20 protein-coding genes and 1 pseudogene are annotated in these 43,909 nt (G+C 72.8%); 16 read left to right on the top strand and 5 right to left on the bottom strand.

Going from position 1 to position 43,909, the window contains the following annotated elements:
- The first annotated feature begins 56 nt into the window (after nt 1-56).
- From L6E12_RS32305 to L6E12_RS35605, 7 genes are all read left to right on the top strand, one after another.
- Nucleotides 57-11,711 (top strand): hypothetical protein, encoded by an 11,655-nt coding sequence (locus L6E12_RS32305; protein ID WP_236231716.1) that lies wholly within the window; start codon nt 57-59, stop codon nt 11,709-11,711.
- 34 nt (nt 11,712-11,745) lie between these two features.
- Nucleotides 11,746-12,393, top strand: coding sequence for a type VII secretion system-associated protein (locus L6E12_RS32310; protein ID WP_236231717.1), 648 nt, complete (start codon nt 11,746-11,748; stop codon nt 12,391-12,393).
- A 697-nt stretch (nt 12,394-13,090) separates the two neighbouring features.
- On the top strand, nt 13,091-13,981 hold the full coding sequence (locus L6E12_RS32315; RefSeq protein WP_236231718.1) for a sterol desaturase family protein: 891 nt from the start codon (nt 13,091-13,093) through the stop codon (nt 13,979-13,981).
- 70 nt (nt 13,982-14,051) lie between these two features.
- Nucleotides 14,052-23,303 carry a non-ribosomal peptide synthetase/type I polyketide synthase gene (locus L6E12_RS32320; protein ID WP_236231719.1) on the top strand — a complete coding sequence of 3,084 codons (9,252 nt, stop codon included), beginning with the start codon at nt 14,052-14,054 and terminating at the stop codon, nt 23,301-23,303.
- On the top strand, nt 23,293-24,993 hold the full coding sequence (locus L6E12_RS32325; protein WP_236231720.1) for an NAD(P)/FAD-dependent oxidoreductase: 1,701 nt from the start codon (nt 23,293-23,295) through the stop codon (nt 24,991-24,993). Before L6E12_RS32320 ends, L6E12_RS32325 begins: the two co-directional genes overlap by 11 nt.
- Nucleotides 24,990-26,696 carry an NAD(P)/FAD-dependent oxidoreductase gene (locus L6E12_RS32330; RefSeq protein ID WP_236231721.1) on the top strand — a complete coding sequence of 569 codons (1,707 nt, stop codon included), beginning with the start codon at nt 24,990-24,992 and terminating at the stop codon, nt 26,694-26,696. The genes L6E12_RS32325 and L6E12_RS32330 overlap by 4 nt, the downstream gene beginning before the upstream one ends.
- Entirely contained in the window at nt 26,693-27,766 is a 1,074-nt protein-coding gene (locus L6E12_RS35605; RefSeq protein WP_236231722.1) for a zinc-binding dehydrogenase, read from the top strand. Before L6E12_RS32330 ends, L6E12_RS35605 begins: the two co-directional genes overlap by 4 nt.
- 52 nt (nt 27,767-27,818) lie before the next feature.
- Here the strand turns inward: L6E12_RS35605 and L6E12_RS32340 are convergent, their stop codons facing one another.
- Entirely contained in the window at nt 27,819-28,295 is a 477-nt protein-coding gene (locus tag L6E12_RS32340; protein WP_236231723.1) for a peroxiredoxin, read from the bottom strand.
- A 299-nt stretch (nt 28,296-28,594) separates the two neighbouring features.
- Between L6E12_RS32340 and L6E12_RS32345 the strand changes: the two genes are divergently transcribed.
- Both L6E12_RS32345 and katG read left to right on the top strand, forming a co-directional pair.
- Nucleotides 28,595-29,023 carry a Fur family transcriptional regulator gene (locus tag L6E12_RS32345; RefSeq protein WP_236231724.1) on the top strand — a complete coding sequence of 143 codons (429 nt, stop codon included), beginning with the start codon at nt 28,595-28,597 and terminating at the stop codon, nt 29,021-29,023.
- 38 nt (nt 29,024-29,061) lie between these two features.
- A complete protein-coding gene (gene katG, locus L6E12_RS32350) occupies nt 29,062-31,338 on the top strand; it encodes a catalase/peroxidase HPI (protein ID WP_236231725.1) in 2,277 nt (758 codons plus the stop codon).
- A 104-nt stretch (nt 31,339-31,442) separates the two neighbouring features.
- Here the strand turns inward: katG and L6E12_RS32355 are convergent, their stop codons facing one another.
- Nucleotides 31,443-32,660 (bottom strand): lipase family protein, encoded by a 1,218-nt coding sequence (locus tag L6E12_RS32355; RefSeq protein WP_236231726.1) that lies wholly within the window; start codon nt 32,658-32,660, stop codon nt 31,443-31,445.
- A gap of 105 nt (nt 32,661-32,765) precedes the next feature.
- Here L6E12_RS32355 and L6E12_RS32360 point away from each other — a divergent pair, with 105 nt between their 5' ends.
- The 4 genes from L6E12_RS32360 (at nt 32,766) to L6E12_RS32375 (ending at nt 37,288) form a co-directional block, all read left to right on the top strand.
- On the top strand, nt 32,766-33,413 hold the full coding sequence (locus L6E12_RS32360; protein WP_236231727.1) for a TetR/AcrR family transcriptional regulator: 648 nt from the start codon (nt 32,766-32,768) through the stop codon (nt 33,411-33,413).
- Nucleotides 33,414-34,004: 591 nt separating this feature from the next.
- The gene (locus tag L6E12_RS32365; RefSeq protein ID WP_308075421.1) at nt 34,005-35,573 is read left to right on the top strand and encodes a Re/Si-specific NAD(P)(+) transhydrogenase subunit alpha; all 1,569 of its coding nucleotides are present in this window, start codon (nt 34,005-34,007) and stop codon (nt 35,571-35,573) included.
- A 3-nt stretch (nt 35,574-35,576) separates the two neighbouring features.
- Nucleotides 35,577-36,989: a Re/Si-specific NAD(P)(+) transhydrogenase subunit beta gene (pntB, locus tag L6E12_RS32370; RefSeq protein ID WP_236231728.1), complete on the top strand. Its 1,413-nt coding sequence runs from the start codon at nt 35,577-35,579 to the stop codon at nt 36,987-36,989.
- A gap of 104 nt (nt 36,990-37,093) precedes the next feature.
- Complete coding sequence (locus L6E12_RS32375; RefSeq protein WP_236231729.1) at nt 37,094-37,288, top strand: hypothetical protein; 195 nt, start codon at nt 37,094-37,096, stop codon at nt 37,286-37,288.
- Nucleotides 37,289-37,370: 82 nt separating this feature from the next.
- Here L6E12_RS32375 and L6E12_RS32380 read toward each other — a convergent pair whose 3' ends face one another.
- Nucleotides 37,371-38,846: an alpha/beta hydrolase gene (locus L6E12_RS32380; protein ID WP_236231730.1), complete on the bottom strand. Its 1,476-nt coding sequence runs from the start codon at nt 38,844-38,846 to the stop codon at nt 37,371-37,373.
- 124 nt (nt 38,847-38,970) lie between these two features.
- Nucleotides 38,971-40,029, bottom strand: a complete 1,059-nt coding sequence (locus L6E12_RS32385; protein ID WP_236231731.1) for an aldo/keto reductase — start codon at nt 40,027-40,029, stop codon at nt 38,971-38,973.
- 117 nt (nt 40,030-40,146) lie between these two features.
- Between L6E12_RS32385 and L6E12_RS32390 the strand changes: the two genes are divergently transcribed.
- A complete protein-coding gene (locus L6E12_RS32390) occupies nt 40,147-40,980 on the top strand; it encodes a helix-turn-helix transcriptional regulator (RefSeq protein ID WP_236231732.1) in 834 nt (277 codons plus the stop codon).
- 10 nt (nt 40,981-40,990) lie between these two features.
- On the opposite strand, the pseudogene L6E12_RS32395 reads toward L6E12_RS32390, so the two are convergent.
- Nucleotides 40,991-41,104, bottom strand: a pseudogene (locus L6E12_RS32395) (alpha/beta hydrolase); the annotation flags it as partial.
- Nucleotides 41,105-41,468: 364 nt separating this feature from the next.
- Here L6E12_RS32395 and L6E12_RS32400 point away from each other — a divergent pair.
- Together L6E12_RS32400 and L6E12_RS32405 are read left to right on the top strand one after the other, a co-directional pair.
- A complete protein-coding gene (locus tag L6E12_RS32400) occupies nt 41,469-42,386 on the top strand; it encodes a diiron oxygenase (RefSeq protein WP_236231733.1) in 918 nt (305 codons plus the stop codon).
- 3 nt (nt 42,387-42,389) lie between these two features.
- Complete coding sequence (locus tag L6E12_RS32405; protein ID WP_236231734.1) at nt 42,390-43,898, top strand: FAD-dependent oxidoreductase; 1,509 nt, start codon at nt 42,390-42,392, stop codon at nt 43,896-43,898.
- Nucleotides 43,899-43,909 lie beyond the last annotated feature (11 nt).

Consider the following 43,909-nt stretch of genomic DNA (forward strand, 5'->3'; position numbering starts at 1 on the left):
CCGCGTACTCCCGGGACAACCGCTCCGCCGGGAAGATCAAGCAGATCGACAGGGTCGTGGGTGCCGACGTCCGCCCCGGCCTCGACGCCCTGGTCCGGGGTCTGGCGGGCAACGCCGACGTCAAGCGGATCCAGGAGGAGCAGGTCGAGGGCGCTGTGCTGACCCTGATGGGCGCGGGCAAGACGACCGCCATCAGGGTCAACGGCAAGCACATGGAGCTGCACGTTCTCTCCGAGCCCCTCTGGGACGGCCTCACGCTCAAGGAGAAGAAGGCGGAGGCGGCCAAGACCGACGGCGCGGACGGCGCCACAGCCAAGACCGACGACGGCGCGGCCAAGACCGAGGACGCCAAGGAGTACGGCAAGGCCAAGCCGACTGCCAAGATCGAGTCCACCAACGAGCAGAAGTCCGAGAACGCCAGGGACGGCGTCGCGCGGGTCCAGGCGAGCGTCACCGCGATCCCGCCCATGTTCGCCGGGGCGGGCCTCGACCTGCCCGCCGCGCCCAGCGCGGCGCACGAGCACAAGTCCACCTACAAGGCGACCCAGAGCTCCACCGTGGAGCTCAAGGCCCTCGAGGACGTCGAGGTCCCGGTCAAGATCACCTACACGCTCTTCGACGCCTCCGGTGCGAGGGTGGGCGCTGTCCAGTCGGTCACCGGCAAGGTCGGGCTGAGCGTGCCCACCACCCTCCAGCAGGAGAGCACCGCGGGCCCCTTCGTCGCGCCCACCAACGCCATGCCCAGGCGGTTCGCGGTCGAGACCGCGCACGCCAAGACCGAGGGCGGCAAGAGCTTCTTCGACCAGGCCAAGGGGCTGTTCCCCAAGCAGCTCATGGCGGTGGGCGCCGACGGGCGCACGGCCCTGCGGGAAATGTTCTCCGAGGCCACCCTCACGGACAAGGTCATCCCCAACGCGGTGTCCGACCCGACGGCGGTCGGCAAGGACGAGGGTTGGGTGCGGGCCGACCAGATCCTGCACAAGGGCAAGCACAGCAAGAGCTGGTCCCAGGCCGTCGACCAGGTCGAGGTCCGCGCGGTGACCCGGTACGTGCAGGTCATCGAACAGCCCAAGGACGTCAAGCACACCGACACCGACGCCCTGGACATCGGTTCCGGCGACAAGCACACCACCTCCCGCACCATCGGGGGCATCGCCTTCTTCGGTTGGGGCGTCGACACCCCGGCGTTCTTCGTCGGCGGCGGGCCGACGGGCGGGTTCAGCTTCTCGAAGGAGAACTCCCAGAACATCACCCACAACAACGTCGCCAAGGAGACCCTGTCCACGACCGGCGACGCCGTGCGCTACCGGGCGGTCTACGACCTGCAGATCCGCCGGGTGGGCCACGACCCCGTGCCGCTGGCGGGCCACGTCGAGGCCGTCCAGTGGACCCGGCGCGACCGCGCCGAGCGCGCCGGGATGGTCTCCGACGACACGACGACCGGCACCACGCCGAACACCGCGACGCCGAACACCGCGAAGCCGAACGCGGACACCGCGAACGCGGACACCGCGAACGCGAGCACCACGCCCGACACGACGCCCGCCCCCGCCGCGCCCACCCCGCCGCGGGTCCACTACGGACCCGCCCACATGGAGTCCAAGCTGTCCCTGGGCGGCGCCAAGATCAACGAGCTCTACGACAACGGCCACATCCGGGAGAAGGTGGCCGAACTGCTGCAGAAGACCCCCGGCCACCGCTGGTACCACCTGAGTTCGCGCAAGTTCCTCCGCACGTTCGACTCGCCCGACCTGGCCAAGTGGAACACCACCCAGAACCGGGTCAACGAGCTGCTCGCCCGGGGCGACGACCTGGCCACCAAGCTGACCTCGGCGCAGCTGTCCGAGCTGGTCGACACCATGATCTCGCCGAACGGCCTGACCATGGAGATCGTCAAGAAGGGCGTCTTCCGCGAGTACCACGCGGTCATCACCCTCCGGGCGAAGCTGACCGACTTCACCGACGTGCCCGGCAAGGCGGTCAACGAGGCCGAGAGCGGCAGCACCGCCAAGTCCAAGTCCGAGGTGGAGTTCGGCAAGGGCAAGAAGAAAACCTTCGCCTTCGGCGGCCAAGCCCGGGTGCAGGGCCCGGTCGGCAACGCCTTCGGCGTCTACATCGCCGAGGTGAAGGGCACCCAGACCAGGTCCGCGACGGACAAGTTGAGCGTCGGGGACAAGGGCTCGGTCGTGCGCACCGACGGCGACGCCCTCAAGGCGGACGGCACCGTCGACACGCGGAAGTTCCACAAGTTCCGCGGCACCCTGGAGATCAGCCAGGAGGTCCGGTCCTACAACCGGCTCAACGAGCGCACCCGCGCCATCACCTTCGGCAGCCGCGGGCGCACCGTGCCCGAGGTCGAGACGCTGGGCGCGTCCACCGCCTCGACCCCGGTGGCGCCGCACGTCGTGCCGCTGGAGGTCTTCGTCCCGGACAAGCTGGTCAGCACGACCCAACCCGCCCCCCTGACGATCACCCCGACCAACCAGCAGGTCACCAACAGGCCGCCCGCCATCGACAACCTCCTCGTACCCGACTCGCACGTCTTCGACAACGCCGAGATCGTCGCCGTGCTCGGCAGCGAGAACGCCGTCAAGTCGGTGGAGGACTCGATGGCGCGCGCCTCGGGCAACGACCCGGCCTTCACCTTCGCCGATGGGGCCAGGATCAGGATGATCCAGTCGAAGCTGAGCCCGGACGCGATGAAGCACAACCCCACGCTGTTCAGCGAGGTCACCAAGATCGAAGGCATCGGCCACGGTCGCAGGCTCGCCGACGGCCACGGCCGGGCGGGAGTGGTGTTCACCCCCACCGCGGCCCGCAAGCTCGGACCCGTCGAGTTCCAGAAGATCCAGGAGCGGACGGGCAACCGCACCACCACGGGCTCGGGCCGGGGCACCGACAACGGCTTCGGGGCCACCAGCACGGGCGTGGCGGTCGTGTCGGGCACCGGTACCACCGCCGCACCCGGCAACACCGTCAGCCCGCGGGGCATCTTCATCGCCGACTTCACCCCCCTGTCCGCGCGCTGGGGCAGCAAGGAGGGCGGTGAGGTCACCAGCGTCGAGCGCACCGTCTACGAGCACGGCGTCCCGGTCAAGAAGTCGCTCGTCGCCGTCGACCTCGACGTCGCGGTGGTGGCCGAGGTCCACCACCGGGACAACCTCCTGCACCGGTTCTCCAAGCCCGACCCGGCGGCCATCGGCAAGTCCGGCGAGAGCTTCCACCTGGACAACGCGGTGCTGATGTGGGCCACCGACGCGCAGATCGCCAGGATGAACGGCGAGCCCGCCCCCGCGCCCGCCGCGCTCTCCCAGCACGGTGACCGGACCCTGCCCTCGCCCGCCACCCTGGTCGACTCGGCCAAGCCGTCGATCGGCATCGGCCGGGTCACCACGCCGATCGACCTGCGTTCCATCCTGCCGCAGGTGCGCAGCCAGTTGGGCACCGAACTCGCCGCCCGGCTCCTGCCCGACTCGGCGTTGGCGGAGAACCACCACAACGTCCGCGCGCTCAGCGAGTTCCTCGCCCACGCCGACCGGTCGGTCAACTCCACCCTCAACGGCGGCCGCTCCGTCCCGGTCCGCCTGGAGGACCGCCTCTCCGGGAAGACCTACTACGCCACGCTCAAGTCGAACTTCCAGGGCACCCTGACGTTCGCCGGGATCGACCACGTCAACCAGACGACCGCGGCGGCCAAGACGACCATCAAGAACACCAGCGACCGCTCCCAGGGCGTCACCATCGCGTCGGTCAACGGTTCGGTGCGCCCCGGCATGGGCATCACCAAGCAGGGCGACCCGGCGAACGCCGGGAAGACGACCGGTTTCGGCGAGCCGAGCGGCGCGCTCACCGCGGGCCCCGACGCCGGGGCCGATCTGGGCAAGTTCGACCGCAAGACCTCCGTGGAGCAGCAGGTCGACCACAAGCAGTCGGCCACCGCCGCGGGCCCGATGGCCGCCCACCGGGGCCCGCTGTCGTTCGACCTGGTGATCGAGCGCGAGGTCGAGGTCGACGCAAGCGGCCAGGAGCGGGCCAACGAGACCCTGGTCAGCGTCAAGGGCACCACCGAAGACGTGACCGTGGTCAAGCTCGCCGAGGACTCCCTCCCCGCCCGCACCGCGGGCAAGGCGACCTACGGCGAGGCGGACCCGGTGACCCCGGTGACCGACAAGGCGCAGCACACCGCGGACGGGTTGGCCGCCTGGCACCGGGGCGGGCACAAGACGGGCCTGCCGCCCGAGGGCACCTTCTTCGTCGAGCACTTCCTCGGCGACGTCGCCGACCTGCGCCGGGGCGCGGAGAAGGCAATCGAGGGCGGCGGGGCCAAGGTCGATGCCGCCACGGTCGCCTCCCTCCGGTCGGGCCTGAACGTCGTCGCGGCCAAGGTCGGCGTCGGCGCCATGGACAAGGGCAAGTTCGTCGTCCCGCTGCCGTCGCACCTCAAGGGCGAACTCGAGGTGCACGTGCGCTTCCCCGACCCGCCCCGGCTGGCCTCGGCCAGCGCGGCCGTGGAGGTCAAGGGTTCGGAGAAGGCGGGCCGGAAGGTCAAGGTCGAGTTCAAGTCCGGCAACGAGTACAGGACCGGGGCGACGGCACTCGCGGTGGGCGCGGGGGCGGGCCACCCGGCGGGCGCGAACTCGCCGAGCGAGGGACGGCGGAACTTCCAGTCGCTGTTCGGCGCCACCCGCAAGCGGCTGCCCATCTCGGCCAAGGACCTCGTCGGCACGACCGAGGTCACCAAGCCCGCGGGCAGCATCACCACCCCCCAGTCGCCCGAGGCGGTCAAGCCCGACGAGAAGGTCACCCGCGCCGACCTGCGCACCGCCGAGTTCCGCTTCGTCTTCCGCCCGACCGGCGGCCTGTTCAGCACGCTCAAGACGGGTGCCGCCGACGTCACGGTGCACGACGCCTACGTCATCCGCAGCACCCCCGACGCGACCACCGCGCTGCCCAAGGAACTGGTCGACGCGGTCACCGAGCTCAAGGAGACCGGCGAAGCCTGGAACAAGGCCGTGGTGCAGCTGGAGGGGATGCGCAACGCCCTCGACGAGGTGCTGACACCGGAGGCCATGGAAGACGGCATCGCGGAGGTCGAGAAGGGCAAGACCGCCGCCGACGAAGCCGCGGGCAAGTGGTGGTCGGCCTACGACGCCTACCAGACCGCCCTCGCCGCGGCCCGCGGCGAAAACCCCGCCCCCGCCGGCACCACCACCCCCGACGACGGCAGCTCCCGGGCGGACAACGACTCCGACAACGGCGGGAACTCCGCCGACGACGCCCAGCGCACCGCTGACGAGGAGCGGCAGCGCCAAGCGGACCAGGCCGAAGCCGACCGCAAGCGGGCTGAGGAGGAGGCGGCCAGGCGAGCCGAGGAGAAGGCTGCGGCGAAGCGGGCTGAGGAGGAAGCTGCGGCGAAGCGGGCTGAGGAGGAAGCTGCGGCGAAGCGGGCTGAGGAGGAAGCTGCGGCGAAGCGGGCTGAGGAGGAAGCTGCGGCGAAGCGGGCTGAGGAAGCCGCCGCCAAGCGGGCTGAGGAAGAGGCTGCGGCGAAGCGGGCTGAGGAAGCCGCCGCCAAGCGGGCTGAGGAAGAGGCTGCGGCGAAGCGGGCTGAGGAAGCCGCCGCCAAGCGGGCTGAGGAAGAGGCTGCGGCGAAGCGGGCTGAGGAAGCCGCCGCCAAGCGGGCTGAGGAGGAAGCCGCGGCGAAGCGGGCAGAGGAGGCTGCGGCGAAGCGGGCTGAGGAGGAGGCGGCCAGGCGAGCCGAGGAGAAGGCCGCGGCCAAGCGGGCTGAGGAAGAGGCTGCCAAGCGGGCCGAGGAGGAAGCCGCGGCGAAGCGGGCCGAGGAGGCTGCGGCGAAGCGGGCTGAGGAAGAGGCTGCCAAGCGGGCCGAGGAGGAAGCCGCGGCCAAGCAGGCTGAGGAAGCCGCGGCGAAGCGGGTCGGAGAAGAGGCCGGTGCCGGGCAGCGCGTGAGTGACGAGGCTGCCGAGGGTGAGGTTCCCGCCGGGCAGCGTCCCGTGGAGGAGTCGGCTGCCGAGCGGGCTTCGGATGCGGGCTCCACCGGGGAGACGCCCGGTGGGCCCGCGCGGGAGGATGGTGCCGCGGCTCGGGAGTTGGCGGAGGAGCGGGCCCGGTTCGAGGCCGAGCAGGAGCGCGTGCAGCAGCGGATCGAGAGCGAGTCGCCCGGGCGCAGGCGCGAGGTGCAGGAGCAGTTGGAGCGTCAAGCCGAGCGTGCCCGGCAGCGGCAGGGCGGTGCCGAAGGCTCCACCTCGCCCGGCGATCGGCGGCAGACCGCGGGGCAGTCGTCCGACAGCACCCCCGGCACGCCGAGCCGCACCCGGTCGGTCCCGGAGCCGCGCACGCCCGTCGAGCGGGGCGACTCCACGTCACCCCGGCGCGGAACCCCCCAGGGCGACGCCACCCCCGAAACCCCGACCCACCGACCGGTGCGCACCCCCTCGAACGCCGAGGCGGCCGCCCGCGACCTGAACGGCGCCATCGCCGAGGAGAACGCGACCCCCGCCGCAGGCCACCTGCCGAACACCACCCCGGAATCGGCGGTCACCGACACCGCGAACGAGTCGGCCCAGGTCACCCGGCAGGGCGAAACCCCCGGTACGCCCCGTACCCCGGAGGCACCCGCTCCCGACACGGTGGGCGAGCCCGCGGGCACCACTGCCGAAGCGAGCACAGCACCCGAGTCCACGCGGACCGACGCCGAGGCCACCCCCACCCCGGCCGAATCCGCCCAGCTCGGAAACCAGCCCGCTCCTGAGCAGTCCCGTGCCTCGAACGGCCGGGAGTCCACTCCGGCCGGCCTGAGCCTGGTCACTCCCGAGTCGGCCAATCCGAGTGTGGTCAGCTCCGAGCAGGTCAACCCCAGTTCGGCCGCACCCACCCGGCAGGTCGGGAACCAGCCCGCTCCCGAGCAGTCCCGCGCCTCCAACGGTCAGGAGTCCACCCCGGCCACCCCCGAGCCCATCACCCCCGACTCGGCCACTTCCACACCAGCCACCCCCGAGCAGGCCAACCCGAGCCTGGCCACCCCTGAGCCTGCCAACGCCGACTCGGCCACCCCGAGCCTGATCAGCCCTGACCCCAGCTCGGCCACCCGCGACCTGGCAGGCCCCGACTCGGCCACCCCCAACGTGGTCGGCCCCGAGCAGGTCAACCCCAGCTCGGCCGCTCCCGAGCAGGCGACGTCCGCGCCCACCAGGCCCGGCCCGGTCACCCCCAGCTCGGCAGGCCCCAGGCCGTCCGCCCTCAACCTGGCCACCCCCGGCCCCCTCGGCACCGGGCCTGTCACCCCCGGGTCTGTTCCCACCACGGCGGGCGCGACCCCCGCCAACTCGCCTCTCGACCTCGCGCCCGCCCACTCGGCGACGAACGGTGCCCGCCCGCCCGCGAGCGACTCGACCACCCGCCGCAACAGTGCGCCGGTTGTCGCCGCGGAACCCGCCGTCGGTTCGGCCAACCGCAGCAGCAGCGTCCCGGCGCCCGGTTCCGCCGCGGGTGGTCCGGCCGTCCGCTCGGTGACCCTGGGCGACGACGACGGCGGCGGGTCGTCCACCGGTGGGCCGCAGCGGTTGTCCGACCTGGGGGACTTCTCGCGCAGCTGGTTCGACGCGCGGTTGGAGTTCCAGCGCCGGGCCGAGGAGTACGAGGGCCGGTTGGCCGACTACCTGATGCGGCGCGCTGACGTGCAGGCCGAGTTCGGGCGGTTCGCCCAGGCGGTCTGGGGTGCGGTGCCGCAGCGGCGCAAGCGCTGGGTCGGGGAGAACGAGCCCTCCCTCATCGGGGCGGTCGGGGTCGGCACCCAGAACCAGCAGGTGGTGCAGTCCGGCAACCTGCGCGAGCGGATCACGCTCATCTGGTCCCTCGCCCGGGGTGAGGAACTGCTCGGTGCGCTGCCCGACCTGCACACCCGCCACCCGCGCATCGAGGGGGAGCGGCCGCAGCGGCACCCCACCGACGCCGTTCGGGAGATCACCCGGCTCTCCGAGGACACGTCCCTGTCCCGGGCGGAGCGGCAGCGGCAGATCGACGAGCTCACCCGGAGCATCCTGACTCGGGCCAGGCCGGGAGACGTCTACCCGCCGCTGAGCCAGCGCGAGCTGTCCACCGGAGTGCGCGACGGCGAATTGCGGTGGATTCCCGCCAACAACCGCATGGAGATGGCCCTCTACGTCGAACCGGAGTCGTCCACCGCGGAGGCAGGCCCGTCCACCGCGGAAGACGGATCGTCCACTTCGGGAGACAGGCCGCCCATCGAGCCGGAGCAGCTCGGTTCCGGGGGCGGGTTGCACCAGCAGGCCGAGGGCACCGGCGGGTTGGTCAGCACCGGCACCTCCGGGTCGACGCACCTGGTGCTCACCCTGGCGTCGATGCTGAACCAGCACCGCGGCGCGGGTCTCAACCTCGACCTGCTGCGGTTGGGCCTGTTCGGCTTCCTGCGCAGCACCGACCAGCACACCTACCACGAGGTGATGCGCGCGGCGGAGTTCGTCGACCCGGCGCTGCTCTACGACGACAACTTCGGCCGCTACCACCGCTTCGGCCCGCTCAGCGAGCAGGAGCTGCGCGACAACGTCGCCGTCGACGGGCTGTTCCCCGACGAGCACGCGCTCGCCCTGGTGGACTGGGACGCCGCCCGCGCCGTGCTGCCGGACCTGCCTGAGCAGTCCCGGCACTCCGACCCGTTCGACCTCGAAGACCTGGCCCGCGAGTTCGACGCGGTCTCGACCGGGTCGCGGCCCTCGTCCTCGGGGTCGGGGTCCTCGCACGGCAACCCGTTCCACCTCGACCCCGGGACGCCGCCGCGGGCCCGCTCCGCCGAGCAGGCCAACCAGGTGTCCGAGGCGCCCGCCCGCGGGCCCGGCTCGCGCACCAACCCGGCCCCGGAGCAGCCCGCCCCGCGCCCCACCCAGGCGCCCCCGCAGGCGCAGCCGACCCCGGGGCAGGCCGTCGCCTCCTCCTCGCGCCCCCAGCCCACCGACCAGGCCGCCCCGTCGCACGGGATGGACCCGGCGGCCTACGACGTGCTCTACGAGGAGGCCATGGGGATCAGGCCCACGGCCATCTCCCCGCCCGAGCAGACAACCGTGCTGTTCGAGAAGGAGCAGACCCAGCTCAACGACCAGGGCCGGTGGCAGGTCCAGGAACTGGCCTACGGCCTGTTCGAGGACATGCGCCGCCGCGGGCCGGACGAGTTCCCGCCGCGGATCACCATCGTCGGCTACGGCAACTCCCGCACCCACGCGACGCGCACCGGGGAGGCCCGCGCCCGCGCCGTCCGGGACCTGCTGATGGACACCATGAACGCCGAGCGCGAGCGGTACGCCCGGCACGGCCACGACCGGGCCGCGCTGCCGAACCCGGAGTCCTTCAAGCCGACCGTCCACTCGGGTGGGCGCAGCCAGAACCCGCGCCCGGACGGGCCGGACCTGGCCACCCGCAGGCGCACCGTCATCATCGACGTTATGGCGCTGTCGGACCTCCTGGTGCTCGGCGGCGGTCGCCCCGGCGTCGAGATGGCCACCCCGGACGCCGCGCCCACCCCGGACGCGCCCACCCAGGACGCACCCTCGACCACCCCCGCCCCGGGGACCCTGGACAACCCCGTCCCGCTGACCGAGCTGTTCGCCCCCGGGCACGTCGACCTGGACGACGTGGTGTTCACCCCGTTGACCGACGCCTCCGGCGAGGTGGTCGGCGTGGCGTTCCCCCGGGCGGGTGAGGCGGGCATCCTGGCGGATGCCTTCGAGCACGGCGCCGGTGACCCGGGTGCCTACTCCGTGGCCCTGCACCACTCCGCCGACGGGTTCGCCGTCCAGCGCAAGTCCGACGGCAAGGAGGTGCGGATCGACGAGGCCGGGGTGCTGCGGCTGCTCGCGAGTTCCGCGCTGCCCGGCGGGCAGGCGTGGCGCCAGCACTCGGAGCTGGTGTTCCTGAGCTGCCGCGTGGCCGACCCGGCCCTCGGCAACCGGCTCGGCGGGCTGGCGGACCTGCTGCGCGAGGACGGCTACCGCGGTGCCGTGCGCGGCCCGGACTCCCCGGTGACGCTGTTCGACGACGGCACCCGGTCGTTCCCCGACGGCGGCGGCCTCCGCACGGCGGGGGAGCGGCTCGACGTGCCGGGTCCGCTCGCCGACAGCCCCGCGCCCACCGCCGAGCGGCCCGGTGTCGTGATGGAGGACGAGGGTGCCGGGCCGTCCCGGTCCACCGACGACGACGCCGACTCGGTGTCCGCGGCGGTGATCGACCTGTGGGTGGCCGCCGACGAGGCGCACGGCGAGGGCGTGTTCGACCCGCCCGCTCCGCCCGCGCCGCAGCCGCACCTGGCCGGGCAGGACCACGCCGACCTGTCCGCGGCCGAGGGCGCCGAGCTGATCAAGCGGCTCGACCTCACCAAGCCCACCCCGACCCACGCCGACCTGACCCCGTCCGCCCTGGCGGAGGGCCCGGACAGCGCGGTCGCGCGGTCCGCCGCGGGTGAGCGCCGCTACACCTGGGCGGGTGACCGCGGGCTGCCGCCGCTGCCCGAGCTGCTGGAGCTGCCGCGCCTGGTGCACTCGGTGGTGCTGGGCGGCGCGCTGCGCACCGCCGGGGCGGTGGCCCACTTCCGCGACAACCTGCTGCACACCGCCCGCACCGCGGGGGAGCGGTGGAAGGCGGTGCTGTGGACCGACGTGTCGCGCGGCGACATCGCCCGCGCCGCGATGCGGTGGCAGGTGCTCGGCCAGGCCCGCCACGGTGTCAGCGGTGAGGACGACGAGCTGGACCTGGACTACCTGACCAACGTCGCCGACCTGTACGACCTCGCGGCGGGCGCGGGCATCGCCCTGCTCGACGTGAACGAGGTCTTCCACGACGAGGCGCCCATGGACCAGTACGACCGGTTCGCCTCCGAGCTGGACCGCGACACCCGGGAGAGCCGGGACGCGGCGGCGGCCATCGCCGCCAACGAGATCCTGTCCCGCTTCGGCGGCGTCCACGCCGACCCCCGGCTGCGGGCGGACGACCTGGGCCCGGCCGAGGCCGTGGTGCACAGCCCCGCGGGCTGGGCGGGCGGCAGCGGCCTGCTCGCCGTGCCGAAGGGCCACCCGATCGCCGACCTGCACCGCGACGCCCTCGCGGGGGTCTCCCCGGTGTCCGCCGGTGTTCCCTCCGCACCCGGGGTGGGCCCGGTCGAGGCGCCCGCCGCACCCGAGGCGCCCACCGCGCCCGTCGCGGGCGGCCTCCCCGGCGACGACGTGCTGCCCGACCTCGCCCGCCTGGCGGGGCTGGCCGACGCCGCCGAGCTGCCCGGCCTGGCCGGTTTCACCCCCGGCGACCCCGGCCCGGCGGACGAGCCCACGGCGGAGTCGCTCGCCGGGCTCCCGGTGGACGAGGCGGCCAAGCGGGTCATCGAGGAGCTGGTGCGGGACCTGCGCGACCGCGGCGGGGACCTGAACCTGCTGGCCGTGGCGGACGCCATCGCGGGCCACCCGCGCGCTGGTGAGCTGTGGACGGTCGTCCTGGCCTTCCTGGCGACCCGCCCCGAACTCGCCGAGCTGGTGCGCTCGGTGACCCTGGAGGGCGTCGACGAGACCGGGGCCCCCCGTCGGGTCGTCCTGCCGCCCCGCGCCGCCGAGCTGATCGAGCTCGCGGGCGACCCGGTGGTGTCCCGTCCCGGCGAGCACTCCGTGGCGGCGTCCCTGCAGTGGCCCGACTGGCTGTGACCCCGGTGGACCGCGCCCAGGAGGAGGGACCACGATGGACACCATGACCGACGACCCGGAGCGGACCGAGGACTCGCTGGAGAACTGGTTCCTGCTGATGGACCCCACCTGGCGGCCCGCCGCGGGGGAGGCGCCACCACCGGAGGCGGTGGTCGGTCTGTGGCCGGTGGACGAGGACGGCGGGCTCGGCCGCTTCCGCCCCAACCGGGACTACCGCCCCGCCGGTGGGGACTCCCCGACGGACCCCATGGACGCCGTCCTGCGGCTGGTGCTCCAAGCCCGCGCCGAGACCTCCCACCTGCAACTGGTCCTGCGCGACACCGCGCTCGACCTCGCGGTGAACGCCGACGGCCGCCCGCTGATCACCAAGTCCCCTGACGACGTCCCCTGCGTCGTGGTGGTCACCGGCGAACCGCACCGCGACCGCCTCACCCCGCCCGGCTGGCACCGGGTCGACCTGGACGAACTGGTCGTGCACCTCGCCGACGGCGTCGACGTCCTGATCAACCCGGGCGGCCCCGCCTCGACCCGCCTCACCGGCGACTTCATCCGCGAAACGCTCTTGGTGGACGACGAGCGGATCACGGACCCGGGTACGGGGGAGCAGGCCGCCCGGACCCTGCGCGTCATCCCGTGGAACGGCGTCGACCCCGTGCGGACCGATCCGCCCGCCCCCGAATAGCCCGACCTGTCTGGATTAATCCGCACATTGTGACGACGAGATGTCCGCCTCCTGAAATACTGTTCGTGACGCGGAAATCGGCCGTACCCATTCCCAAAGAAATGGGAACCGCCATTCCTGAGCAGTCCTCACGGGGGGTGTGGTGTCGATCGCACCGCTTCCTCCTTGTGGCGCAGCGGGTGCGGGTCCACTCCGCCCGTCGTGGCGCTGCGTGATCGCCCGCTCCCCTCGCTGACGGCGGCGTGCTCCTTCGGTGTCCTGAAACCGCGAACGGGACGCGTGCTGTCCGGAAGCTGCGAGCCGGGACTGCTACCAGCCCTATTCCGGGTCCGGGCGCGCGAGAGCCGCCGGACGGTGCCGTACCCGGCATACTCCGAGCGGATCACCGCATGGGCCAGGAGGCGCAGAACAACTGTTGCCCGGACCTGCTTGTACTCGGAAAATCCCCGTCAACCGAACGGTGCATTGCCCGGCGTTTGAAATAATCGGTAACCTTTGCCGCGACCTGATCTTCGGTTGGCGCTCGGACGGGGCGCACACCGCCGCGCGACCGTCCTCGTGGTGGTCGGAACGATCCGACTCCACTTTCCACTCTCGACGGTCAATGTGGACCGTCGCACCATTCCCCTGCCTGTCGAGTGTTCGCCGTGGCAGTCGCACGTCCGCGTGTCCGGACGGTGATCGTGAGGAGTGCTCAGTGGTCGACTCGTTGCCTCGGCGGGAGACCTCGCCGCACCCCCTCCTGCGCCGGATCGCCTACCCCGCACTGCTCCTGGCCACCCTCGCCACCGCCGTGGTCGCCGTCGCCGGGGGCTGGGACCCCGGTGTGGTCAGCCCGGTGGTCACCCTCACCATCATCGCGGTGTTCGCCCTGCTCGAACACCTGATCCCGTTCGAGCCGCAGTGGCGGCCGGAACCGCGCGAGTGGGGCGTGTACGCGCTGTACTTCCTGCTCACCGCCCTGGGCACCGCGCTGGCCCAGTCGTTGGTGGCCGCCGCCGTCGAGGCGATCGCGCCGCTGGAACCGGGGTGGCCGCTGCCGCTGGAGCTGCCCGCGGCGCTGCTGCTCGGCTCGCTCGGCGGGTACGCCTTCCACCGGTTCAGCCACCGCAACCCGTTCCTGTGGCGGTTCCACGGCGTCCACCACGTCCCGGACAAGGTGAACGTGGGCAACAACGGCGTCAACCACGTCCTCGACATCACCATGACCCAGGTGGTGGTGCAGATGTCCCTGGCGCTGGTGGGTTTCTCCGCCCAGTCGGTGTTCGCCGTCGGCCTGTTCGTCGTCCTCCAGGGCTACTTCACCCACGCCAACATCGACGTCGGCATCGGGTGGTTGAACCACGTGCTGGCCAGCCCGGAGCAGCACCGCCTGCACCACAGCACCGACCTGGCGGAGGCGGGCCACTACGGCTCGGACCTGGCCGTGTGGGACCACCTGTTCGGCAGCTACACCTGGCGGCCGGGGCGCACCCCGGCCGCCATCGGCCTGTCCGACCCGACCTCGTTCCCGCGCACCGGGGAGGTCGTCGCCTCGTTCCTGCACCCGCTGCGACCCCGTGACCGGGCGCCGAGGCCGGGCGGCTGAGCCGCCCGGCCCACCCGCGACCCCGGCCCGCGGTCACCCGGTTCCCCGACACGCAAAGGAAAGCCCTGCGATGCACCCACGCACGCCCGTTCCCGAGGACAACCGCTTCGCCATCGTCGGTATCGGCTGCCGCCTGCCCGGTGGTGCGTCGGACTACCGGACGTTCTGGCGCAACGTGCTCGACGGCAAGGACTGCGTCACCGACACACCACGCGACCGCTACGACCGGGTCACCCTGGGCAGCAGGGACAAGGCGAAACCGGGTCGCTTAGTCGGCGGTCGGGGCGGTTACATCGACGGCTTCGACGAGTTCGACCCGGAGTTCTTCGGCATCAGCCCGCGCGAGGCCGAGCACATGGACCCGCAGCAGCGCAAGCTGCTGGAGGTCGCGTGGGAGGCGCTGGAGGACGGTGGCCAGAAGCCCGCCGAGCTGGCGGGGACCGACGTCGGCGTGTTCGTCGGCGCCTTCACCCTGGACTACAAGATCCTCCAGTTCGCCGACCTGGGCTTCACCACGCTGGCCGCGCACACCGCGACCGGGACGATGATGACGATGGTGTCGAACCGGATCTCGTTCTGCTTCGACCTGCGCGGCCCCAGCGTGTCCATCGACACCGCGTGCAGCTCCTCGCTGGTCGCGGTGCACCTGGCCTGCCAGAGCCTGCGCAGCGGGGAGACCGGCCTGGCGCTGGCGGGCGGCACCCTGCTGCACTCCGCGCCGCAGTACACCATCGCCGAGACCAAGGGCGGTTTCCTGTCCCCGGAGGGGAAGTCGCGCACCTTCGACGCCGACGCCGACGGCTACGTGCGCGCCGAGGGCGTGGGCGTGGTGGCGATCAAGCGCTTGGCCGACGCGCTGCGCGACGGCGACCCGATCCACTCGGTGATCATCGGTACCGGCGTCAACCAGGACGGCCGCACCCCGGGCATCACCGTGCCCAGCGGCGACGCGCAGACGGCGCTGATCGAGCGGGTGTGCGCCGAGGCGGGCGTGTCACCGGGCGAGTTGCAGTACGTGGAGGCGCACGGCACCTCCACCCCGGTCGGCGACCCGATCGAGGCCAACGCCCTGGGCCGGGTGCTGGCCAAGGGCCGCGCGCCCGGCGCCAAGTGCTACATCGGCTCGGTGAAGGCCAACATCGGCCACACCGAGGCCGCCGCGGGCATGGCCGGGCTGATCAAGACGTCGATGGCGCTGCGGCACCGGGTGATCCCGCCGCACATCAACCTGAACCGGGTCAACCCGGAGATCGACCTGGCGGCGCTGCCGTTCGACATCCCGACCGAGCCGGTGCCGTGGCCGGAGCACGACGGCCCGGCCCGCGCGGGCGTGAACTCCTTCGGGTTCGGCGGCACCAACGCGCACGTGCTGCTGGAGGAGCCGCCCGCCCGCGAGGCCCCGGCCGAGCGGGTCGAGGTGCCGGTGCCCGCCGTGCTGCCGCTGTCGGCGAGGGCGCCGGAGGCACTGGCCGAGCTGGCCGCCGGGCTGCGCGCCGAACTGGCCGCGGGTGTGGACCTGGCCGACCTGGGCCACACCCTGGCCCACCGCCGCCAGCACCACGAGCACCGCGCCGCCGTGGTCTACACCGACCGGGAGTCCCTGGACGCGGCGCTGGCCGCCGCCGAGGCGGACACCGCGCACCCCGACGTCCTCACCGGGCGGGCGGGGACGGACGAGCGGCCGGTGTGGGTGTTCACCGGCATGGGCCCGCAGTGGTGGGCCATGGGCAGGCAGCTCTTCGCCGCCGACCCGGTGTACCGGGCGGTCGTCGAGCGCGTCGACGCCGAGATCCGCGCGCAGGCCGGGTGGTCGCTGATCGAGCTGATGGGCGCCGACGAGGCCGACTCGCAGATGGCCGAGACCTGGCTGGCCCAGCCCGCCAACTTCGCCGTGCAGATCGCCCTGGCCGCCGTCTGGCGCTCGCGCGGGGTTGAACCGGCGGCGATCGTCGGGCACAGCACCGGTGAGGCCGCGGCCTTCTACGAGGCGGGCGTCTACTCCTTCGAAGACGCCGTCACGGTGATCCTCAACCGCAGCCGGTTGCAGCAGAAGCTGGTCGGCGCGGGCACCATGCTGGCCGTCGGCCTGACCGAGGCGGAGGCCACCGCGCGCGTGCGCCCCTACGGCGACCGGGTGTCGATCGCGGCGGTGAACAGCCCCGGCGCGGTCACCCTGGCCGGTGAGCGGGACGCGCTCGCCGAGCTGCACCAGGCGCTCAACGGCGACGGCGTGTTCGCCAAGTTCCTGTCCGTGCTGGTGCCCTACCACAGCGCCGCCATGGACGCGATCAAGGAAGACCTGCTGGCCGCGCTCGCCGGGATCACCGCCGCCCCGGCCACCGTGCCGCTGTACCTGACCGGCCGCCCCGGCCGGGGCGCGGGCCCGGAGCTGGACGCGGGCTACTGGTGGGACAACGTGCGCGACCGGGTCCGCTTCCGCGAGGCCGTGGACGCGCTCGCCGCCGACGGGCACCGGCTGTTCCTGGAGATCGGCCCGCACCCGGTGCTGGCGCACTCCATCGGCGAGTGCCTGGCCGCCCGGGGCCTGACCGGCACCAGCGTGCCGTCGATCCGCCGCGCCGAGGACGAGCCGGTCCGCCTGGCCCGCTCGGTCGCCGCCCTGCACGCCGCGGGCGCCACCGTGGACTGGTCGGTGCTCCAGCCCGCCGGGTCGCCGGTGCCGCTGCCGCGCTACCCGTGGCGCCGCGACCGGTACTGGGTCGAGCCCGAGCCGGTCGCCAGGGTGCGCCTGGGCCACCGCGACCACCCGCTGCTGGGCCGCCGCGGCGCGGGCGCCGAGGCCGCCTGGGAGAACCGGCTCGACACCGAGGCGCTGCCCTACCTCGACGACCACCGCATCCAGGGCAACCCGCTGTTCCCCGCCGCGGGGTACGTGGAGATGGCGTTGCAGGCGGTCAAGGCGCTGACCGGGGGCACCGACGCCACCGTGGCCGACCTGCGGCTGCGCAAGGCCCTGTTCCTCTCCGACAGCGACCCGCGCCCGGTGCACCTGTCGCTGTCGGGTGAGGACGCGTCGTTCACCGTCACCACCGCGAGCGACACCGGTGAACGGGTCGTGCACGCCAGCGGTGTGCTGCGCGCCGAGCAGCGCGCCCTGCCCGCTGCCCCGCTCGACGCCGACGCCGTGCGCGCTCGCGCCCGCCTGCACCTCGACGGCCCCGGCGCCTACGCCGAACTGGCCCGGCTCGGCTACCACTACGGCCCGGCGTTCCAGGGGATCACCGAGGTGTGGGTCGGTCGGGACGAGGCGCTGGCCCGCGTCGAGGCCCCGGCCGGGGTGGACGCCTCCGGGCACCACCTGCACCCGGTGCTGCTCGACTCCTGCTTCCAGACCCTGCTCACCCCGCTGATCACCGAGCAGGCCCGCGACGGCATCCGGCTGCCGGTGTCGATCGGGGAGATCCGGGTCGACGAGGTCGGCGCCCGGCCGCTGTGGGCGCACGCGGTGCTCACCGGCCGGGAGGCCGACGAGCTGGTCGGCGAGATCACCCTCTACACCGAGGCGGGCGAACCGCTGGGCCGCGTCGGCGGGTTCCGCGCGGTCGACGTGGAGAAGGCGGCCACCGCGGTCGGCAGGCAGACCATCGACGGCTGGCTGTCGCGGGTGTCCTGGCGGCCGGTCCCCGACCCGGCCCCGATCGAGGGCCCGCTGGGCCGCTGGCTGCTGTTCGCCGACCGCGGCGGGGTGGCCGAGGAGCTGGCCGCCCGGGTGCGCGCCGAGGGCGGGCACTGCCACCTGGTGCGCACCGGTCCCGCCTACCGCGCGGGCCGCTGGGAGTCCACCGTGGTCCCCGGCGACCCGACCCACCTGTCCCGGCTGGCCGCCGACCTGGCCGACGGCGCCGAGACCGGCTTCGAGGCCGTGGTGCACCTGTGGAACCTGGACCTGCCCGGCGCCGATGCCCTGGACCGGGCCGCGCTGGACCCGGCGGCGGGCGCCTACTCGCTGATCACCACCGCGCAGGCGCTGCTGGCCGGGGAGCTGACCGGCAGGCTGCACGTGGTCACCCGCGGCACCCAGGCCGTGCGCGCGGCGGACCCGGTGGAGCCGATCGGCGCCCGCGCGTGGGGCATCAGCCGGGTCCTGTGGCACCAGGAGCTGACCGCGCACCGCGGTGTCCTGGTCGACCTCGAACCCGGCGCCCCGGACCGGGCCGCCGAGGCGGACGCGCTGCTGCGCGAGCTGGCCGCCCCCGCCGACGCCGACATCGACGAGGTCGCGCTGCGCGGGGGAGTGCGGCACACCAGCAGGCTGGTGCCCGCCGCCGACGCGCTCACCGCGCCGCTGCCGCCGCGCCTGCGCCAGGACGGCGCCTACCTGGTCACCGGCGCGTTCGGCGCCCTGGGCAGGCTGCTGTGCCGCACCCTGGTCTCCCGGGGGGCGCGCAGGCTGGTGCTCCTCGGCCGCACCCCGCTGCCGGAGCGGGCGTGGTGGGACGCGCTCGACCCGGCTGGCAAGGTCGGCGGCGCGGTGCGCTTCGTCCGCGACCTGGAGGAGGCGGGCGCGCAGGTCATCCTCGCCCCGGTCGACGTCACCGACGAGGCCGCGCTCACCCGCTGGCTGGCCGGGTACCGCCGCGACCACGGCCTACCGCTGCGCGGGGTGTTCCACCTGGCGGGCCACGTCCGCGACACCCTCGTCCCGGACATGGACCGCGCCACCTTCGACGCCGTGCACGACCCGAAGGTCGTCGGCGCGTGGCTGCTGCACCGCCACCTGCGCGACGAGCCCCTGGACCACTTCGTCCTGTTCGCCTCGGTCGCCTCGTTGCTCACCACGGCGGGCCAGACGAACTACGCGGCGGGCAACGCCTTCCTCGACGCGCTGGCCCACCACCGCCGCTCCCGCGGCCTGCCCGCGCTGAGCCTGGACTGGGGGCCGTGGGCCACCGGGATGATCGAGGAGCTGGGCCTGGTCGAGCACTACCGGGTCAGCCGCGGCATGAGCTCGCTGTCGCCGGAGGCGGGCATGGCCGTGCTGGAGCGGGTGCTCGGCCAGGAGCAGGCGCAGTTGCTGGTGGCCACGGTGGTGGACTGGCCGACGTTCCTGTCCTGGTACGCCGACCCGCCGCCGCTGGTCGCCGAGCTGGCCGCCGCGGCGGCCGACGTCCCCGAGACCGGCGGCAGCTTCCTCGACGTGTTCCGGGTCGCCGACGACGCCACCCGGCGCGAGCTGGTCGCCGAGCGGTTCACCGCGCTGGTCGCGGGCGTGCTGCGGGTCGCCCCGGAGAAGGTCGACCAGGGCGCGGGCCTGACCTCGGCGGGCCTGGACTCGCTGCTGGCGATGGAGCTGCGGGCCAAGGTCAACACCGAGCTGAGGGTGTCGCTGCCGGTGGTCGCGCTGCTCAGCGGCGCCCCGGTCGCCGAGCTGGTCGAGCAGGTGCACGCCGGGCTCATCGCCCGCGCCGCAGGCGGGGACGACGGCGCCGAGGTGGAGGTCTTCACCGACGCGCACCGCTACCCGCTCACCCAGAACCAGAAGGCGCTGTGGTTCCTCAAGCAGCTCAACCCGGACGGCTTCGCCTACAACATCGGCGGCGCGGTCGAGGTGCGGGTGGAGCTGGACCCGGAGCTGATGTTCGACGCGGTGCGCGCCCTGGTGGCCCGCCACCCGCTGCTGCGCGCCAACTTCCTGCTGGAGAAGGGCCAGGCGGTGCAGCGCATCGCCGACACCGCCGAGGCCGACGTGGCGCTGTTCGACGTCGAGGACCGGCCGTGGGAGGAGATCTACCGGACGATCATCGACGAGTACCGCAGGCCGTATGACCTGGGCACCGACCCGCTGGTGCGGTTCCGGCTGTTCCGCCGGGGCCCGGACCGCTGGGTGATCATGAAGGCGGTGCACCACATCATCTCCGACGCGATCTCCACCTTCACCTTCATCGAGGAACTGCTGTCGCTCTACGAGGGCATGAAGCGCGGAGAGGCTGTCGAGCTGCCCGAGCCCGCCGCCCAGTACCTGGACTTCCTCAACTGGCAGAACCGGTTCCTGGCGAGCCCCGACGCCGAGCGGATGCTGGCCTATTGGCGCGACCACCTGCCCCAGGACGTACCGGTGCTGGCACTGCCGACCGACAAGCCGCGCCCGGCGGTGCAGACCGACAACGGCGCCTCGGAGTTCTTCACCGTCGACGGGGAGCTGACCGCCCGGGTGCACGAGGTGGCCCGCGCGCACGACACCACCGTGTTCGTGGTCCTCATGGCCGCCTACTACCTGCTGCTGCACCGCTACACCGGCCAGGACGACATCATCGTCGGCAGCCCGGTGACCGGGCGCACCGAACCGGAGTTCGCAGGCGTCTACGGCTACTTCGTCAACCCGCTGCCGCTGCGCGCCGACCTGTCCGGCGAGCCGACGATCGGCGAGCTGATCGAGCAGGTGCGCTCCACCGTCCTCAACGGACTGGACAACCAGGAGTACCCGTTCGTCCTGCTGGTCGAGCACCTCAAGCTCAAGCACGACCCGAGCCGGTCCGCGGTGTTCCAGGCGATGTTCATCCTGCTGGCGCACAAGGTGTCCACCGAGAAGTACGGCTACCAGCTCGACTACATCGAGCTGCCGGAGGAGGAGGGCCAGTTCGACCTGACCCTGTCGGTGTACGAGGACGAGGCGGAGAACCGCTTCCACTGCGTCTTCAAGTACAACACCGACCTGTTCTTCGCCGAGACCGTCCAGCGCTTCGCCCGGCACTACGTGACGCTGCTCGACGGCCTGACCAGGGCGGCCGACGACGCCCCGGCCACCGCCCTGCCGGTGCTGGACGCGGCCGAGCGCCGGACCGTGCTCACCGAGTGGAGCGGCGCGGGCCGGGTCGTCCCGGCCGAGATCCCGCTGCCCGAGCTGATCTCCGCCGCGGCGGCGACCACCCCGGAGGCCACCGCGGTGGTCGTGCCGGGCGGGGAGCGGCTGGGCTACGGCGAGCTGGAGAGCCGGGCGAGCGCGCTGGCGGGCGGGCTGCGCGCCAGGGGCATCGGGGCGGGGTCGGTCGTGGCCCTGTGCCTGCCCAAGTCGGCGGACCTGGTGGTCACCGTGCTGGCCGTGCTCAAGTCCGGTGCGGCGTACCTGCCGCTGGACCCGGACTACCCGACCGAGCGCCTGGCGCACATGCTGGAAACGGCGGGCGCGGAGCTGGTGCTGGCCGACGACCGGTACGCCGACCGGCTGCCCGGCGCGGTGACCGCCCTCGGCGACCTGGAACCCGACCCGGCCGCGGTGCTCGAACCGGTGCCGCTGGACGCAGTGCCGTTGGACTCGACCGCGTACGTCATCTTCACCTCGGGCTCGACCGGCCTGCCCAAGGCCGTCCGGGTCACCCACCGCAACCTCGCCTCGGCGTTCGAGGCGTGGCGCGCGGAGTACCGGCTCGACACCGACGCCCGGGTCCACCTCCAGATGGCCGGGTTCGCCTTCGACGTGTTCACCGGCGACCTGGTCCGGGCGCTGGGCTCCGGCGGCACCCTGGTGCTGGTCGACCGCGACCTGCTCTTCGACACCGCCCGCCTGTACGACACCATGGTCACCGAGCGGGTCGAGTGCGCCGAGTTCGTCCCCGCGGTCGTCCGCGCGCTGATGGCGCACTGCGACCGGACCGGGGCCCGGCTGGACTTCCTGCGGCTGCTCGCGGTCGGCTCGGACGCCTGGAAGGTCGCCGAGTACCGGCGCCTGGTCGACCTGTGCGGCCCGGACACCCGGGTGGTCAACTCCTACGGCCTGAGCGAGGCCACGATCGACAGCACCTGGTTCGAGGGCCCGGTCGACGGCCTGGAACCGGGGCGGATGGTGCCGATCGGCCGCCCGTTCCCGAACTCCGAGCTGTACCTGCTCGACGAGCGCGGTGAACCGGTGCCCCCGGGGGTGGCGGGCGAGCTGTTCGTGGGCGGCACCGGCGTGGCCGCGGGCTACGTCGGCGACCCCGAGCAGACCGGGCTGCGCTTCACCACCCGCGAGCTGGACGGCCGCGAGGTGCGGCTCTACCGCACCGGCGACCTGGCGCGCTGGGGCGCGGGCGGGCACGTGGAGCTGCTGGGCCGCGCCGACGGCCAGGTGAAGGTGCACGGCCACCGGGTCGAGGTCGGCGAGGTGGAGACCCACCTGTCGCGCTGGCCGGGGCTGGCGCACGTGGTGGTGCTGGTGCGGCCCGACCAGCGCGGCGAGGACGTGCTGTGCGCGTACTGCGTGCCCGCCGCCGGGGCCGCCCCGGACTGGCGCGCGCTGCGCGCCCACTTGGGCGAGCGGCTGCCCACCTTCATGATCCCGACGCACTTCGCCGCGCTGCCGGAGCTGCCGCTCACCCCGAACGGCAAGGTCGACGTGGACGCGCTGCCGGTGCCGGAGGCGAGCGCGGGCACCGTCGCGTTCGAACCGCCGGTCACCCTGTACGAGGTGCGCACGGCCGCGCTGTGGCAGTCGCTGCTCGGCGTGGAGGGGGTCGGGCTGCGGCACGACTTCTTCGAGCTGGGCGGCAGCTCGGTGAAGCTGGTGGAGCTGATCCACCACCTGCGCACCGAGTTCGCGGTGGAGGTCCCGGTGAGCATGCTGTTCCGGCTCACCACCCTGCACGGCATGGCCACCGCGGTCGAGCACGTGGTGACCGGCCGGGTGGCGGGTTCCCAGCCGTTCCTGGAGTTCAACCCCGACCGGACCGACACCGTGTTCTGCTTCCCGCCCGCGGGCGGGCACGGCCTGGTCTACCGCCAGCTCGCCGCGCAGCTGCCCGAGCACCGGCTCACGGCGTTCAACTTCATCCCCGGCCCGGACAAGGCCGCCCGGTACGCCGACCTGGTGCAGTCCTGCCAGGCGGAGGGCCCGTACACGCTGTTCGGCTACTCCCTCGGCGGCAACCTGGCCTTCGAGGTGGCCAAGGAGCTGGAGCGCCGCGGCGCGGTCACCGCGCACGTGGTCATCATGGACTCCTACCGGGTGCCGGAGCGCTTCGAGCTGGCCGAGGAGCACATCGCCGAGTTCGAGCGCGAACTCGCCGACCACCTGCGGCGGCACACCGGGTCGGCGACGGTCACCGAGGAGACCGTGGCCCAGGCCCGCGACTACCTGGGCTATTCCAGCCAGACCCCGAACACCGGCACGGTGGGCGCCCCGGTCACGGTCCTGTCCGACGAGTCCAAGGCCGAGAAGTACGCCCAGGGCGCCAAGGGGAGCTGGCACGGCACCTCGACCGCGGGCACGGTCGTGCTGCGCGGCTCCGGGGCGCACGAGGAGATGCTCGACGGCGAGCACCTGGAGCACAACGCCGCCCTGCTGCTGGAGGTCCTGGGCCAGGGGGGCAAGCGCGATGTCGCGTAGCGGGCGGGAGGTCTGGGAGCGGCGCGAGCGCCGCCCCGGGCGGCCTCCCCGGGTGATCATCGTCGGCGCCGGGGTCTCCGGCATGGCGGTCGGTTCCTACGGGCAGATGAGCGGCCTGGAGACGCGGATCTTCGAGAAGCACGTCATCGCGGGCGGCTGCTGCACCGGCTGGGGTCGCGACGGCTGGCTGTTCGACTACTGCATCGACTGGCTCAACGGCACCGCGCCGGGCAACGCCGCGAACCAGGTGTGGCGGGAACTCGGGGCGCTCGACGGCAAGTCGGTCACCCGGTTCGAGGTGTTCAACAAGGTGGTGGACACCGACGGCCGGTCGGTGTCCTTCCCCACCGACCCGGACCGGCTGGAGGCCGAGCTGCTGGCCTGCTCGCCCGCCGACGAGAAGCTGATCCGCGGGTTCTGCCGGGACCTGCGCCGGTTCACCAAGCTCGCCCTGCACCCGTTCCTCACCCCGCCGCCGCTGACGCCGCTGCGGGAGAAGCTGGCCATGCTCGCCACGGTGCTCCCCGCGTTCCGCCTGTTCTGGCGCAGCGGGGGGACCCAGATGGCCGACTTCACCGCCCGGTTCAGCGACCCGTTCCTGGCCAAGGCGCTGCGGAACATGTTCTTCCAGGACCCGGAGAATTTCGCGCTGATCCCGTACCACTACACGATGGCCGAGGCGCACAACGGCAACGTGGGGATGCCCCAGGGCGGCTCGCTCGGCCTGGCCAAGTCCATCGAGGACCGCTACACCGCCCTCGGCGGCCGGATCGACTTCCGGTCGCGGGTCGCCCGCATCCTCGTCGAGGACGGCCGCGCGGTGGGCGTGGAGCTGCGCGGCGGCGAGCGGCACTACGCCGACCACGTCGTGGCCGCGTGCGACGCGCTGTCCACGGTGTCCACCCTGCTCGGCGGCAGCCACAGCAGCCCCACGCTGGACACGATGCTCACCGAGGTCATGCCCGCCCCCGGCGAGCTGTACCCGGCGCTGGTGTCGGTGTTCGTCGGCATCCGCGGCGACCTGCCCGCCGAGGAGTCGCACAGCACCACCCACTTCCTGTCCGACGAGGACGCGGCCCGGCTGCCGGGGTCGCTGCAGAAAAGCCTGGTGGTGCACCTGCGGTCGCGGATGATCGCGGGCATCGCCCCGCCGGGGCACTCGCTGCTGATGTGCAACTACTTCAGCGACTTCGACACCTGGAAGGACCTGCGCGGCAGCGACCGCAAGGCCTACCGGGCGCGCAAGCAGGAGGTGGCGGCCTTCGTCCTGGAGTACCTCGAACGCCTGCACCCCGGCATCGGCGACCGCGTCGAGCAGGTGCAGGTGTCCACCCCGGCCACCACCGAGCGCTACACCGGCAACGCCAGGGGGGCGATCCTGGCCTGGAAGTCGCCGCGCGCCGACGACCTGATCGACCGGATGATCGGCAAGGACCGGCTGAGCCTGCCCGGCCTGCGCGGGTTCCACCTGGCCGGGCACTGGGTCGGCGGGGGCAGCCTGATCAAGGCCGCCGCCTCCGGCCGCTTCGCCGCGCAGTACCTCTGCCGCGAACTCGGCGTGCCGTTCCGGGCCGTGGAGAGCACCGACACCCGACCGTGGGGCCCCGAGCGCCTCGGTGAACTGCCCCAACTCGACCGGTGGACCGAACAGCAGGTGCCGTCCGGGGAAGAAGCGAGGACGTCCTCATGAGCCGCAAGACCATGATCGTCATCGGCGCGGGCCTCGGTGGTCTGTCCACCGGCTGCTACGCGCAGATGAACGGCTACGAGAGCCGGATCTTCGAGATGCACGAGATCCCCGGCGGCTGCTGCACGGCCTGGGACCGCGGCGACTTCTGGTTCGACTGCTGCATAAGCTGGCTGCTCGGCAGCGGCCCCGGCAACGAGATGCACCAGATCTGGCTGGAACTCGGGGCGCTGCAGGGCAAGGAGATCCGCCACTTCGACGTGTTCAACATCGTCCGCGGCCGCGACGGCCGGGAGGTGCACTTCTACTCCGACCCCGACCGGCTCGAAGCGCACCTGCTGGAGATCTCGCCCGCCGACGCCAAGCTGATCCGCGACTTCTGCGGCGGGCTGCGCAAGTTCCGCAAGGCGCTGGCGGTGTACCCGTTCCTCAAGCCGGTCGGCATCATGGGCACGCTGGAGCGGATCCGGATGCTGGCAGGGTTCCTGCCGTACTTCAACGTGGTCCGCAAGTCCATCAGCACCCTGATGACCGACTACTCCGCGCGCTTCAAGGAACCGCTGCTGCGCGAGGCGTTCAACTACGTCCTCTACGAGAAGCACGCCAACTTCCCGGTGCTGCCGATCTACTTCCAGCTCGCCTCGCACGCCAACCTCTCCGCCGGGGTGCCCGAGGGCGGGTCGCTGGGCCTGGCCAGGTCCATCGAGGAGCGCTACCGGCGCCTCGGCGGCGAGGTCACCTACAACGCCAAGGTCGAGCGGATCATCGTGGAGGACGACACCGCGGTGGGCGTGCTCCTCGACGACGGCACCGAGCACTACGCCGACATCGTGGTCTCCGCCGCCGACGGCCCCACCACGATGACGAAGTTCGTCGACGACAAGTACCTCACCGACGAGTACCGCAAGCTCTACACGGAGACCATCCTCGAACCCGGCATGGTCTTCCCCGGCTACGTCTGCCTGTTCCTGGCCCTGGACCGGCCGGTGCCCGAGGGCGACCCGTGCACCACCTACCTCCTGACCGAGGAGGAGGCCGAGGACCTGGTCGGCATCAAGCACCCCAGCATCAACGTCCAGTTCCGCAGCACCCACTACCCGGAGCTGTCGCCGGAGGGCACCACCATCGTCTACATGACCTACTTCGCCGACATCGCACCGTGGCGCGAGGTCGACGAGGGCCCCGAGCAGGTGACCCGGGTCCGGGCGGGGGAGAAGCTGCACACCCTCCCCGTCCGCCACGGCAAGCAGTACTACGCCGCCAAGCGCAGGGCGCGGCTGGCGCTGATGGACATCCTGGAGAAGCGCTACCCCGGCATCACCGCCTCGGTGGTCGCCCGCGACGTGTCCACACCGCTCACCCAGGTCCGCTACACCGGGAACTACAACGGCACCGTGCTGGGGTGGCAGCCGTTCGTCGACAGCGGCGAGACCCTGGAGGAACTGGTCAAGAAGTACGGCCCCGGCCTGCCCGGGCTGCGCAACTTCTACCAGTCCGGGGTGTGGGCCACCACCGGCGGCCTGATCCGCGCCGCCACGGCGGGCAGGCAGGTCATGCAGTTCATCTGCAAGGACGACAACAAGGAGTTCGACGCACACGTGGACGACCACGGGCCACCCCCGACCCACCGCGTGATAGCCGTGCGCCCGCAGCACGAGCGCACGCCCCGGAACCTGGTCTCGCTGGCGGGCGGGGGTGCGTCGTGAAGGTGTCCCAGTGGGTCGTGCGCGAGCACATGCGCGGTGTCCCGGACCCGGCGCGCATCTACGAGAAGGTCGAGGAGGAGTTGGTCGTCGACCTCGCCGAGGACGAGATGCTCCTGGAGACGCTGTACGTCTCGGTGGACCCCTACCAGCAGGGCCTCGCCCTCGACACCCGCATCGGCGACCACATGGGCGCCGACTCGGTGATGCGCGTCCTGGAGGCGGGCCCCCGCGCCCTGTTCCGGCCGGGCGACCTGGTCCAGGGCTTCGGCGGCTGGCGCACCCACGTGGTCGACACGGGCGGCCCCACCCGCTGGGACTCCACCTGGCACGCCGAGAACATGCCCCTGGTGTTCCCCGCCTACCGCCTGCTCGACCCCGCCCACTACGGCGACGCCCTCCCGCTGCACACGGCGCTGAGCGTGCTGGGCGGCCCCGGCATGACCGCCTGGGGCGCGATGCGCAAGGTGCTCCAGGTCAGGCCCGGGGACAGCGTCCTGATCAGCGGGGCCTCCGGGGCGATCGGCTCGGTGGCGGGCCAACTGGCCCGGCTGGCGGGCGCGGGGCGGGTGGTGGCCACCACCCGCTCGGCGGCCAAGACCGAGCACCTGCTGGGCCTGGGCTTCGACGAGGTCGTGGTCTACAACCGGGACGAGCCGCGCGAGGAGGTCCGCGACCGCCTCCGCCGCGCCCTGCCCAAGGGCGTGGACCGCTACCTCGACACCGTCGGCGGCGCCCTCACCGACGAGGTGTTCGGGATGCTGGCCATCGGCGCGCGGATCGCGATCTGCGCCCAGTTCGAGAGCCAGGTCGGCGGCGACCACGTCGGCCCGAGGCTGCTGCCGCTGCTGATGCGCCCGCAGGCCACCGTCCGCGGCGTGTTCTCCCTGGAGTGGATGGAGGACCCGGCCTGCTGGGTGGACCTGGAAGCCGACCTGGGCAACCTGGTCCGCACGGGCGCCGTCGTCCACGAGCACACCATGCACGAGGGCTTCGACTCGATCCCCGCGGCCTACGGGTCGCTGTTCGCCGACGGCGCGGACAAGAGGGGCAAGGTGCTGGTCCGGCTCTGACCGACCCGCCGCACCGGGGGCGGGCCCACGCGGGCCCGCCCCCGGTGTCGTGCTACTTCCCGGCGCGGGCCCGCAGGGCGGCGAGTGCCTGGTCCGCGTGGACCTCCATCCGCAGTTCGGACTTCACCACGGCCAGCACGGTCCGGTCGGTGTCGATGACGATGGTCCGCCGCCGCGTCTGCACGGCGCCGAACCGGTCCGGCAGCCCCAGCTTCCGCCGGACCCCGTAGGCGGCGGCCACGGCGCCGTCGGGATCGGACAGGAGCGGAAAGCCGAAGGAGTGCGCGTCGGAGAATTCCCGCTGCCTGTCCACCCCGTCGGAACTGATCCCCACCCGCTGGCCGCCGACTTCGGCGAACTCGGCGGCCAGGTCCCGGAAGTGGCAGCTCTGGGCGGTGCACCCGGTTGTCATGGCGGCGGGGTAGAAGAAGAGCGCCACGGGTCCGAGTTCCAGGAACTCCCCGAGCGAGCGCGGATTCCCGTCCTGGTCGACGAGCTTGAAGTCCGGAGCGATATCACCCTTGTCCATGCGACTGAAGATAATCCTTGTGGACGGTCGCGAAAAGGTGCAACAGGGGGCAATCGGAGAACGTTTTCCGCTTGTTTTCCCGCGCCTTCCGCGGCCCCGTGCGCGGTTGCGCACCGGTCGGTCGGAGTCGGCGGAATTCCCGCGGGAGGCCGGGGGAGACCGTCCACTCGGACGTGGCCGGGGTGCGCCGCCACGCGCGCCCGGCACTGTGATGTGATCATGGTGTCCGCCCCGGACCCTGCTGCCCCGGGGGACCAGGCAACTTGAACTACTCCAGAAAAGTCTCTAGGGTGTGCCGTGTGACGTCCGACTTCGAGGCTCAGCTTCGGGCGGTCTCGTTGCGCGTGACCCGACCCAGGCTGGCGGTGCTCACCGCGCTGCGCGACCACCCGCACGTCGACACCGACACGGTGATCGCGCTGGTGCGGGTCGAGCACCCGACCGTGTCCCACCAGGCGGTCTACGACGTCCTGCGCGCGCTGACCGACGCCGGTCTGATCCGCCGCATCCAGCCCGCGGGCACCACCGCCCGCTACGAGTCCCGGGTGGGCGACAACCACCACCACGTCGTGTGCCGCTCCTGCGGCGCGATCGCCGACATCGAGTGCGCCGTCGGCCACGCCCCCTGCCTCACCGCCTCGGACGACCACGGTTTTGCGGTCGACGAGGCGGAGGTCGTCTTCTGGGGCACCTGCCCCGACTGCACGGCCGGACGCACAACCCGATAGAACACCAGTACAGCCAGCGCAAGTTCGGAAGGACGCAGATGAGCGAGCCCAGGGCAACGCCCCCCACCAGCGCTCAGGGCGTGGACGAGAAGGCGGCGGCCGGTTGCCCGGTCGCGCACGACTCGGTGACCGCCCACGGCAGCGAGAGCGAGAACCCGGCGATCGACTCGCCGACCCCGAAGACCTCGGGTCGTCCGCACACCAACCGGGACTGGTGGCCCAACCAGCTCGACCTGTCGGTGCTGCACGCCCACTCCTCGAAGGGCAACCCGCTCGGCCCGGACTTCAGCTACGCCAAGGAGTTCGCCAAGCTCGACGTCGAGGCCCTCAAGCGCGACATCACCGAGGTGCTCACCACCTCGCAGGACTGGTGGCCCGCCGACTTCGGCCACTACGGCGGCCTGATGATCCGGATGAGCTGGCACGCCGCGGGCACCTACCGCATCCACGACGGCCGCGGCGGCGCGGGCGACGGCGGTCAGCGCTTCGCCCCGCTCAACAGCTGGCCCGACAACGCCAACCTGGACAAGGCCCGCAGGCTGCTGTGGCCGGTCAAGCAGAAGTACGGCCAGAAGGTGTCCTGGGCCGACCTGCTCGTGCTCGCGGGCAACGTGGCCCTGGAGTCGATGGGCTTCAAGACCTTCGGCTTCGGCTTCGGCCGCGAGGACGTCTGGGAGCCCGAGGAGATCATCTGGGGTCCCGAGGACACCTGGCTGGGCGACGAGCGCTACGTCAGCGACTCGGAGATGGCCGAGGACGTCGGCGCGACCGAGATGGGTCTCATCTACGTCAACCCGGAGGGTCCCCGCGGCAACGCGGACCCCGCCGCGGCTGCGCACTTCATCCGGGAGACCTTCGGCCGGATGGCGATGAACGACGAGGAGACCGTCGCCCTCATCGCCGGTGGCCACACCTTCGGCAAGACCCACGGCGCCGGTGTCGCCGACGGCCACGTCGGCCCCGAGCCCGAGGGCGCCCCGCTGGAGGCGCAGGGCCTGGGCTGGCTGAGCACCCACGGCAGCGGCAAGGCCGGTGACACGATCACCAGCGGTCTCGAGGTGACGTGGACCGACCTGCCGACGCAGTGGAGCAACCGCTTCTTCGAGATCCTCTTCGGCCACGAGTGGGAGCTGACCACCAGCCCCGGTGGCGCCAAGCAGTGGGTCGCCAAGGACGCCGAGGAGATCATCCCGGACCCGTTCGACCCGGCCAAGAAGCACAAGCCGACCATGCTCACGACGGACCTGTCGCTGCGCGTGGACCCGGCGTACGAGAAGATCTCCCGCCGTTTCCTGGAGAAGCCCGAGGAGTTCGCCCTGGCGTTCGCCAAGGCCTGGTACAAGCTGCTGCACCGCGACATGGGTCCGGTCAGCCGCTTCCTGGGCCCGTGGGTGGCCGAGCCGCAGTTGTGGCAGGACCCGGTGCCCGCCGTGGACCACGACCTCGTGGGCGAGTCCGACATCGCCGCCCTCAAGGCGAAGGTCCTCGACTCCGGCCTCACCACCGCCCAGCTCGTCTCCACCGCCTGGGCCTCCGCGGCGAGCTTCCGCGCCACGGACAAGCGCGGCGGCGCCAACGGCGCCCGCATCCGCCTGGAGCCGCAGCGCAACTGGGAGGTCAACCAGCCCGAGCAGCTCGCGACGGTCCTGGAGACCCTGGAGGGCATCCAGCGGGAGTTCAACGACGCGGGCGGCGCGAAGATCTCCCTCGCCGACCTGATCGTGCTGGCCGGTTCGGCCGCGGTCGAGAAGGCGGCCCGCGACGCGGGCGTCGAGACGACCGTGCCGTTCCACCCGGGCCGCACCGACGCCACCCAGGAGCAGACCGACGTCGAGTCGTTCTCCGTCCTGGAGCCGCGCGCCGACGGGTTCCGCAACTACCTGCGCCCCGGTGAGAAGCTCCAGCCGGAGGTGCTGCTGGTCGAGCGCGCCTACATGCTCGACCTGACGGCGCCGGAGATGACCGTGCTCGTCGGCGGTCTGCGCTCCCTCGGGGCCAACGTCGGCGGCGCCGAGCACGGCGTGCTCACCGACCGGCCCGGTGTGCTCAGCAACGACTTCTTCGCCAACCTGCTGTCCCCGGGCACCAAGTGGAAGGCGTCGGAGTCGCAGGAGAACACCTACGAGATCCGCGACGCGGCCACCGACGAGGTGAAGTGGACCGCCACCGCGGTCGACCTCGTCTTCGGCTCCAACTCCCAGCTACGCGCCCTCGCCGAGGTCTACGCCAGCCAGGACGCCCAGGAGAAGTTCGTCGCGGACTTCACCGCGGCGTGGACCAAGGTCATGGAACTCGACCGGTTCGACCTCGCCTGATCCCGCTGCACCCCGACGAGCCCGGCCGATCCCCGCGATCGGCCGGGCTCGTCGGCGTCCGGGCGGGGTGATCACCCCCTGCTGCGGTCACCCCATCCGAGGTGTCAGCAGGACGGTCGGGTCGGCTTGCCCGCGTAGCGGTCGCCGAGCCAGTTCAGCGCGGCGGTGCCCCACACCGAGACGGCGGTGATGTGCCCGGCGAGCGGGATCGACGTCCACTGCAGGTCGGCGCCGCGCGCGCAGTAGCGGTCGCGCAGCCCTTCCGCCGCCGCGTACGGGATCAGTTCGTCGAGCGTGCCGTGGTAGAGGTGGACCGGGGCGGTGGGCGCGGTCGTGCCCAGCCGGTTCTCGGCGAGCCGGGCCTGCCAGGCGGGGGAGTCGATCAGGTCCGGGGTCGTGGTGAGGTCGTTGAGCCGGGTGAACGGCGCCGCGAGGGCGAGTTCGGCGACGCAGGCGTCCCGCACCTTGGCCGTCAGCTCCTTCCCCCGCCGGGTCAGCCGGTCGGCGAACGGCAGTTCGGGGTAGGCGGCGGCGTAGCCCACCGCGGCTGCGACCAGCAGGCCGGACCCCAGGTTGCCGTCGTTGGACTCGGCGACCTCGTCCAGGTCCGACGGCACCCCGCCCTCGGCGATCCCGACCAGGTTCAGCTCGGGCGCGTAGGTCGGCTGCAACTCACCGGCCCAGGCGGCGGCCTGCCCGCCCTGGGAGTAGCCGAAGGCGCCGACCGGGGCGTGCCGGTCGAGGCCCGCCTCCGGCAGTCGGGTGGCGGCGCGGGCCGCGTCGAGCAGCGCGTGGCCCTCGGAGCGGCCCACCGCGTAGGTGTGCGTGCCGGGGGTGCCCAGGCCCTCGTAGTCGGTGACCACCACGGCCCAGCCCTTCAGCAGCGCCTGCACCAGGAACGCGATCTCCACCTCCGTGCCCGCGCGCAGGTGGTAGGACGGCGCGCACTGGTCGCCGAGTCCCTGGGTGCCCATGGCGTAGGCGACGACCGGGCGCGGGCCGGGGCCGGGCCAGGCGTCCGGCGGCACCAGGACCGTGGCCGACACCGCGATGCGCGCGCCCGTGGCCGAAGTGGACAGGTGCAGCACCTGGTGGGCGTTCACCGGTGCGGGCAGGACCCGGAACGGCTCGGGGTGCCAGTCGACCCGCCTGCTGCGCAGCACGTCACCGGGTGAACCGGCGGGGAGCGGGGCGGGCGGGGTGTAGAAGGCGTCCTGCGACGGCACCGGCAGGGGCTCGGCGGCGCTCGCCGCGGGCGCGGGCCCGCAGGTGAGCAGCGCGAGCGCGACCAGGGACGAGACCAGGGCGGATCGGCGGACCATGGTGCCTCCGGTATTGTGGAAACTCCGATTTTCGGAACCTAGGTCCGCACCGCCGAAGCGACAAGCCCGATTACCACTTTGCCCCGGGCGGGAACGGGAGCACCGGTGACCACACCGCCCAGGCGCGCCTACGGGGGCGTCCCCGCCGCCGACCGCCGCGCGCAGCGCCGGGCCCGGCTGCTGCTGGCCGCGCTGGAGCTGTTCACCGCCCGCGGCTACCAGCAGACGAAGATCGTCGACCTGTGCACGCTGGCCGGGGTGTCCACCCGCAACTTCTACGAGGAGTTCCCGGCCAAGGAGCGGGTGCTGCTCACCCTGCACGACCGGATCAACGCCGAGGCGTTGCGCCGGGTCGGCGGCAGGCTCACCGAGGTCGAGGGCGCGAGCACCGCGACCAGGGTGCGGGTCCTGATCGACACCTTCATCGCGGGCATCACCGCCGACCCGCGCCTGCCGCGCCTGAACTACGTCGAGGCCGTCGGGGTGAGCGCCGACCTGGACCGGCAGCACCAGGAGTGGGTCCGCCGCTGGGCCGACTTCATCGAGTCGGAGGCCCGCTTGGCCGCCACCCGCGGCGACGCCCCCGACCGCGACTACCGCCTCACCGCCTACGCCGTCGTCGGCGCCATCACCGGTCTGCTGCGGGAGTGGCAGGCGCACGACCCACCCCTGGACACCGCCGCCATCGCCGAGGAGATCCGCGGCCTCGTCCTCGCCGCCATCACCCGCCCGGCGGTACCCGTCGAACCGTGACCCCGGACCGTCCACCTGGGACCCGGTGCCCTCCGTCCGGGCCCGCGCGATTCCGACATCGGCGACGGTGGATCGGATACTGCCGCCCGACCCCCCGAGTCAATGTGACAGACGTCCTGTGCCGCACCCGGACCACGCGGAACCCCCCGAGGGCGTTCGCCGTTGACATGCCGATCACCGCCCACCGGTCCGCCGCCACCCGCGCCCGCCGGGACGAGATGAAATCGGCCACGCGGCCCCCGGGGTCCCCCGCGCGCCGGAATGCGGCAGCACAGGGCGCAGAACCGTCGGCGTGTTGCCTGGACGCGTGCGCGCCGAGGTGACAAAAGCACGGCCGGGCGAATCCGCGTCCCGCCCGGAACCCGTGGGCGAGTTCGCCGCGCCACGGTGCCGGTACAAAGCCACCGATGCGGTTCCCACTATTCGGAACGGCTTGATTTCGCTGCGGTGCGAGCATCGCCATATCCAGAAACGGCCGGTTTTCGCGGTACCTTCCCTTCCTACGGTGGGATCGCGCACCCGCAGCGATCGACACGCCCCGCACCGGGGCTGACCCATCCGGCGCCGCGCACCGGCGTGAGAGGAGATCGTGTGAACGACAGTGAACCGACCGCGGGCGCCGCGCCGAGCGTCGGAGTCCGGGCCGAGACCGAGAAGGCCGAAACCCGGGTGGCCCTGACCCCGGACACCGTCGGGAAGGTGCTGGGGCTGGGCTACCAGGTCACCGTCGAGTCCGGGGCGGGCACGCGATCGGGGTTCGACGACCAGGCCTACCGCGACGCGGGCGCCGAGGTGGTCGACGGTCCGGTGTGGGACGCCGACGTCGTCATCGGGATCAACCCGCCCCCGGCCGAGGACATCCGGCGGCTGCGCGCGGGTGCCACGTCGATCTCGATGCTCGCCCCCGCCCTCGAACCCGACCGGGTCGCGGTGCTGGCCGAGCAGGGGGTCACCGCGCTGGCCATGGACGCGGTGCCGCGGATCTCCCGCGCCCAGTCGCTGGACGTGCTCAGCTCGATGGCCAACATCGCCGGGTACCGCGCGGTGATCGAGGCCGCCCACGCCTTCGGCCGCTTCCTGACCGGCCAGGTGACCGCGGCGGGCAAGGTGCCCCCGGCCAAGGTGCTCGTCGCCGGGGTCGGTGTGGCCGGGCTGGCCGCCATCGCCGCGGCCAACAGCCTGGGCGCCATCGTCCGCGCGACCGACCCCCGGCCGGAGGTCGCCGACCAGGTCCGCTCCCTCGGCGGGGAGTACCTCGCCGTCGACGTCGTCCAGGACATGGGCACCGACGGCTACGCCAAGGCCACCTCCGAGGACTACGACCGGCGCGCGGCGGAGATCTACGCCGAGCAGGCCGCCGACGTCGACATCGTCATCACCACCGCGCTCATCCCCGGCAGGCCCGCTCCGCGGCTGCTGACCGCCGAGCACGTCGCCTCGATGAAGCCGGGCAGCGTGGTCGTCGACATGGCCGCCGCGCAGGGCGGCAACGTCGCGGGCACCGTGGCCGGTGAGGTCGTCGTCACCGACAACGGGGTCACGCTCATCGGCTACACCGACCTGCCCGGGCGCCTCCCGGCGCAGGCCTCGCAGCTCTACGGCACGAACGTGGTCAACCTGCTGCGCCTGCTCACCCCGGGCAAGGACGGTCGGCTGACCCTCGACCTCGACGACGTGGTGCAGCGCGGGATGACCGTCGCGCACGGGGGCCAGGTCCTCTGGCCGCCGCCCCCGGTGTCGGTCAGCGCGACCCCGGCCGCGGCGGCAGCCGCGGCGCCCGCCGACGCGGCCACCGCGAAGGAGGAGCCGGTCCGGCGGCCGTGGCTGCGCGCCGCGGGTGCCGCGCTCGGCGCGCTGGTGCTGTTCGGGATCACCTCGGTCGCGCCCGCGCCCCTGGCCGGTCACCTGACCGTCTTCGCGCTCGCGGTCGTCATCGGCTTCTACGTGATCGGCAACGTGCACCACGCGCTGCACACGCCGCTGATGTCGGTCACCAACGCCATCTCCGGGATCATCGTGGTGGCCGCGCTGCTGCAGATCGGCACCGGCGACGCACTGGTGACCGGGCTGTCGGGCGCCGCCGTCCTGCTCACCACCATCAACATCGTCGGTGGCTTCGCCGTCACCCGGCGGATGCTCAACATGTTCTCGAGGAGCTGACCGGTGACCGCACAGACACTGACCACCGCGGCCTACCTCCTGGCCGCGCTGCTGTTCCTGGCCAGCCTCGCCGGGCTGGCCAAGCACGAAACCGCGCGCACCGGCGTCCGCACGGGCATCGCGGGCATGACCATCGCGCTGGTGGCCGCGGTCGCCGCGAACCTGGACTCGGGGACGACCGGCCTGCTGGTGCTGGTGGTCGCGCTGGTCGTCGGGGCCGCCATCGGCCTGTGGCGGGCCAAGGTCGTCGAGATGACCGGCATGCCCGAGCTGATCGCCCTCATGCACAGCTTCGTCGGCCTGGCCGCGGTGCTGGTGGGGTGGAACGGCTACCTCGACCACGGCGCCGAGGACGGGTTGACGGGGTCGCTGCTGGGGGTGCACCACGCCGAGGTCGTCATCGGGGTGTTCATCGGCGCGGTGACCTTCACCGGGTCGATCATCGCCTACCTCAAGCTGTCCGCCCGGATCAACTCCTCCCCGTTGCAGCTCCCGGGCCGCCACGTGCTCAACCTGCTGGCCCTCGTCGCCTTCGCGGTGCTCACGGTCGTGTTCGTGGTGCAGCCCGCGATCTGGGTGCTCGGCGTGGTCACGGTCGTGGCGCTGCTGCTCGGGCTGCACCTGGTCGCCTCCATCGGCGGCGGTGACATGCCGGTCGTGGTGTCGATGCTCAACAGCTACTCCGGCTGGGCCGCCGCCGCCGCGGGCTTCCTGCTGTCGAACGACCTGCTGATCATCACCGGCGCGCTGGTCGGCTCCTCCGGTGCCTACCTGTCCTACATCATGTGCAAGGCGATGAACCGCTCGTTCATCTCCGTGATCGCCGGTGGCTTCGGCGCCCCGACCGCGTCCGGCGCCGCCCAGGTCGACGGCGAGCACCGCGAGATCGACGCGGCCGGGGTCGCCGAGATGCTCACCTCCGCGCGCACGGTCGTGATCACCCCCGGCTACGGCATGGCCGTGGCCCAGGCCCAGCACCCGGTGGCGGAGATGACCCGCCGCCTGCGCGCCCAGGGCGTCGAGGTCCGCTTCGGCATCCACCCGGTGGCCGGGCGCCTGCCCGGGCACATGAACGTGCTGCTGGCCGAGGCGAACATCCCCTACGACGTGGTCCTGGAGATGGACGAGATCAACGACGACCTCGCCGACACCGACGTGGTCTTGGTGATCGGCGCGAACGACACGGTCAACCCGTCCGCCGCGGAGGACCCGGCCAGCCCGATCGCGGGCATGCCGGTCCTGCACGTGTGGGAGGCGCGTAACGTGGTGGTGTTCAAGCGGTCGATGGCCTCCGGTTACGCCGGGGTGCAGAACCCGCTGTTCTTCCGCGAGAACACCCAGATGCTCTTCGGCGACGCGAAGGACCGCGTGGTCGACATCGTCGCGGCGCTGCCTGCCCCGGTACCCGCCCGCTGAGCAACCGATGGCCGGTCACCGCCCGAGCACGGGTGGTGACCGGCCATTGTCGTGCGCGCGGTGCTTGACCACGTGCCGGAGGGGGTATGGGAGGAGTGACCGGTATGTCCGCTGAGGATGGGAAGCACACCATGGCACCCGACACCACCCGCCGCCCACTGCGCCTGCTGGCGGCCACGGCCGTTCTCGGACTGCTCCCGCTGCTCGCCGCCTGCGGCGACGACGACGGTGACGACGACGACCGCGACGACGACGGCATGCGCGCCCGCGCCGCCGTGGTCATGACCATCGCCGACTGACCCACCCCGGCCACCCACGACGCCCGGCCCGGGTCACCCGGGCCGGGCGTCGTGGCGTGTCCGCCGGACCAAAACCGCCTGGTCAGCCGCAAGTCCGGTCTGTCGCCGGGAGTGCGCCGCCGAGCAGGTAGTCCTGCACCGCCGTGTCGAGGCAGGTGTTGCCCGCGGCGAGGTAGACGCCGTGGCGGAACGCGCCGCGCAGGGTCACCAGGCGGGAGCCGGGGAGGGCGCGGTGCAGGGCGAGCTGCCCCGCGTACGGGGTGACGGGGTCGCCGTCGGCGCCGACGACCAGGGCCGGGGCGCCGGTGCCGATGGTCGTGGGTGGCTCCGCCGGGCGCACCGGCCAGAACGCGCACGGGGTGATGTTGCGGGTCAGCGGACCGAACAGCGGTTCGTCGGCGCGGTGGGCCTGGATGTCGCGGAAGTAGGTGCCCGGGTCGCGGGGCACGGCGCGGTCGGCGCACAGGATGGGCGTGCCCGCCCGGTCGGTGGCCTGCCCCGCGCCGGTGAGGACACCCGCCAGGAGGCCGTCCAGGGTCGGCGGCGGGGTGACCGCGATCCCCTTGGCCGCCGCGTCGAGCGCGCGCACGGTGGCGGTGAGGTCGGCCTGCGCCTCGGGGCTGTCCTCGTAGAGGCCCACCAAGAGCAGGTAGGGCAGGACATGTTCGTCCACTGAGTACTGACCGACGCGCAGCGGTCGCCGGGTGGCGGCCTGGTTGATCCGGTCGACGGTGGCCAGGACCGCGTCGGCGTCGGCGCCGAGTTCGCGGGCCGCCGCCGAGCCCGCCCAGTTCCGCAGCGCGGCGGCGACGGCGGGGGCGCTGCGGCGCAGCAGACCGGGTCCGTGGACGGCGGGGTCGACCGCGGAGTCCAGCACGAACCGGTCGGCGTGCGCGCCGAACATCTGGAGGTACACCGCGCCCAGGTAGGTCCCGTAGGACACCCCGAGGTAGGAGATCCGCTCCTCGCCGAGCGCCCGCCGGACGAGGTCGAGGTCCCTGGCGGTGTTGCGGGTGGAGGCGAAGGGCAGCAGGTCGCGGTCGGCGGCGCAGCCCGCCGCGAGCCGCCGGGCCAGGTCCGCGCTCTCGGTGAACGTCCGCCGGTCCGGACCGGCCGAGCGCAGGAAGGTGTCGGTGTCCCAGTCGCAGCGCAGCGGCGCGCTGCGCCCGACGAACCTCGGGTCCACCCCGACGAAGTCGTAGCGCGCGGCGACCTGCGGCACTGCCCCGGCCAGCAGTACCTGCTCCACCCCCGGCACCCCCGGGCCGCCGGGGTTGACCACCAGCACACCCCGCCGCCGCGCCGGGTCGGTCGCCCGCACCCGCGCCAGCGCGACGTCGATCGACCGCCCGCGCGGCTGCCGGTAATCCACCGGGACGCGCACCTCACCGCACTCCGCGCCCGCCTCGTCCAACGCCGCGCCCAGCGGGTCGTCCGGCCCGGTCGAGCACCCGTGCCAGAGCACGCCCGCGACCCCCGACCCCGCCAGGGCCGGGGGAGCGCCCACCACCGCCCCCACCGTCAACACCACAGCCGCGGCCACCGCCACTCGACGCACCAGAACCCCCTTCGTAGGTGGTGTCGAAGGTAGGAACCCGGCCGCCCCCGGGCGATGGGGCAGACCCCCGCACCAGTCCGGTGGCCTGCCCCACCTGTCACCGCCGCACGGTCCCGGCAGGTTGTCAGCGGCGGCTCCCTATCTTCAGGTCCCCTCTCACCACGGTGCGGATGTGGTCACTGGCCAGCAGGTCGTGCGGGTAGCCGAGGTCGATGGCGCTTGCCTCGTCGAGGCGGGCCAGGTGGGCGGCGGTGAGGTCGACCTCCAGGGCACCCAGGTTCCCCTCAAGCTGCTCGGGCGTGCGGGCGCCGATGATCGGTGCCACCACGTCCGGGTTGCCCAGGGTCCAGGCCAGCGCGACCTGCGCGGGGGTGTGGCCCAGCTCCGCGGCGACCTCCCGCACGACGTCGGCGATCGCGAGGTTCCGCTCGCTGACCAGACCCAGGTCCGCGTTGAAGCTCCTGCGGGTGCTCTCCCCGGTGTCCGCCGCGGTCAGGTCGGTGCGGCGGTACTTGCCGGTCAGCAGGCCGCCCGCCAGCGGCGAGTACGGGGTCACCCCCAGCCCCACCGCCCTGGCCATGGGGATCAGGTCGCGTTCCGCGGCCCGGTTGAGGAGGTTGTACTCGACCTGCAACCCGACCAGCGGCGACCAGCCGCGCAGGTCGGCGATCGCCTGCATGCGCGAGACCTCCCAGGCCGGGGCGTTGGACATCGCCACGTACAGCACCTTGCCCTGGCGGACCAGGTCGTCCAAGCCGCGCAGGACCTCCTCGACGGGTGTGGTGAAGTCCCACACGTGCAGGTAGAGCAGGTCGAGGTAGTCGGTGCCCAACCGCCGCAGGCTGGTCTCCACCGACGCGAACAGGCTCTTGCGGTGGCTCCCCGTGGAGTTCGGGTCACCGGGCCTGCGCAGCGTCGTGTACTTCGTGGCCAGCACCAGGCGCTCGCGGTCGTCCCGGGTGAACTCGCCCAGCCAGCGCTCGGCGCTGCCGCCGGTGTAGGTGTTGGCGGTGTCGACGAAGTTCCCGCCGCGCTCGACGTAGGTGTCGAACAGCTTGCGCGCCTCGTCCTTCTCCGCGCCCCAGCCGAGCTCGGTGCCGAAGGTCGCCGTGCCCAGCGCCAGCGGTGAGACCCGCAGCCCGGAGCGGCCCAGCAGCCGGTAGCTGTCCAGGGTGAGCGACATCGTGTCCTCCTGTGCTCGTGATCCGCTGTCGGGACCGAGTCTGCGACCGCCGCGACCCGGGGATAAGGGAGAGGACTTCCTGGGAAGAGCAGTCCCACCCCGGCTGTTGGACCGGGCATGACGACCCGCACGATCGACCAGGCGCGGGAGCTGGCCGCGTTCCTGCGGACCCGGCGCGAACGCCTTGACCCGCGCGACTTCGACCTGCCCCCGCGCGGGCGGTCCCGGCGGACCCCGGGGCTGCGCCGGGAGGAGGTCGCCGAACTGGCCGGGGTCAGCGTCGACTACGTCGTGCGGTTGGAGCAGGCCCGCGGGCTGCGGCCCTCGGCGGAGGTGGTGGAGGCGCTGGCCGGGGCGCTGCGCCTGGCCCCCGACGAACGCGCCTACCTGTTCGACCTGGCCCACCAGCGCCCCCGCACCGCCGACCGGCCCGCCACCGCCGCGGCGCCGCCCCTGGCCCGGTTGGTCGCCGACCTGTCGCCGCTGCCCGCCATGCTGATGAACCACCGCTTCGACATCCTCGCCTGGAACAGCGAGATGGCCGGGCTGCTGGTGGACTTCGGCACCCTGCCGCCGTCGCAGCGCAACGCGATGTGGCTGTGCCTGCTGCACCCGGAGGTGAGCGGGTTCTACGACGACCGCGAGCACGTCGTGCGGCAGGGGATCGCCTACCTGCGCGCCGCGTGGGCCGCGCACCCGGAGGACGCGGAGTTGGCCGGGCTCATCACCGGGTTGACCACCCACCACGAGGAGTTCGCGCGGCTGTGGGCCGAGCGGGACGTCAAGGTCAGCGGTCGCGGGCTCAAGGTGGTGCGGCGCCCCGACGTCGGGGTGATCGCGTTGGACTTCGAGGTGCTGATACCCGTGCAGGACCCGGACCAGCGGTTGATGATCTGCCGCGCGGCCGACGAAGCCAGTCAGTCCGCACTGGACCGGTTGTGCGCGCGGTGAGGTCGGGCCGTCAGCCCCGTGCGCCCACGGCGAGGTGGCGCCGGAACCACGCGGTCAGGCCCGCGTCCACCTCGCGCGCCTGTGGCAGTTGCGGCGCGGGCTCGATGCCGGGCTCCTCGGCGAGCACCCGCAGCGCGACGGCCCCACCCAGCGAGCCGCCGAGCACCCCGATCGGGCCGCCGCCGACCGCCGGGCGCCGCTTGCGCCGCCGGCGCAATCAGCACGGTGGCCACGCGCGGCCCACCCGCCCGAACACGGCATCGGGCAGACCCGGCAGCACCTCAAGCCCCGGTGCTGCCTGCACCGCATCCCGCTGCGCCGTGGCCCGCGAGGTGGTGTAAGTCCGAGCTGGGTGGGGCACCCGGTCGAAGAGGGTGTTGACCAGCCCGCGCGAGCAGGGGAGATTACCCGTGCGGCCCCGACGTCAGATGTGTTACCTTGGGTAACAGTAACCTTGGGTAACATGCTCGATGATGTCAGGAGGCCCCATGACCAGCGTCGATCCTCGTGGCCGCACGGACGTGTTCGCGCCGGACCGGCAGGCCGTCGCGAGTGCGCTGCTGGACTCCGCGCGCACCTCGTCCTACGACCCCGTGGAGGAGGTCGACTGGGAGACCCCGCTCGACACCGCCTACCACGGCGCGAGCCCGGAGTGGAGCACCCTGTACGGCACCTCGTACTGGGACGAGATGACCCCCGAGCAGCAGCGCGAGCTGACCCGCCACGAGGCCGCGTCGGTGGCCAGCACCGGCATCTGGTTCGAGATGATCCTGCAGCAGATGGTGCTCAGGGACTTCTACGCCAAGGACCCGACCGACCCCGCGTTCCAGTGGGCGCTGACCGAGATCGCCGACGAATGCAGGCACTCGATCATGTTCGCCCGCGGCGCCGCCAAGCTGGGCGCCCCCGCCTACCGGCCGCGCCGGGTCGTCGTGGAGCTGGGCCGCGGGTTCAAGACCCTCGCCTTCGGGGAGGCCGCCTACGCCGCCATCCTGGTCGCCGAGGAGGTCCTCGACGTGATGCAGCGCGACTGGATGCGCGACGAGCGGGTGGTGCCGTTCGTGCGCACCATCAACAACATCCACGTGGTCGAGGAATCCCGGCACATGAAGTTCGCCAGGCAGGAGACCAAGGAGCGGCTGGCGGGCGCGGGCTGGGCGCGCAAGCAGTTCAACGCCCTCGTGGTCGCCATCGCCGCCTACGCCATCGTCACGAGCATGTGGAACGAGGACATCTACGCCAACGCGGGCCTCGACGCCGAGCGGGCCCGCCGCGAGGCCAAGGCCAACGAGCACCACAAGGCGATGCTGCGCTCAAGCTGCGCCGGGCTGATGGAGTTCCTGCACTCCGCGGGCCTGCTCACCCGTGCCGCCACCGTCTTCTACAAGCGCGCGAACCTGATCTGAGCCATGGCCTACGCGATCACCCAGACCTGCTGCAACGACGCGTCCTGCGTCTCGGTCTGCCCGGTCAACTGCATCCACCCGACACCGGGTGAGCCCGACTTCGGCAGCACCGACATGCTCTACATCGACCCGAAGGCGTGCATCGACTGCGGCGCGTGCGTCGACGCGTGCCCGGTGGACGCGATCTTCCCGGTGGCCGCCCTGACCGGGCCGCTCCAGGTCTACGCCGGGATCAACGCCGAGTACTTCGCGGGCCGGGACGTGATCGCGGAGGCCGCCACGCCGAACCTGCACCACTGGGGACCGCCGACGTTCGAGCGCACGATCCCCGGCAACCCCGCGCCGCTGGAGGTGGCGGTGGTGGGCACCGGTCCGGCGGGCATGTACGCCGTGCAGGACCTGCTGCTGCGCACCAGCGCGCGCATCACCCTGATCGACCGGCTGTCCGTCGCCGGTGGCCTCGTGCGGTTCGGCGTCGCCCCGGACCACCCGGCCACGAAGAAGATCGGCGAGGCGTTCGCCCGCTTCCACAGCCACCCCAGGCTGCGGCTGCGGCTGGGCGTCGAGGTGGGCCGGGACGTCACAACGGCCGACCTTGCGGCGCGGTACGACGCGGTCGTCTACGCCGTCGGCGCCTCCTCGGCCCGCACCCTCGGCATCCCCGGCGAGGACCTGCCCGGAAGCTTGGCCGCCACCACCGTCGTGGCCTGGTACAACGGCCACCCGGACGTCGCCGAGGACGCGGTCGACCTGTCCGCCGAGCGCGTGGTCCTGGTCGGCAACGGCAACGTCGCGGTGGACGTGGCGCGCATCCTCACCGCCGACCCGGACGCGCTGGCGGGCACGTCCATCGCCCCCGCCGCGCTGGCCCGGTTGCGCGAGAGCAAGGTCCGCGAGGTCGTGCTCCTGGCCCGCCGGGGCCCGGAAGACGCCGCTTACACCCGCGCGGAGCTGATCGCCCTCCTCGCCAGGGACGACGTCGACGTGGTCGTCGACGCGGAGGACCCCCGCACGGTGCAGGCCATCGCCGAAGCCGCGCCCGCCGACAAGGCGGCACTGCTGCGCGGGGTGGCGCAGGAGGCCGTCGACTGGTCCGCCCCGCCCGCGCCCGGCCGCAGGCGCATCGTGCTCCGCTTCCACTCCGCGCCCTTCGCGGCACTCGGGGACACCCGGGTGCGCGGGCTGCGCGCCTCCGGTGCCGACGGCATGGTCGAGATCGCCGCCGACCAGGTCATCCGGTCGGTCGGCTACCACGGCACCCCCGTGCCCGGCCTGCCGTTCGACGAGCTGACCGGCACCATCCCGAACGCCGACGGGCGGGTGGCGGGCAGGCCGGGGGAGTACGTCGTCGGCTGGATCAAGCGCGGCCCCACCGGCGGCATCGGCACCAACAAGGCCGACGCCGCCGAGACGGTGGACGCGATCATCGCCGACGCCGCCGAGGGCAGGCTGCCCAAGCGCAACCGCCGGTCCGTGACCGCCCTGGTGTCCCGCCTGCGCAGCCGCGTCTGACCCGTCGCCCG

The organism is Actinokineospora sp. PR83, assembly GCF_021056305.1.
Classification (GTDB): domain Bacteria; phylum Actinomycetota; class Actinomycetes; order Mycobacteriales; family Pseudonocardiaceae; genus Actinokineospora; species Actinokineospora spheciospongiae.

Coding starts and splice junctions, on each gene's coding strand:
- L6E12_RS32310 (WP_236231717.1), top strand. CDS start 11,746: ATGGACACCATGACCGACGACCCGGAGCGGACCGAGGACTCGCTGGAG.
- L6E12_RS32320 (WP_236231719.1), top strand. CDS start 14,052: ATGCACCCACGCACGCCCGTTCCCGAGGACAACCGCTTCGCCATCGTC.
- L6E12_RS32325 (WP_236231720.1), top strand. CDS start 23,293: ATGTCGCGTAGCGGGCGGGAGGTCTGGGAGCGGCGCGAGCGCCGCCCC.
- L6E12_RS32330 (WP_236231721.1), top strand. CDS start 24,990: ATGAGCCGCAAGACCATGATCGTCATCGGCGCGGGCCTCGGTGGTCTG.
- L6E12_RS32340 (WP_236231723.1), bottom strand. CDS start 28,295: ATGGACAAGGGTGATATCGCTCCGGACTTCAAGCTCGTCGACCAGGAC.
- katG (WP_236231725.1), top strand. CDS start 29,062: ATGAGCGAGCCCAGGGCAACGCCCCCCACCAGCGCTCAGGGCGTGGAC.
- L6E12_RS32355 (WP_236231726.1), bottom strand. CDS start 32,660: ATGGTCCGCCGATCCGCCCTGGTCTCGTCCCTGGTCGCGCTCGCGCTG.
- L6E12_RS32375 (WP_236231729.1), top strand. CDS start 37,094: ATGTCCGCTGAGGATGGGAAGCACACCATGGCACCCGACACCACCCGC.
- L6E12_RS32385 (WP_236231731.1), bottom strand. CDS start 40,029: ATGTCGCTCACCCTGGACAGCTACCGGCTGCTGGGCCGCTCCGGGCTG.
- L6E12_RS32390 (WP_236231732.1), top strand. CDS start 40,147: ATGACGACCCGCACGATCGACCAGGCGCGGGAGCTGGCCGCGTTCCTG.
- L6E12_RS32400 (WP_236231733.1), top strand. CDS start 41,469: ATGACCAGCGTCGATCCTCGTGGCCGCACGGACGTGTTCGCGCCGGAC.
- L6E12_RS32405 (WP_236231734.1), top strand. CDS start 42,390: ATGGCCTACGCGATCACCCAGACCTGCTGCAACGACGCGTCCTGCGTC.